The sequence below is a fragment of the Streptomyces sp. NPDC002793 genome (assembly GCF_040295485.1).
Taxonomy (GTDB): domain Bacteria; phylum Actinomycetota; class Actinomycetes; order Streptomycetales; family Streptomycetaceae; genus Streptomyces.
This window is the reverse complement of the sequence record NZ_JBEOVL010000034.1, coordinates 1-57,671: the sequence shown is the minus strand read 5'-3', so window position 1 is coordinate 57,671 and position 57,671 is coordinate 1. Positions and strand designations below refer to the sequence as shown.

50 protein-coding genes and 1 riboswitch (1 of these 51 running past the window's edge) are annotated in these 57,671 nt (G+C 70.9%); of the genes, 33 read left to right on the top strand and 17 right to left on the bottom strand.

All coding sequences use genetic code 11. From position 1 onward, the window contains the following. Positions 1 to 200, bottom strand: the beginning of a protein-coding gene (gene bfr, locus ABT001_RS27280) for a bacterioferritin (protein ID WP_351282595.1). It extends 280 nt beyond the left edge of the window; the window shows 200 of its 480 coding nt (coding positions 1-200); its start codon is at positions 198 to 200; its stop codon lies beyond the left edge, outside the window. A gap of 155 nt (positions 201 to 355) precedes the next feature. On the opposite strand from bfr, the gene ABT001_RS27275 reads away from it, so the two are divergent. Continuing rightward, complete coding sequence (locus tag ABT001_RS27275; protein ID WP_351282593.1) at positions 356 to 988, top strand: sulfite oxidase-like oxidoreductase; 633 nt, start codon at positions 356 to 358, stop codon at positions 986 to 988. 19 nt (positions 989 to 1,007) lie between these two features. On the opposite strand, the gene ABT001_RS27270 is transcribed toward ABT001_RS27275, so the two are convergent. The 5 genes from ABT001_RS27270 to thiO form a co-directional block, all read right to left on the bottom strand. Beyond that, positions 1,008 to 1,865, bottom strand: coding sequence for a deoxyribonuclease IV (locus tag ABT001_RS27270; RefSeq protein ID WP_351282591.1), 858 nt, complete (start codon positions 1,863 to 1,865; stop codon positions 1,008 to 1,010). Between the two features lie 22 nt (positions 1,866 to 1,887). Further along, positions 1,888 to 3,813, bottom strand: coding sequence for a Stk1 family PASTA domain-containing Ser/Thr kinase (gene pknB / locus ABT001_RS27265; protein ID WP_351282588.1), 1,926 nt, complete (start codon positions 3,811 to 3,813; stop codon positions 1,888 to 1,890). Positions 3,814 to 3,939: 126 nt separating this feature from the next. After that, positions 3,940 to 4,734 (bottom strand): thiazole synthase, encoded by a 795-nt coding sequence (locus ABT001_RS27260; RefSeq protein WP_351282586.1) that lies wholly within the window; start codon positions 4,732 to 4,734, stop codon positions 3,940 to 3,942. 1 nt (position 4,735) lies between these two features. Continuing rightward, complete coding sequence (thiS, locus tag ABT001_RS27255; RefSeq protein WP_351282583.1) at positions 4,736 to 4,960, bottom strand: sulfur carrier protein ThiS; 225 nt, start codon at positions 4,958 to 4,960, stop codon at positions 4,736 to 4,738. Beyond that, positions 4,957 to 6,150 carry a glycine oxidase ThiO gene (gene thiO / locus ABT001_RS27250; protein ID WP_351282581.1) on the bottom strand — a complete coding sequence of 398 codons (1,194 nt, stop codon included), beginning with the start codon at positions 6,148 to 6,150 and terminating at the stop codon, positions 4,957 to 4,959. The genes thiS and thiO overlap by 4 nt, the downstream gene beginning before the upstream one ends. Then, positions 6,148 to 6,260, bottom strand: a riboswitch (TPP riboswitch). Its footprint overlaps the gene before it by 3 nt. 51 nt (positions 6,261 to 6,311) lie before the next feature. On the opposite strand from thiO, the gene ABT001_RS27245 reads away from it, so the two are divergent. The 6 genes from ABT001_RS27245 to ABT001_RS27220 all read left to right on the top strand — a co-directional run bounded on the left by ABT001_RS27245 (position 6,312) and on the right by ABT001_RS27220 (position 11,184). Beyond that, the gene (locus ABT001_RS27245; RefSeq protein WP_351282578.1) at positions 6,312 to 6,653 is read left to right on the top strand and encodes an avidin-fold protein; all 342 of its coding nucleotides are present in this window, start codon (positions 6,312 to 6,314) and stop codon (positions 6,651 to 6,653) included. Between the two features lie 32 nt (positions 6,654 to 6,685). After that, positions 6,686 to 7,924, top strand: a complete 1,239-nt coding sequence (locus tag ABT001_RS27240) for an NAD(P)/FAD-dependent oxidoreductase (RefSeq protein WP_351282575.1) — start codon at positions 6,686 to 6,688, stop codon at positions 7,922 to 7,924. Between the two features lie 62 nt (positions 7,925 to 7,986). Then, the gene (locus tag ABT001_RS27235) at positions 7,987 to 8,352 is read left to right on the top strand and encodes an Rv2175c family DNA-binding protein (protein ID WP_103513527.1); all 366 of its coding nucleotides are present in this window, start codon (positions 7,987 to 7,989) and stop codon (positions 8,350 to 8,352) included. A gap of 146 nt (positions 8,353 to 8,498) precedes the next feature. Beyond that, positions 8,499 to 9,149, top strand: coding sequence for a thiamine phosphate synthase (gene thiE / locus ABT001_RS27230; RefSeq protein ID WP_351282573.1), 651 nt, complete (start codon positions 8,499 to 8,501; stop codon positions 9,147 to 9,149). 155 nt (positions 9,150 to 9,304) lie between these two features. Beyond that, the gene (metF, locus tag ABT001_RS27225; protein WP_351282570.1) at positions 9,305 to 10,222 is read left to right on the top strand and encodes a methylenetetrahydrofolate reductase [NAD(P)H]; all 918 of its coding nucleotides are present in this window, start codon (positions 9,305 to 9,307) and stop codon (positions 10,220 to 10,222) included. Positions 10,223 to 10,272: 50 nt separating this feature from the next. Beyond that, positions 10,273 to 11,184 (top strand): hypothetical protein, encoded by a 912-nt coding sequence (locus ABT001_RS27220; protein ID WP_351282568.1) that lies wholly within the window; start codon positions 10,273 to 10,275, stop codon positions 11,182 to 11,184. A gap of 34 nt (positions 11,185 to 11,218) precedes the next feature. Here ABT001_RS27220 and ABT001_RS27215 read toward each other — a convergent pair whose 3' ends face one another. Both ABT001_RS27215 and ABT001_RS27210 read right to left on the bottom strand, forming a co-directional pair. Then, positions 11,219 to 12,715 (bottom strand): phytoene desaturase family protein, encoded by a 1,497-nt coding sequence (locus ABT001_RS27215; protein WP_351282565.1) that lies wholly within the window; start codon positions 12,713 to 12,715, stop codon positions 11,219 to 11,221. Positions 12,716 to 13,095: 380 nt separating this feature from the next. Continuing rightward, positions 13,096 to 13,707, bottom strand: coding sequence for a TetR/AcrR family transcriptional regulator (locus ABT001_RS27210; protein WP_351282562.1), 612 nt, complete (start codon positions 13,705 to 13,707; stop codon positions 13,096 to 13,098). 184 nt (positions 13,708 to 13,891) lie between these two features. On the opposite strand from ABT001_RS27210, the gene ABT001_RS27205 reads away from it, so the two are divergent. The 3 genes from ABT001_RS27205 (at position 13,892) to ABT001_RS27195 (ending at position 15,997) form a co-directional block, all read left to right on the top strand. After that, positions 13,892 to 14,431, top strand: a complete 540-nt coding sequence (locus ABT001_RS27205) for an SAV_6107 family HEPN domain-containing protein (RefSeq protein WP_351282560.1) — start codon at positions 13,892 to 13,894, stop codon at positions 14,429 to 14,431. Between the two features lie 102 nt (positions 14,432 to 14,533). Then, the gene (locus ABT001_RS27200) at positions 14,534 to 15,292 is read left to right on the top strand and encodes a class I SAM-dependent methyltransferase (RefSeq protein WP_351282557.1); all 759 of its coding nucleotides are present in this window, start codon (positions 14,534 to 14,536) and stop codon (positions 15,290 to 15,292) included. 300 nt (positions 15,293 to 15,592) lie between these two features. Further along, positions 15,593 to 15,997 carry an SCO2097 family morphological protein gene (locus ABT001_RS27195; protein WP_351282555.1) on the top strand — a complete coding sequence of 135 codons (405 nt, stop codon included), beginning with the start codon at positions 15,593 to 15,595 and terminating at the stop codon, positions 15,995 to 15,997. A 196-nt stretch (positions 15,998 to 16,193) separates the two neighbouring features. Here ABT001_RS27195 and ABT001_RS27190 read toward each other — a convergent pair whose 3' ends face one another. The 4 genes from ABT001_RS27190 to ABT001_RS27175 all read right to left on the bottom strand — a co-directional run bounded on the left by ABT001_RS27190 (position 16,194) and on the right by ABT001_RS27175 (position 21,869). After that, a complete protein-coding gene (locus ABT001_RS27190) occupies positions 16,194 to 18,656 on the bottom strand; it encodes a transglutaminase TgpA family protein (protein ID WP_351282552.1) in 2,463 nt (820 codons plus the stop codon). After that, positions 18,653 to 20,026: a DUF58 domain-containing protein gene (locus ABT001_RS27185; protein WP_351282550.1), complete on the bottom strand. Its 1,374-nt coding sequence runs from the start codon at positions 20,024 to 20,026 to the stop codon at positions 18,653 to 18,655. The genes ABT001_RS27190 and ABT001_RS27185 overlap by 4 nt, the downstream gene beginning before the upstream one ends. After that, a complete protein-coding gene (locus ABT001_RS27180) occupies positions 20,026 to 21,063 on the bottom strand; it encodes an AAA family ATPase (RefSeq protein WP_351282547.1) in 1,038 nt (345 codons plus the stop codon). The genes ABT001_RS27185 and ABT001_RS27180 overlap by 1 nt, the downstream gene beginning before the upstream one ends. A 242-nt stretch (positions 21,064 to 21,305) precedes the next feature. After that, positions 21,306 to 21,869, bottom strand: coding sequence for a beta-class carbonic anhydrase (locus tag ABT001_RS27175; RefSeq protein ID WP_351282545.1), 564 nt, complete (start codon positions 21,867 to 21,869; stop codon positions 21,306 to 21,308). 408 nt (positions 21,870 to 22,277) lie between these two features. Here ABT001_RS27175 and rsmH point away from each other — a divergent pair, with 408 nt between their 5' ends. From rsmH to ABT001_RS27095, 16 genes are all read left to right on the top strand, one after another. Further along, positions 22,278 to 23,243, top strand: coding sequence for a 16S rRNA (cytosine(1402)-N(4))-methyltransferase RsmH (gene rsmH, locus ABT001_RS27170; RefSeq protein ID WP_351282542.1), 966 nt, complete (start codon positions 22,278 to 22,280; stop codon positions 23,241 to 23,243). 49 nt (positions 23,244 to 23,292) lie between these two features. Continuing rightward, positions 23,293 to 23,820, top strand: a complete 528-nt coding sequence (ftsL, locus tag ABT001_RS27165; protein ID WP_351282540.1) for a cell division protein FtsL — start codon at positions 23,293 to 23,295, stop codon at positions 23,818 to 23,820. Positions 23,821 to 23,824: 4 nt separating this feature from the next. After that, the gene (locus ABT001_RS27160) at positions 23,825 to 25,810 is read left to right on the top strand and encodes a peptidoglycan D,D-transpeptidase FtsI family protein (RefSeq protein ID WP_351282537.1); all 1,986 of its coding nucleotides are present in this window, start codon (positions 23,825 to 23,827) and stop codon (positions 25,808 to 25,810) included. 16 nt (positions 25,811 to 25,826) lie between these two features. Next, positions 25,827 to 27,557 carry a UDP-N-acetylmuramoyl-L-alanyl-D-glutamate--2,6-diaminopimelate ligase gene (locus tag ABT001_RS27155; RefSeq protein WP_502967531.1) on the top strand — a complete coding sequence of 577 codons (1,731 nt, stop codon included), beginning with the start codon at positions 25,827 to 25,829 and terminating at the stop codon, positions 27,555 to 27,557. 4 nt (positions 27,558 to 27,561) lie between these two features. Further along, on the top strand, positions 27,562 to 28,980 hold the full coding sequence (locus ABT001_RS27150) for a UDP-N-acetylmuramoyl-tripeptide--D-alanyl-D-alanine ligase (protein ID WP_351282531.1): 1,419 nt from the start codon (positions 27,562 to 27,564) through the stop codon (positions 28,978 to 28,980). Next, complete coding sequence (gene mraY, locus ABT001_RS27145) at positions 28,977 to 30,047, top strand: phospho-N-acetylmuramoyl-pentapeptide-transferase (protein WP_351282529.1); 1,071 nt, start codon at positions 28,977 to 28,979, stop codon at positions 30,045 to 30,047. Before ABT001_RS27150 ends, mraY begins: the two co-directional genes overlap by 4 nt. Beyond that, positions 30,029 to 31,462: a UDP-N-acetylmuramoyl-L-alanine--D-glutamate ligase gene (murD, locus tag ABT001_RS27140; RefSeq protein WP_351282527.1), complete on the top strand. Its 1,434-nt coding sequence runs from the start codon at positions 30,029 to 30,031 to the stop codon at positions 31,460 to 31,462. Before mraY ends, murD begins: the two co-directional genes overlap by 19 nt. 112 nt (positions 31,463 to 31,574) lie before the next feature. Further along, positions 31,575 to 33,035: a putative lipid II flippase FtsW gene (gene ftsW / locus ABT001_RS27135; protein WP_351282524.1), complete on the top strand. Its 1,461-nt coding sequence runs from the start codon at positions 31,575 to 31,577 to the stop codon at positions 33,033 to 33,035. 6 nt (positions 33,036 to 33,041) lie between these two features. After that, positions 33,042 to 34,136, top strand: coding sequence for an undecaprenyldiphospho-muramoylpentapeptide beta-N-acetylglucosaminyltransferase (gene murG, locus ABT001_RS27130; RefSeq protein ID WP_351282522.1), 1,095 nt, complete (start codon positions 33,042 to 33,044; stop codon positions 34,134 to 34,136). 49 nt (positions 34,137 to 34,185) lie between these two features. After that, a complete protein-coding gene (locus ABT001_RS27125) occupies positions 34,186 to 34,983 on the top strand; it encodes a cell division protein FtsQ/DivIB (protein ID WP_351282520.1) in 798 nt (265 codons plus the stop codon). Between the two features lie 276 nt (positions 34,984 to 35,259). Next, entirely contained in the window at positions 35,260 to 36,474 is a 1,215-nt protein-coding gene (ftsZ, locus tag ABT001_RS27120) for a cell division protein FtsZ (RefSeq protein ID WP_351282517.1), read from the top strand. A 17-nt stretch (positions 36,475 to 36,491) separates the two neighbouring features. Then, entirely contained in the window at positions 36,492 to 37,232 is a 741-nt protein-coding gene (gene pgeF / locus ABT001_RS27115; RefSeq protein WP_351282514.1) for a peptidoglycan editing factor PgeF, read from the top strand. 6 nt (positions 37,233 to 37,238) lie between these two features. After that, the gene (locus ABT001_RS27110; RefSeq protein WP_351282512.1) at positions 37,239 to 37,958 is read left to right on the top strand and encodes a YggS family pyridoxal phosphate-dependent enzyme; all 720 of its coding nucleotides are present in this window, start codon (positions 37,239 to 37,241) and stop codon (positions 37,956 to 37,958) included. 127 nt (positions 37,959 to 38,085) lie between these two features. Continuing rightward, positions 38,086 to 38,697: a cell division protein SepF gene (locus ABT001_RS27105; protein ID WP_250289705.1), complete on the top strand. Its 612-nt coding sequence runs from the start codon at positions 38,086 to 38,088 to the stop codon at positions 38,695 to 38,697. A 68-nt stretch (positions 38,698 to 38,765) separates the two neighbouring features. After that, positions 38,766 to 39,062 (top strand): YggT family protein, encoded by a 297-nt coding sequence (locus ABT001_RS27100; RefSeq protein ID WP_351282509.1) that lies wholly within the window; start codon positions 38,766 to 38,768, stop codon positions 39,060 to 39,062. Positions 39,063 to 39,111: 49 nt separating this feature from the next. Further along, on the top strand, positions 39,112 to 40,281 hold the full coding sequence (locus ABT001_RS27095) for a DivIVA domain-containing protein (RefSeq protein ID WP_351282507.1): 1,170 nt from the start codon (positions 39,112 to 39,114) through the stop codon (positions 40,279 to 40,281). 322 nt (positions 40,282 to 40,603) lie between these two features. On the opposite strand, the gene ileS is transcribed toward ABT001_RS27095, so the two are convergent. Then, on the bottom strand, positions 40,604 to 43,753 hold the full coding sequence (gene ileS / locus ABT001_RS27090; RefSeq protein WP_351282504.1) for an isoleucine--tRNA ligase: 3,150 nt from the start codon (positions 43,751 to 43,753) through the stop codon (positions 40,604 to 40,606). A 562-nt stretch (positions 43,754 to 44,315) separates the two neighbouring features. Here ileS and ABT001_RS27085 point away from each other — a divergent pair. The 5 genes from ABT001_RS27085 to ABT001_RS27065 all read left to right on the top strand — a co-directional run bounded on the left by ABT001_RS27085 (position 44,316) and on the right by ABT001_RS27065 (position 48,987). Then, complete coding sequence (locus ABT001_RS27085; RefSeq protein ID WP_351282501.1) at positions 44,316 to 45,071, top strand: TraR/DksA family transcriptional regulator; 756 nt, start codon at positions 44,316 to 44,318, stop codon at positions 45,069 to 45,071. A gap of 162 nt (positions 45,072 to 45,233) precedes the next feature. Then, positions 45,234 to 45,848 (top strand): signal peptidase II, encoded by a 615-nt coding sequence (gene lspA / locus ABT001_RS27080; protein WP_351282499.1) that lies wholly within the window; start codon positions 45,234 to 45,236, stop codon positions 45,846 to 45,848. Between the two features lie 23 nt (positions 45,849 to 45,871). Next, positions 45,872 to 46,813, top strand: coding sequence for an RluA family pseudouridine synthase (locus ABT001_RS27075; protein ID WP_351282496.1), 942 nt, complete (start codon positions 45,872 to 45,874; stop codon positions 46,811 to 46,813). Beyond that, positions 46,810 to 47,286 (top strand): GNAT family N-acetyltransferase, encoded by a 477-nt coding sequence (locus tag ABT001_RS27070; protein WP_351282493.1) that lies wholly within the window; start codon positions 46,810 to 46,812, stop codon positions 47,284 to 47,286. The genes ABT001_RS27075 and ABT001_RS27070 overlap by 4 nt, the downstream gene beginning before the upstream one ends. A 114-nt stretch (positions 47,287 to 47,400) precedes the next feature. Continuing rightward, positions 47,401 to 48,987: a Na+/H+ antiporter gene (locus ABT001_RS27065; protein ID WP_351282490.1), complete on the top strand. Its 1,587-nt coding sequence runs from the start codon at positions 47,401 to 47,403 to the stop codon at positions 48,985 to 48,987. 24 nt (positions 48,988 to 49,011) lie between these two features. Here ABT001_RS27065 and ABT001_RS27060 read toward each other — a convergent pair whose 3' ends face one another. Next, the gene (locus ABT001_RS27060) at positions 49,012 to 50,154 is read right to left on the bottom strand and encodes a mechanosensitive ion channel family protein (protein ID WP_351282487.1); all 1,143 of its coding nucleotides are present in this window, start codon (positions 50,152 to 50,154) and stop codon (positions 49,012 to 49,014) included. Positions 50,155 to 50,191: 37 nt separating this feature from the next. Here ABT001_RS27060 and ABT001_RS27055 point away from each other — a divergent pair, with 37 nt between their 5' ends. Next, positions 50,192 to 50,770, top strand: a complete 579-nt coding sequence (locus tag ABT001_RS27055; RefSeq protein WP_351282484.1) for a dienelactone hydrolase family protein — start codon at positions 50,192 to 50,194, stop codon at positions 50,768 to 50,770. Positions 50,771 to 50,884: 114 nt separating this feature from the next. Here ABT001_RS27055 and ABT001_RS27050 read toward each other — a convergent pair whose 3' ends face one another. From ABT001_RS27050 to ABT001_RS27040, 3 genes are read right to left on the bottom strand one after another with little or no spacing between them, the layout of a single operon-like run. Then, on the bottom strand, positions 50,885 to 51,700 hold the full coding sequence (locus ABT001_RS27050; protein ID WP_351282481.1) for a thioredoxin domain-containing protein: 816 nt from the start codon (positions 51,698 to 51,700) through the stop codon (positions 50,885 to 50,887). Between the two features lie 49 nt (positions 51,701 to 51,749). After that, positions 51,750 to 52,472 (bottom strand): hypothetical protein, encoded by a 723-nt coding sequence (locus ABT001_RS27045; protein WP_351282478.1) that lies wholly within the window; start codon positions 52,470 to 52,472, stop codon positions 51,750 to 51,752. Positions 52,473 to 52,517: 45 nt separating this feature from the next. Then, entirely contained in the window at positions 52,518 to 53,843 is a 1,326-nt protein-coding gene (locus ABT001_RS27040; protein WP_351282475.1) for a DUF2252 domain-containing protein, read from the bottom strand. 169 nt (positions 53,844 to 54,012) lie between these two features. On the opposite strand from ABT001_RS27040, the gene dnaE reads away from it, so the two are divergent. Then, positions 54,013 to 57,549 carry a DNA polymerase III subunit alpha gene (gene dnaE / locus ABT001_RS27035; protein WP_351282472.1) on the top strand — a complete coding sequence of 1,179 codons (3,537 nt, stop codon included), beginning with the start codon at positions 54,013 to 54,015 and terminating at the stop codon, positions 57,547 to 57,549. Positions 57,550 to 57,671: the final 122 nt, after the last annotated feature.

Sequence of the window (57,671 nt, the reverse complement as noted above, 5' to 3'; positions counted from 1 at the left end):
CCGTCCAGGAACAGGATCCGGTCGGTGAGGATCTCCGCGTGCTTCATCTCGTCGAAGGATTCGGCCCGGGTGTACTTGGCGAGCTTCGTCCAGCCGAAGTTCTCCTGCATCTTCGCGTGCAGGAAGTACTGATTGATGGCAGTCAATTCGGCGGTCAGCTGTTCGTTCAGGAACTCGAGGACCTCGGGGTCGCCCTGCATCGCAGAGGCTCCTTCCAACCGGTGAACTGGGCATGTTTGCGCGCATCCTCGCACCGCACCACGCGGCCGTCCAGTAAGTGCATGCTTAGTATGAGTTGCCCGAATCGGCTCTCCCCTGGTCATGACCACCCCTGCCTGTCTGTCACCATGGAGACATGGGTCAGCCGGAGAGCCGGGAACGCGGCACAGCAGAGCAGTCCGGGCTTCCGCCGGGGCAGCGGCTGCAGCGGGGCTGGCCGGTCACCCATTACGGGCCCGTGCCCAAGTTCAAGCCGGACCGCTGGGAGTTCCGGGTCTTCGGGGCCACCGCCGACGGTGACAAGCACTGCTGGAACCACCAGGAATTCACGGCGCTCCCCTTCTCCTCCGTCGTCGCCGACCTCCACTGCGTGACGAAATTCAGCATGCTCGAAGCCGAGTGGGGCGGAATCCTGGCCCGCGAGATCGTGGAACTGGCACCGCCCGCGCCCCATGTCACCCATGTGATGGTCTGGGCCGAATACGGATTCAGCTCGAATCTCCGGCTCGACGACTTCACGTCGGACCGCACGCTGTTCGCCACCCATAAGGACGGTGAACTGCTCACCGCCGAACACGGATTCCCGCTGCGCCTGGTCGTACCGCACCTGTACGCCTGGAAGGGGCCCAAATGGGTCCGGGGCATCGAATACATGACGGCCGACCGCCGCGGGTTCTGGGAAGAGCGCGGCTACCACAACATCGGCGACCCGTGGAGCGAGCAGCGCTACTCCTACCAGGAGGAGCCCGGGGACGGCCCCGAGCTCTGACGCCCTCCCCGTCCGCGATTCAGCGGATGCCGCGGAGCTCCTTCAGCCGTGCGACGTCCGCCGCGTGGCCGTCCTTGCCGCCGGGCGTCTCGATGATCAGGGGCACACCCTCGGTCGCCGGGTGCGAGAACAGCTCACGAAAGGGCTCGGTGCCGATGTGCCCCGCCCCGATGTTCTCGTGCCGGTCCTTGTGGGCGCCCACCACGTCCTTGGAGTCGTTGGCGTGGACGAGCTTCAGCCGCCCCTCGCCCACGGTGCCCACCAGCAGGTCCAGCGTCTGCCGCATGCCCGCCGGCCCGGTCAGGTCGTGGCCCGCCGCGTAGATGTGGCAGGTGTCCAGGCAGATACCCAGCTTGGGATGGGAGTCCAGGGCCTCGAAGTACGGGCCGAAGTCCCAGGTCCGCGAGCACATCGAGGAGCCCTGGCCGGCGGTCGACTCCAGCAGCAGGAACGGATCGTCGTCATGGGTCAGCTCGTCCAGCAGCGGGAGCATGTGCGTACGCACCTGGGCGAGGGCCTCCGCGCGTGGGCGTCCGCCGGTCGCCGAGCCCGTGTGCACCACCACGCCCAGGGCGCCGATCGCCCGCGCCCGGCGCAACGAGTGGCGCAGTGACACGACCGACCGCTCGACCGTGGCCTCGGTGTGCGAGCCGAAGTTGATCAGGTACGGGGCATGGACGTACGCCGGGACCGACCGGGCCGCGCACTCGGAGCGGAACAGCTCGTCCTGCTCCGGATTTCCGGACGGGGTCGCCCAGCCGCGCGGGTTGGCGACGAAGACCTGCACGGTCTCCGCCGCCAGCTCCCGCGCGTAGCCGAGGCCCACCTTGGCGAGTCCACCGGCCACGGGGACGTGGCCGCCGATCGGGTTGCGCATGTGCTGTCAGTCCTCGGGTTCTCTACAGGGCCTTGGTCCTGATGGTGATCGTGGAGCCTTCGGCGGCCTTCTCGCCGCCCTCGACGGACTGGCTCCCGACCGTGTCGCTGAAGGACAGGAACGGCCGGTCGACCTTGACCTCGAACCCCGCGTCCTCCAGTGCGCTCCGGGCCGCGCCGACGTCCTTCCCCGTGACGTCGGGGACCGGGAGCATGCGCGGGCCCTTGGAGACCGTGAGCTCCACGGTGTCGCCCTCCGCCGCCTCCGCACCGCTTCCCGGCGTCTGCCGGGCGATCTCGCTCTGGGCCTCGGGGGCGTTGACCCGCTCGGGCAGCACCTTCGCCTTCAGCCCGGCCGCGTCCAGCTCGGCCGTGGCCTCCTCGACACCGAGGCCCGTGACGTCGGGCACGTCGACCGGGCTGCCCTTGCTGACGACCAGGGCGACCGCGGAATCGGGGCGCCGCTCGGTGCCCATGGCCGGATCCGTGCGGATCACCTCGCCCCGGGGGATGTCCTCGCTGAACTCCCGGGTCACCATCCCGGGCGCGAGCCCCGTCTCCTTCAGCTCGCGCCGGGCGTCCCCGAGGGAGAGGCCCTCCACATCGGGGACCTTCACGATCTCCGGGCCGCGCGAGATCACCAGCTTCACCGCGTCGTTGCCCCGGATCCGCTCGCCCGAGCCCGGGTCGCTGCTGATCACCGTGCCACGCTTCACCGTGTCGCTGTAGGCGCGCTCGACGCCCTTCAGGTCGAGCCCCTCGTCCGCCAGCCGCTTCTCGGCAGCGCTCTGGGTCTGTCCCAGGAGGGAGGGGACGTGGGTGAACTGACCCGAGTTGATGTACCAGACGCCGGTTCCGATCCCCAGTACCAGCAGGACGGCGACGAGCACGGCGAGCATCCCGCGCCGGCTGCCGCGTACGGCCAGGAGGCCACGCAGCCCGCCTCCGGGCTCCCCGGGCAGCGACGGGGGCATCTCCAGCCGAGTGGTGTGATGGGCGGTGCCCTGGCCGGCGGGAATCACCCGGGGGATCACGCTCGTACGGTCCTCGGCGGCGTCGTGCGTCTCCGCGAGGGCCTGCGGAGGCATCGCGTCCAGCTGCTCCTCGGTGAGAGCGGCCCGTATCTCCCGGGACATGGCGAGCAGGGCCACCGCGTCGGGCGGACGCACGTCGGGATCGCGGGCCGTCGAGGCGGCCACCAGCTCGTCCAGCCCGGTGGCCAGACCGGGGACGGCGCCGGACGGCGCCGGGACGTCCTCGCTCAGGTGCTGGTAGATGACCTGGGCGGCGGTGTCCCCGGCGTGGGGCTTGCCTCCGGTCAGCATCTCGTAGAGCACGACACCACAGGCGTACACGTCGGACCGGGTGTCGGCCGTGCCCTGCTCGATCTGCTCGGGGGCGAGGTACGAGACCGTGCCCAGGAGGGAGCCGGTGGTGTCCGTGGCGGTTCCCACGGCGCGTACGAGACCGAAGTCGGCGACCTTCACCCTGCCGTCGTCCCCTATCAGGACGTTCTCCGGCTTCATGTCACGGTGTACGAAGCCCGCGCGGTGCGCGGCACCGAGGGCGGCCAGGACCGGCTCCAGGATGTCCAGCGCGGCCCGGGGCTGCAACGCCCCGCGCTCGCGCAGGACATCGCGCAGGGTGCACCCCGCGACGTACTCCATCGCGAGGTAGACGTACGCGCCCTGGGCGCCCTGGTCGAAGACGCCCACCACGTTGGGGTGGGCGAGCCGGGCGACGGACTTGGCCTCGCGGATGAAGCGCTCGACGAAGGCGGCGTCCGCCGCCAGCGCCGGGTGCATCACCTTGAGCGCGAGCACCCGGTCGAGCCGGGTGTCCATGGCCCGGTAGACCGTGGCCATACCGCCGACGGCGATGCGCGCATCGATGCGATAGCGGCCGTCGAGCAGCTGCCCGACAAGAGGGTCCTGGAGGGTCGTGTCCACGGAGCGAGTCTACGAGCTGCCACGGACACGACGGTGGGGCCGAGGGGCCCAGGGGGCGGTTCCGGTGCCGAGCCGTGACAGGGACACGCACGTGCTGTGACCAGGAGGCCGCCGCCCGCCCCGATCTCAGAAGGCCGGACGCTCCGGATCCAGCACCGCGCGGCCCTCCGCGGGCGAGGACGCCTCGGCGAAATGGCGGCGCGGGATGCGTCCCGCCCGGTACGCCAGCCGTCCACCGTCCACCGCGTGGCGCATCGCCGCCGCCATCAGCTCCGGCTCCTGGGCCCGGGTCACCGCCGAGGCGAGCATCACAGCGGAACAGCCCAGCTCCATCGCCTGTGCCGCGTCCGACGCGGTCCCGGCGCCGGCGTCGAGGATCACCGGAACCCCCGCCTGCTCGACGATCAGCTGGAAGTTGTGGGGGTTGCGGATACCGAGCCCGGAGCCGATGGGGGAGCCCAGCGGCATGATCGCCGCACATCCCACGTCCTGGAGCTTGCGGGCCAGAACGGGGTCGTCATTGGTGTACGGCAGGACCGTGAAGCCGTCGTCGACCAGGATCTCGGCGGCGTCCAGCAGCTCGATCGGGTCGGGCAACAGGGTCCGCTCGTCGGCCACGACCTCCAGCTTGATCCAGTCGGTGCCCAGCGCCTCCCTGGCCAGCCGGGCGGTCAGCACGGCCTCGCCCGCGGTGAAGCAGCCCGCGGTGTTCGGCAGTACCTGGATCGAGAGGCGCTCCAGGACGGAGAGCACCGAACCCTGGACGGTCGGGTCGAGCCGGCGCATCGCCACGGTGGTCAGCTCGGTGCCCGAGGCGATCAGGGAGCGCTCCAGCACGTCGAGGCTGGGCGCCCCGCCCGTTCCCATGATCAGCCGCGACGAGAACGTCGTGGGGCCGAGAGCGAAGAGGTCGTCGGACATGTCAGCCTCCCTGGACGGCGGTGAGGATCTCGACCCGGTCGCCCTCGGCGAGCGCGGTGGCGGACCACCGGCCGCGCGGGACGACGGCCTCGTTGACCGCGGCGGCGACCCCGGAGCGGGCCGAGGTCAAGGCCGCGACCAGGACGTCCAGCGCCGTTCCGGCGGGCACGTCGCGGTGCTCCCCGTTGACGGACACGGAGAGGGAGGCGGGCACGGGCTCTGTCATACGGACTGCTCCTGGGGCGCCGGGGCGGGGGAGTGGGCTTCGCCGGACGGACCGAAGCGGTCCGGCGTGAAGGGGCGGGCCACCTCCGGCAGTTCGCCGGTGGTCAGCACCTGGGCCATCGCGTCGCCGGTGACGGGAGTCAGCAGCACCCCGTTGCGGTGGTGCCCGGTCGCGAGATGCAGGCCGGGCAGCGCGGTGGGGCCCAGCAACGGCGCGTTGTCCGGCGTGGTGGGCCGCAGACCGGCCCGGGTCTCGGCGAGCGGGAGCTCGGTGATTCCGGGCATCAGCTCATGGGCGTCGCGCAGCAGTTCGTACACGCCGCCCGCGGTGACCGTGGTGTCCCAGCCCATCTCCTCGGTGGTCGCGCCGACCACCAGCTCACCGTCGGCACGCGGGACCAGATAGACGTGGCTGCCGCGGACGACCGCCCGCACCGTCCTGCTGAGGAAGGGGGCGTACGCGGGCGGCACGGTCAGCCGCAGCACCTGCCCCTTGACCGGCCGGACCGGGGGTACGACGGCGGCGGGCAGCCCTTCCAGACGGCCGCTGAGGCTGCCCCCGGCGAGGACCACCTGGCCGGCCGCGAGCTCCGTACCGTCCGCGAGGACGGCCCCCGTCGCACGGCCGGCCGTGACGGAGAGCCGCTTCACCCAGGTGCGGCGGAAGACGACACCCGCCCGTTCGCACGCGGTGACCAGCGCCGAGGCCAGCCGCCGGGGATCCACCTGATGGTCGCCGTCGACCCGCAGCCCACCGCGTACGCCCGGCGCGAGCATCGGCTCCAGACGCCTGCACTCCCGCCCGCTGAGCCACTCGGACTCCAGCCCCGACCGCAGCTGCAGGGCGTGCAGCTCCCGCAGATGCGCCCGGTCGTCGGAGTCCAGCGCGACGGACAGGGTGCCGCAGGCACGGAAACCGGTCCCCTGCCCACTGGCATCCTCCAACTCGGCCACGAACGCCGGATAGCGCGCGGCGGAGGCCACGTTGAGGCCGAGCAGCAGCTGCTCGCCGTAGTGCAGTTCGGTGACGGCGGCGAGCATTCCGGCCGCGACCCGGGCGGCGCCCCCGCCCGGCCCGGGGTCGGCCAGCGTGGTGCGCAGGCCGTGCTGGGCGGACCGCCAGGCGGTCACCAGGCCGATGATGCCGCCCCCGACGACCAGGACGTCGGAACTGTTCGCGGAGATGCGCATGGGTGTCCAGCCCCTCCCTTCGCCGGCATGACCCGGAGCAGGTTCGTACGGTCGGAGGCCGGCCAGCCTCCCTCTCAGCCCGGTACGTCCGGACTCCCGCGAGTGTCTTACGGTGGCCAGCCTAGACCCCGCCGCCCGCAGCCAGTAAGGGAGCCGTACCCGTGGCCCGTTCACTCGACGGACTCGTCCTCTCGCCCGTCGCCGACCAGGCACCCGGCCAGGTCGGCACCCGGACCCGCTTCACGTACCACGAGCAGGAGGGCCGGATCTGGGCCGAGTACACGGGCGGTGACGTCGTCCGCGGCCACCTCGTCGGCACACGGAGCGGCGACACCCTGGACTTCCGGTACGTCCAGCTGAAGCAGGACGGGACGACCTCCTCCGGGCACTGCGTCTCGGCCGTCACGGATCTACCCGACGGCCGGGTCCGGCTGGACGAGCGGTGGCAGTGGGAGTCCCAGGAAGGCAGCGGGACGAGTGTGGTCGAGGAACTCGTGAGCTGACGTCGCGTCGGGACAGCCCTTAGGGTGTACGGGTGAGCGAGCAGACAGCGGACCCGGCGGTGGGACAGCAGTCGCACGGCGTCGTGATCGTGGGCGCCGGGACGGCCGGTGTACAGACGGCCGTGGCCCTGCGCCGACGGGGCTTCACGGGCCCGGTCACGCTGATCGGCGCCGAACCGCACCAGCCGTACGACAGGCCTCCGCTGTCCAAGGCGGTTCTGCTCGGCAAGGCCGAGGACTCCGCCTTCGACATCGACTTCGAGGCTCTGGACATCACCCTGCGCCTGGGCCTTCACGTGACCGGGCTGCGCGCCGAGGAGCACGAGCTGGACACCGCGGAGGGGGCCGTCGCCTACGACGCGCTGGTCCTCGCCACCGGCGCCGAACCCATCGGGCTGCCCGGTTCCGAGGGCGTGCCCGGCGTCCACCTGCTGCGCACCCTCGACGACGCCGCACGGCTGCGGCCCGTCCTGGAGCGGCAGCACGACGTGGTCGTCGTCGGAGCGGGCTGGATCGGCGCCGAGTTCGCCACCGCGGCCCGTGCGGCCGGCTGCGCGGTCACCGTCGTCGAGGCCGCGGACCGCCCCCTCGCGGGCATCCTGCCCGCCGAGGTCGCCGCTCCGATGGCCCGCTGGTACGCCGAGAGCGGAGCCGAGCTGCTCACCGGCGCCCGGGTCGCACGCGTCGAACAGGGCGCCGTCCACCTGACCGACGACCGGGTGATACCGGCCGGAGCGGTGGTCGTGGGCATCGGCGCCCGGCCCGCCACCGCGTGGCTCGCGGGCTCGGGCATCGAGCTCGGCCCGGACGGCTCGATCACCGCGGACAACTCCCTGCGCACCTCGCTGCCCGATGTCCACGCGGTGGGCGACTGCGCCTCCTTCCCGTCCGCCCGCTACGGGGAACGGCTGCTGGTCCACCACTGGGACAACGCCTTCCAAGGGCCCTGGACGGTCGCCGCGGCCCTCGCGGAGGGTGCGGTGGACACGTACGACCCGGTGCCCTACTTCTGGTCCGAGCAGTTCGGCCGCTTCGTGCAGTACGCCGGCCGTCACGCCGACGCCGACACACTGCTGTGGCGGGGCGACCCCGCGGAGCCGTCCTGGGCGGTCTGCTGGCTGCGGGAGGGGGTGCTGGTCGCCGTCCTGGCCGTCGGCAGGGCGCGTGACCTGGCACAGGGGCGCAAGCTCCTCGAAGCCGGGGCACGGATCGATCCGGTACGCGCCGCGGACTCCTCCGTACCGCTGAAATCGACGGTGCTCCAGGGGTAGTGACGGCCGCGTACGGTCGGCCCGGGTACCGACTGTCGGTCCGGGATGGCACGCTTGTCCCTGTGACCGAGATTGACGCAAAGATCGATGCTCTCGTCCCCGCCTGGCTCCACCTTCCCGACATCGCGGAAATGCTCGATGTCGAGGTGACGCGCGTACGGCAGCTGGTCAAGGAAGGCCAGCTGATCGCCGTACGACGTGGTGAGAACCGGGCGCTCCAGGTGCCTGCCGCCTTCATCGACGGCGACAAGGTGGTCAAGGGGCTCGCAGGGACCCTGACGCTCCTGAGGGACGACGGCTACAACGACGAAGAGATGCTGGACTGGCTCTTCACTCCCGACCCGACCCTGCCCGGTACCCCCGCGCAGGCCCTGAGCGAGAATCGCGGTACGGAGGTGAAGCGCCGGGCCCAGGCGCTCGCCGTCTGACGGACGACCGTGAGCGGGGTGCGGGCCGTGGCACACGCGGCCCGCACCCCGCCGCTATCGGGCGTCCCGGCACGGCGATCCATCGACGTGAGGGCGATTCTTCGCCCCATCAGTGATCCATCCACACACCGACGGGGGAAATAGTCATGTCCACGCCTCGCTCCCAGCTCTCCGGCGCCCGGCTCTACCTGTGCACGGACGCCCGCAAGCGTCAGGGTGACCTCCCCGAGTTCCTCGACGCGGTGCTGGCCGGCGGCGTGGACATCATCCAGTTGCGGGACAAGGGCATGGAGGCGGCCGAGGAACTCGACCACCTCGCGGTGTTCGCCGACGCCTGCGAGCGCCACGGCGCGCTCCTCGCGGTGAACGACCGGGCGGACGTCGCCCATGCCATCGGTTCCGACGTGCTGCACCTCGGGCAGGGCGATCTGCCGGTGCCCGCCGCGCGCGCCGTCATCGGCGGCGACGTCGTGATCGGCCGTTCCACCCACGCCGAGGCCGAGGTCGACGCGGCCGTCGCCGAGACGGGCGTCGACTACTTCTGTACCGGGCCCTGCTGGCCCACGCCGACCAAGCCCGGCAGGCACGCCCCGGGCCTCGGCCTCGTGCGTTACGCCGCCTCGCTCGGCACGACGCGCCCGTGGTTCGCCATCGGGGGGATCGACGAGGGGAATCTGGACGAGGTGCTGGACGCCGGCGCCCGGCGGGTCGTCGTCGTGCGGGCGATCACCGAGGCGACGGATCCGGCGGAGGCGGCCGCGTCGCTCGCACGACGCATCCGGGCACGCACCGCCTGAACGCGGCGCCCCCGCACTCCGCGGCAGCCGCCGGCCGGAGCGTTGCCCTGAGCGGCAACCGAAGGGCTGTCCGAAGGATGGACAAAGCCCACCTCATTCCGGTCAATTAACCCCCTCTGGTTGGGGGACCGCCGAGCCCTGGTTAACCTCCCAGTATGGCCCTTGGCACACCTTCCACCAGGACAGATCACGCGCGCACCGTGGGTGAGATGCTCGCGACCGGTGAGACGTCGTTCTCGTTCGAGTTCTGGGCGCCCAAGACCGAGAAGGGCGAGCGCAATCTCTGGAACGCCCTGCGCCGGATCGAGGCGGTGGCACCGAGCTTCGTCTCCGTGACGTACGGAGCCGGTGGTTCGACCCGCGCCGGGACGGTCCGGGCGACCCAGCAGATCGCGGCGGACTCCACGCTCACCCCGGTCGCGCACCTCACCGCGGTCGACCACTCCGTCGCCGAACTCCGCAACATGGTCGGGCAGTACGCCGACGCCGGCATCCGCAACATCCTGGCGGTGCGGGGAGACCCGCCCGGTGACCCGATGGGCGAGTGGGTCGAGCACCCGCAGGGCGTGCGGTACGCGGCCGATCTGGTCCGGCTGATCAAGGAGGCCGGTGATTTCTGCGTCGGCGTCGCTGCATTTCCCGAAATGCATCCGCGGTCCGCCGACTGGGACTCCGACATCCGACATTTCGTGGACAAGTGCCGCGCGGGTGCCGACTATGCGATCACCCAGATGTTCTTCGATCCGGAAAGCTATCTGCAGATGCGTGACCGTGTGGTCGCTGCGGGTTGCGAAACCCCGGTCATTCCCGAGGTGATGCCGCTCACCAGCGTCAAACAGCTGGAAAGATTCGCGCAGCTCAGCAACGCGTCCCTGCCTTCCGGCCTGAAAGAACGCATCCTCGCCGCCAAGGACGACCCGGCCGCTGTACGCTCCATTGGCATCGAGTTCGCCACGGAGTTCTGCGCGAAACTGCTTGCCGAGGGTGTCCCGGGGCTGCACTTCATCACGCTCAACAACTCGACGGCGACACTCGAGATCTACGAGAATCTCGGACTGCACAAGCAGTCGTGACCGGCCGTACCCGCCACCATCCGGGGCGGTGGCCGTAGGAGGGGGCGGGCGTGGGCTGGACGGTCCTCTACATCGCATTCGGCATGGTGGCGTTGTGGCTGCTGGGCGAGGTGCTCCTGCAGTACAAGGCGCGCCTGCGCTGGCGGTTGCTCGCGTTCGCGGGCTTCCTCGGTGTGGTCCTCGGCGTCCTGATCCCCTCCGTGGCGGTGATCGTCGTCGGGGCGATCGCCTTCGCGACGGGCCAGACGTATGTGACGCTCTCCTTCAGGCGGGGCTTCTCGACGGGCTGGGCCATAGGCGGCAGCCCCGGTGCGAGCCGCCGTCGCCGCGGGACCGGCGCGTCGAAGCCCACGCTCGAGGTCTCGGGCCTGGAGTACGGGGAAGCCGTCCCGCAGGGAACTCCCCCGCAGCCGGAGGCCGCCCCCTCGGTCTACGCGCCTGAGCCGCTGCCGGACGAGACCGGGCAGTACGGCATCTACACCGACCCCGCCCCGGCCGGCCGCGACCGGCAGGACCAGCACGGTGAGCAGCAGCAGTACGCCGCCTACGACCCGTACTCCGGCTACGGCCAGCAGCCGGCCCAGGACGCCTACGGCTACGGCGGCCAGGGGGCGGCCTACCCGGAGCAGGGCACCTACGCCGGCCAGTACGGACAGGGCACCGACCAGGCGGGCTATGCGGCGTACTCCGATCCCTACATCGGCACGGACACCGGCCCGGGCACCGGGCAGTACGCCACGCACGACGGCTACGGCAACGGCCACGACCCCTCCTACGGCACCGGGCAGCAGCCCGTCGACCCGTACACCGGGCAGTACATGGACACCCCGCCCGGTGGGGTGTGGGTCCCGCAGCAGCGTGAGAGCGAGCAGCACCCCCCGCTGCCGCCGGAAGCACCGGTCCAGCCCGCCCCGTACGGCAACGGATACGACACCGGCCAGAACGAGCAGTACCGCTACTGACCTGCCGGCGGGCGGCCGACGCGCCTTCCACGGCTCACTGCGAGCCGCGGAAGCCGTCCCCCTCCACGACGAGTCCGGCGACCAGGGCGCCCGACATCCCCGCGTGGGCCGTCCCGCCGCCGGGGTGCGCCCAGCCGCCCGCCAGATACAGGCCCGGCAGCGGGGTGCGGTTACCGGAGCGCAGATACGAGCCCCCGGCCCCGGCCAGTGCCGGAGCCGGCACGGAACCACCCTCGGCGCCCGTGTCGGCGGCGGTCTCGGCGGGCGTACGGACTTCGGCGTGCAGGATCCGTTCGCGGAGGCCGGGAACCGCCTCGGCGGCCCGGTCGATCACCGCGTCGGCGAACCGCTCGCGCAGCGCCGCGTCCGTCCAGTCGACCTGGCCGTGCGGGGCGACCGTCACCGTCAGGGTCACCGCTTCGTGCTCCGCGTCGGGTCGGGTGGCCGGGTCGTCAGGGCGCAGCACCGTCACCGTCGGCCGCTCCGCGGTACGGCCGCCGAACACCGCCGCCTGCTCCGCGGCGGGGTCCTCGGTGTGCACCACCGTCCGGTGCACGGCGCCGGCCTCCCGGGCGCCGCGCAGGGACAGCAGAGCGAGGAAGCGGCCCGGCACCGGAGCTCCGTCCGCCCCGGCGGACCGCTCCTCACCGACCGGCAGGAGCCCGGGTGACGGCTGAGCGCCGAGGACCACATGATCGGCTTCCACGCTCTCGCCGTCCGCCAGTTCGATCCCCGAGGCCCGCCCTTCCTTCTCGGACACCCGGACGGCCTCGGCGCCGAAGACGAACTCCACCCCGCGGGCCAGACAACGCTCGTACACCGCGTCGGCCAGCGCGCGCATGCCCCCGGCGACGTACCAGCTGCCGAAGGTCTCCTCCATGTACGGCAGGAGGGCGGCGGCGGCCGGGGCGTGGCGGGGGTCGAGCCCGTACGACAGGGCGTACCCGTCGAGCAGGGCCGCCAGGCGGGGGTCGCCCAGCTCCCAGGCGCCCACCTCCGCCACCGTCCCCGCCTGCCGGGCGGCCCGCAGCAGCCTCCGGCGGCGCACCGCCGGATAGGGATCGCGGCCCAGCACCTGCCGGTCCTCCGGCAGCGGTTCCTCCAGCAGCGGCCTCCGCGACCGGTTCCAGGCGACCCCGGCCCGGTCCAGGAAGTGTCCCCACCGGGCCCCCGCCCCCTCGCCGAGCGCCCGGTCCAGCGCGCCGACCACCCCGGCCCGCGAGGCGTTGGGCAGCGACACCGCGGTGCCGTCGGCGAAGAGGTGGCGGCTTGCCGGGTCGACCTGGGTGAGCGTGACGCACTGCTCCAGGCTCTGCTTGCCCGTCTTCACGAACAGGTCGCGGTAGACCGCGGGCAGATGCAGCAGACCCGGGCCGGTGTCGAAGACGAAGCCGTCACGGGCATACCGGCCGAGCGAGCCGCCGTGGGTCCCCGACCGCTCGTACACCGTCACCCGGTGGCCTGCCCCGGAGAGCCGGGCGGCCGCCGCCATCGCGCCGGTCCCGGCGCCGATCACCGCAATTCGTGCCATGTCAGAGACCTTAAGGGGTGGTACCGACACGTCATCCGGGAGGCGGCTGCAGGCCCGTCCCCCGGCCGACCGGGCCTGGAACGCAGCCCTGAGTATCTCTACCTAGTGGGTGAGTTGAGTAGGGAAGCGGATGGGCGCCCACCCGCGCAGACGGAAGAGTGGAGACCACGGAAAGGGCGCGGCGCCCGGACCGCCGGCACGGGGCGGCGGAACGGCGCGGCACCCCGGACGGAACGGGGGCGCACGACGCGGAGCTCCGCGACCACGGGGGACACGGGGTCACGGGGGAGGGCTCCGCGGCGGTACGCGCCGGGCCGGTGGAATTCGGGGGGATCGAATTCCACCGGCCCGGCGTTCTCCGCGCGGGTCCGGAAGGGCTCTCAGCGCCCGCTGACCCGGCCGTGCAGCAGCAGGGACAGGGCGGAGTGCACGTCGTCGATCGTTCGTCCGGGCTGGAACGCCTGCCAGTCGAGAGCCGCGACCAGGACCATCCCGAACAGTGCGGCGGCCGTCAGCTGGATGTCGATCTCCTCGCTGAGCTCACCGCCCGCGACGCCCTCCCTGAGCACCTCCTCGACGACCGCGACGGCCTCCTGCCGCAGGACCAGGAGGGTTGACTGCCAGGCGCGGTTGGTGCGCCAGACTTCGGCGACGTACAGCTGGGTGAAGGCCGGGTAGCGGTCGATGAAGACCAGACCGGCCCTGATCATCGCGTCCAGCGCCTCCACCCGGGTGCCGCCACGCGCCTCCGTCGACCCGGCGGCGGACCGCAGTGCTTGCGTGAGCAGTCCGACGCCGTGCCGGAGCAGCTCCTCGAACAGCTCGGTCTTGCTCTTGAAGTTGTAGTACACCGTGCCCTTGGCGACCCCGGCGCGCTCGGCTATCTCGTCCACGGTCGTCGCGGAGAACCCCTTCTCCGCGATGAGGGTCACCGCCGCCTCGTAGAGCTTCTGCCGGGTGGCCCGGCGGCGCGTGGTGCTACTGCTGTCCATACCGGCGATTCTCACAGGTCCGGGCGTGCCCATGGGCTGAGCGGAAGGACCACGGAGACCGTACGGAACGGGCGCTTGAGGCGAAGTGCCTGGTCAGAGAAGTGGGCTGCGGGATTGTCAGTGGGGGCCGTCACGATGGACACATACGGCCACGGAGCCGTCACACGACGACAGGAGGCTCGTCATGGCCAGCTCGTCCGCAGCCGCCGCCCCGCGGCGCCGCGCAGGCAGCCCTGCCCCCTCATCGACCGGTCCGGCAACCGACGTCCACCCCGTTCCGCGTCGCTCCACGGCACCGCCCGCCGCTCTCGATCTGCTCGCCCAGGCCCATGCCGGCCTGGACGAGGCCGCCGTACTCGACGTGCCCAACGAGCGGTACGCCACCGCACACCTCGCCGCGCTGCGCACCGCGGCCGCCGTGCTCGCCGCTCGCGGGCGGCCCGAGACCAGCAGGCGCCGCAGGGAGCGGATCCGCAGCGCCTGGGAGGTCCTTCCGGACATCGCGCCGGAACTCACCGAATGGAGCGCCCTCTTCGCCTCCGGGGCCCCGCGCAGGGCCCGGGCGGAGGCGGGCATACCCGGCGCGGCGACCAGCCGCGACGCCGACGATCTGCTGCGTGACGTGGCCATGTTCCTGCGCCTGGTGGAGCGGATGCTGCTTCTCCAGCCCGTCCTTCCGCGGCCCCGGAAGGACGGCCCCAGGTGGCGGCCCGACGCGGAGTGACCGCGAGGGCGGTGCGAGGCAATAGGGTGGAGAGCACCCGTACCACCTGCACCGTTCACGCTCCGCCGTCCGTGGCGGCACCGTGCCGAGGAGTCAACTGCCGTGTCGGACCAGCTGCGCCCCCGCGCCTCCCTCCGTACCGCCGTGGTCTGGGAGGTCCTCAAGGACGCTCTCGAGCGCCGCGTCAAGGCGACCGGCAGGGAAGCCCTGGACGTGCTGGACACCGGCGGCGGCACGGGCAACTTCGCCGTTCCCGTCGCCCGGCTCGGCCACCGGGTCACCGTCGTCGATCCCAGCCCGAACGCCCTGTTCGCGTTGGAGCGCCGCGCAGAGGAGGCCGGTGTCGCCGACCGGGTCCGTGGCGTCCAGGGCGACATCCTCGGCCTGTTCGAGGTGGTGGACCGAGCCGGCTACGACGCGGTCCTGTGCCACGGAGTCCTGGAGTACGTGGACGACCCCGCCGAAGGCGTACGGAACGCGGTCGACGCGCTCCGCCCGTCCGGAGCGCTCAGCCTGCTCGGCGCCGGTCTCGGCGGGGCCGTCCTGGCCAGGGCGCTCGCCGGGCACTTCGCCGAGGCCCGGCAGGGTCTGACGGACCCCGCCGGGCGGTGGGGCGACGGCGATCCGGTGCCCCGCAGGTTCACCGCCGACCAGCTGACCGGACTGGTCGACGCCGCGGGCGTCGAGGTCGGCGCGGTCCACGGGGTACGCGTCTTCGCGGACCTCGTGCCGGGCGTTCTCGTGGACACCGAACCGGGTGCGATGGAGGAGCTCCTCAGGCTCGAGGCGGCCGTCGCGGAACTGCCGGCCTTCCACTCGGTGGCGACCCAGCTGCACGTTCTGGGAGAGAAGCGCGCCTGAGCGGGCGGTGACACCGGCGGAGTACGGGCGGGAAAGTGACGGCAGCACGGCTGATCAGCAACGCAGCTGCAGACGGAGTACTGCCTGGAACACCCGATCGCGCCGCGAGCCCCGTATGATCGGGTGACACCATCCGGCATGACGGATCGGAGGTCGGGGAATCTACGCCTCAGCAGCCGAGCCGAAATAGCGGTCCGGACTGGCTATGGCTAGAGGGCGGGTTTCACGGGGGCGAATCCCTGCCTATCCTGGAAGGGCCGCATACCGGTCGCCCCCGCGGCCGACGACGAGGAGGACTCCGTGCCGCTCTCGGAGCACGAGCAGCGAATGCTCGAGCAGATGGAGCGAGCGCTGTACGCCGAAGATCCCAAGTTCGCTACAGCGCTTGAGGGAAGCGGGCTGCGCAGGTACACCCGGCGACGGGTCTACCAGGCGGTGGCCGGTTTTCTGGTGGGTATCGTGCTCCTCATGGCCGGAATGGTCTTCCAGCAGACCTGGGTCAGCGTGGCGGGATTCCTCGTCATGCTGGGCTGTGCCGTGCTGGCGGTCACCGGATGGCGCAAAGCGCCGAAGCCCGGTGAGCAGCAGCCGGCGGGGAGCGCGAGCGGGGGCGAAGGCGAAGGCCGACACCCCAGGCAGCGCCGGTCGATGATGAACCGGATCGAACAGCGGTGGCAGCGCCGCCGCGACGACCAGGGTCAGTGAGCTTTCCCCTTCCCTGCCGCCGGTGGGCAGCATCGGCCACCGGCCCCGGACGCGGACCGCACACACCTGAAACATGACGCTGTACCTCATACGTGAGGGGCGGTCGCTTCGCAGCGACCGCCCCTCACGCGTTTCCCGCACCGGCCTCGGCGACCGGCTCAGCCCGGGGCCCACCGGTCGCCGGCCCCGGGCGGGGTCAGCCCTGCTGCCGTGACGGGCGCCGCAGCCGTGCCGCCCAGCGGCCACGTCCCATACGGTCCGACCAGCGGCGGCCGAACTCCGCCCGGCGTTCCGAGACCGCCCAGATCACCCGGACGGCGGAACGAGGCGCGAACGTGGCCCGTAGCCTGCCCCAGCGTCCGGCCGACGCCCACAGGGCCGCCCGGACGTCCCGCACATCGTCGGCAGACACGGAGACCGTGCCCGGCGCGGGTGCGTACAGCACCTGCTCCACCACACCCGCCACGCGGTGGACCGCGGCGGCCGCCGGTGCGTCGAGACCACCCAGCCGGACGACACGTGCCGCCGCCTTCCGAGGGGTCTGCGACTCGTCCGGGAGGATGCCGTGATCCCAGGCCGTGTCGGTGATCTCCTGCCACGCGGCCAGGTCCTCGGCCGCCGTGCCGGCGGGGGCACGGCTGACCGAGGAGCCGAGCCGCAGGTCACCGGTGGGCGCGCGCCCGCCCGGGGAACCGAGCCGCCGGCCACGGGTCCGCCTCCGCCAGAGCATCGGAACCAACGGGAGCGTGAGGACCACCAGGGAGCCGACCACCCACAGCGTCACCGTGCCGGCGGGTGTCCCCGGATCGGCGGAATCCATCGCACCGGGGACCGGGGACGCGCCGCACTCGCCCTGGCGGCGCATCTGGGCGGGGCAGGACTCGGAGGCGGAGGGGGCGGCCGTGGGCGCCGCGGAGGCACCTTCCGTCGGCAGCGCGGGATCACTCGCATCCGGGGAGGGAGCGTCCGGCAGGGTGTACGCCGGGGTGCTGCCCCGGGAGGGCGTCGGTTCGAAGCGGGTCCAGCCCACGCCCTCGAAGTACAGCTCGGGCCAGGCGTGCGCGTCCCGCAGACCGACCGAGACCGAACCGTCCGCCTGGGCGGTGCCGGGCATGAAGCCCACCGCGACCCGTGCCGGAATGCCCAGGGTCCTGGCCATCGCCGCCATCGTGAAGGAGAAGTGGACGCAGAAGCCTTCCTTGTCCTTCAGGAACCGCTCGATCGCGGCCGTGCCGCTACCCGAGGTCACCGTCGTGTCGTACCGGAACCCGCCCTCGAAGGCGAACCATTCCTGCAGCTTCACAGCCCGCTCGTAGTCGCCGGCGGAGCCCGCGGTCACCCGCTCGGCGGTCTCCTCGACCACATCGGGGAGGGACGAGGGGACCCGCGTGTACTCACGGGCCAGGTCCGCACGGGGCGGCGCGGCGGCGGCGAGCTGTGCGCCCGTCGGTTCCACCACCAGACTGCTGACCTCGTACCGGACGCCGCGTGTGGTCTGGCCGCCGTCGCCGACGAGGGTGCGCCCCTCCGGCTCGTACCGCCAGCGGCCCTGGACGTCCACCTCGCTCGCCGGGTAGGGGAGCGGCAGATAGCTCTGCCGGTAGGTGGGTGAGGCCGTGATGTCCGTCCGGATATCGGTGACGGCGACGTCCGCTCCCAGCCCCGCCGGCTGCGGCAGTCTGTCCGGGACGTCCCTCAGCCGACGGGTCGACGGACGCCATTCGGCGCCGTCGAACCGGTCCAGGGCAAGGATGCGCAGATAGAAGTCCCGGGGGCTCGGCGAGTCGGTGCGGTACGACATCACCTGCCGGTCCTCCGGCTGATTGAGATTGTTCTGCAGCGAGACCAGCGGGTTCACCGCGGAGATCGTGCCCCCGCCGCTCCCCTTGCCCGCCCCACCGCCGGCCTCACCCAGCAGCCCGCCGTCCAGCGCGGGCAGCGCCGCGGGCACGACCAGGGCGACGCCCAGCGCCACCGCTCCGATGCGCCGCCCCGTACGCACCGGAGCCCGGGCCGACCCGGACCCGCCCGCGCCGGCCGCAAGGCCGCCCGGCGTACGGGACACACCTCCGAAGACCCGTCCCCACGCCGAGAGCCGGTCCCGGCCCTCGGCCAGCAGGAGAAGCAGATAGCCGCAGGCGGCGAGCAGGAACCAGAGCCGGCCCGCACCGCCGTCGGATAGCCCGGCCGCTACCGAGTAGAGCGCGAGCAGCGGAAGACCGGCCGGTGCGGCGGCGCGGCAGGTCACCGCCAGGACGTCCACGGCGAGCCCGATCACCAGCACTCCGCCGATCAGCATCAACCGGATGCCGTCCGTCGCGGGTGCGGGAGTGGCATACCTGCTGACGTCGTCGGCGCCCATGGTCAGCAGCTCGGCGAGTCGCCGGCCCGCCTGCGGGCCGGGCAGCACGCCGAACAGGGCGTGTTCCCTGGCGAACGCCACGGTCAGCGTCAACAGGGTGACGAACACCTGGAGGGAGACCGTGAGGATCCGTGCCAGGTGCAGTCGGCGGGCGAGCACGCCCACACCGCACTGCACGGCCAGCAGGAACGCGGCCTGCAGGACCCAGGCCGACGTCCCGACCAGGGGCAGCAGGGAGCCCGCCGCCAGCATCGTGGCCGCGAAGGCGCTCAGCGCCAGCCGGGTACGCCCGCTCATGACCATCCCCCGGAGTGCCCCGTCGTCGTCCCGGCGGCGGGGGACTGCGCGTCGGAGTCCCCCTGGCCCGCCTGCCGCCACAGCCGGGAGAGCTCGGCCCCGGGTGACACCGCCATCGCCGTCCATCCCGCCTCGCGCAGCAGCCGCAGGCGGTCGGAGACCGGCGTGGGAGACGCTGTCTCCCCGCCGCGCGTCCAGTCCTCGCCGTCGAGCACGAACGCGACGGCACCGCGGCCGCGCTGCCGCATCCTGGCCGCCACTGCCGCCTGCTCCTCGTCGAGGTCGCCGAAGAACGCCACCAGCAGCCCCTCGTCGCTCCCACGCAGCACGTCGTACGCGCGGGAGAGACCGCCACCGTCGGAATGGTCGACGACCGAGAGGGTGTCCATCATCAACCCCGCCGAGTCCGCGGACTCCTGGGTCGAGCCGGCGAATCCGTCGGCGTTCCCGTCCGGCACGGCGCTCCCCTCGTCCGTGAGCAGCCGCACCGAGAAGCCGCGCTCCAGCATGTGCGTCAAAGCTGACGCCGCGGCGGACACGGCCCATTCGAAGGCCGATCCCGGGCCGGCCCCCCGGTAGGCGATCCGCCGGGTGTCCAGCAGCACCGTGCACCTGGCCCGCTGCGGCTGTTCCTCCCGCCGCACCATCAGCTCGCCGTAGCGCGCGGTGGAGCGCCAGTGCACCCGGCGCAGATCGTCACCGTGGCGGTAGCCGCGCGGGATGATGTCGTCCTCGCCGGCCAGTGCCGACGAGCGCTGTCTGCCGTCGCCGTACCCGGAAGCCTCTCCCGCGGACCCCAGTACCGGGAGCCGTTCGGTGCGGGGGATGACGACGAGGGTGTCGTAGGCGCCGAAGGAGCGCGTCAGCTCGCACATCCCGAACGGATCGCTCAGCCGCAGCTGCAGCGGCCCCAACGGGTAGCGCCCGCGCAGGTCGGAACGGACCCGGTAGGAGACCTCCCGTACGCCGCCCGGCTCCACCCTGTCCAGCACGAACCGGGGCCGGGGGCCGAGGACGTACGGGACGCGGTCCTGCAGCATGAGCAGGCCCGTGGGCAGCCGGGACTCGTTGTCCAGGCGGAGGTGGACCCGTGCCTCCGAGCCCGTCGGAACCCTGGACGGCGACAGCCGCCGGCTGCCGGCCACCCGGTAACGGGTGCGGTGGAGGGCGGTGACGCAGACCAGGGGCAGAACCGCCAGCAACAGGCCCACCCGGAGCAGGTCGTCCTGACCGAGCACGTAGGCGCAGACCGCCGCCGCCACACCGGCGGCCAGGAAGGACCGGCCCCGCGTCGTCAGCCCGCTCAGCGCCGCGCGCAGGCCGCCCCTGGCATCGCTGTCGGCCACAGGACCGGGTGGTCCGGCCGGCATCACAGCCGCCGTGCGCCGGGCTGCCGGCCGTACACCGGACCGCCGGGCAGGGGCTGCGCGGCGGCCACGCCACCCGACGTCGGCACCGGCGTGCGCTGCAGGATGTCCAGCACGACCTGTTCGGCCGTACGGCGGTTGAGCTGCGCCTGCGCCGTCGGGAGGAGCCGGTGGGCGAGCACCGGGACCGCGAGGGCCTGGACGTCGTCCGGCAGGGCGTAGTCCCGCCCGGCCAGCGCGGCCGACGCCTTGGCGGCGCGCAGCAGGTGCAGGGTCGCGCGCGGTGAGGCCCCGAGTCTGAGATCCGGGTGCTGACGGGTTGCGCCCACCAGCTCCACGGCGTACCGCCGGACGGATTCGGCCACGTGGACCGTGCGCACCGCGTCGATCAGCTTCACGATGTCGTGGGCGTGGGCCACCGGCTGCAGATCGTCCAGGGGTGAGGCCCCGCCGTGCACGTCGAGCATCTGGAGCTCGGCCTCGGGGCTCGGGTAGCCGATGGACACCCGGGCCATGAAGCGGTCGCGCTGCGCCTCGGGGAGGGGATAGGTGCCCTCCATCTCCACCGGGTTCTGGGTGGCCACGACCATGAACGGGTCGGGCAGCTCGTAGGTGTGGCCGTCGATCGTGACCTGGCGTTCCTCCATCGACTCCAGCAGCGCCGACTGGGTCTTGGGCGAGGCGCGGTTGATCTCGTCGCCGATCACGATCTGGGCGAAGATCGCGCCCGGTTTGAACTCGAACTCCCGGCGCTGCTGATCGAAGATCGAGACCCCGGTGATGTCCGAGGGCAGCAGATCCGGTGTGAACTGGATGCGCCGCACCGAACAGTCGATGGACCGCGCCAGCGCCTTCGCCAGCATCGTCTTGCCGACCCCGGGCACATCCTCGATCAGGAGGTGTCCCTCGGCGAGCAGCACGGTCAGCGAAAGCCGTACGACCTCGGGCTTGCCCTCGATCACACCCTCGACCGACCTGCGCACCCGCTCCGCTGTGGTGGTCAGATCTGTGAGGCTCGTTCGATCGTCATAGGTCGTCACCCGGCCCTCCTCGGCCCCTTGTGCACGGGCCGACGCACAAAGCTGCCCGGCCCGCCCCGAAATACGGACACTCTCCGGAGGACCCGGAGAGATGTCACACCCGCATTCTTGTTGCCGTTACCGCTTCGTGTCACTCGCCTGTGGATAAGTGGGTGCGATATGCCGGATGTGGTCCGTATGTCGAGCTCGCAGGGGGCGCCAGGAATACGGCGCTCCGGGGGCGGCGCTTCGGGAGGGCTGCTTCAGGGGGTGGGCAGGATCTCGCGCAGCTTGCCCGTCGTCACGTCGAAGACGAAGCCGCGGATGTCGTCCGTGTGCAGGAGGAACGGCGAGGTGCGCACGCGCTGCATGGACTGCCGTACGTCCTGGTCGGCGTCCGAGTACGCCTCGACCGCCCAGACGGGGCGCTGTCCGACCTCGAGTTCCAGTTCCTGCCGGAAGCCCTCGGTGAGCGACTCCAGGCCGCAGTTCGTGTGGTGGATCAGTATGACGCTGCGGGTGCCGAGCGCCCGCTGGCTGATGGTCAGTGACCGGATGACGTCGTCGGTGACCACGCCGCCCGCGTTCCGGATGGTGTGGCAGTCGCCGAGCTCCAGGCCGAGCGCGTCGTGGAGGTCGAGGCGGGCGTCCATGCAGGCCACCACGGCGACGTGCAGCACGGGCCGCGCGTCCATGCCCGGGTCGCTGAACGCCTCCGCGTAACGCGCGTTCAGCTCGACCAGGCGGTCGGTGACGGTCCCTCCGGAACGGGCCGCGGGGGAGTCGGGGGAATCGGTCTCGGCGGAAGGCTGCGCAGAAGTCGACATGGCTACGACGTTAGCGTTTGTGGCCGCTCCCGGCGTGCGGTGGAAGGGGACAAAGAACATCTACGTCCCTTGTTGTGAGGTAACCCACAAACCTCACGCCCTGGCGCCCGACCGGGTGAGGTCGCCGCGCCGTCGCGGCCGTGCGACGCGCTGTGCGGTTCGTTGATCGGGAATGGATCGAATGGCAGGGTGGACTAAAGTGACGCGAAGTTACCGACACGCCTGCACATTCTGCATATTTGTATATGTTTCGAGTTCCCCGTGATGTGCGGCGTACATGCGGCCCGGCCCTCTCCCGCTCGTCGGTCGGACGACGCCCCTTCCCCGGCGCCGGCCGGCCTCCCCTTCCGGGCGGGCGGGGACCAGACCGTATGTGCGGCCACACGGGACATAGCCTGAGAGGGCACTTTGAGCCAGACCCGACACGTCCCGGTGATGCTCCAGCGATGCCTGGACCTGTTGGCCCCGGCTCTGGAGGCCACCGGACCACAGCCACCGGTCGTCGTCGACTGCACCCTCGGGCTCGGTGGACACAGCGAAGCCCTGCTCGCGGCCTTCCCGGACGCCCGGCTGGTCGCCCTGGACCGGGACAAGGAGGCGCTGCGGCTCTCCGGCGAGCGCCTCGCCCCGTACGGCGACCGCGCCACCCTCGTGCACGCCGTCTACGACGAACTGCCCGAGGTCCTCGAACGGCTGGGGATCCCCAAGGTCCAGGGCGTGCTGTTCGACCTGGGTGTCTCCTCCATGCAACTGGACGAGGCCGACCGGGGCTTCGCATACGCCCAGGACGCGCCGCTCGACATGCGCATGGACCAGACGACCGGCATCGGCGCGGCCGAGGTGCTCAACACCTACCCGCCGGGCGAACTCGTACGGATCCTGCGCGCGTACGGCGAGGAGAAGCAGGCCAAGCGCATCGTCTCGGCCGTCGTACGTGAACGCGCGAAGGAGCCGTTCACCAACAGCGCCCGTCTCGTCGAGCTGATCCGCGACTCCCTGCCGCAGGCCGCCAAGCGCACCGGCGGGAACCCGGCCAAGCGCACCTTCCAGGCCCTGCGCATCGAGGTCAACGGTGAACTCACCGTCCTGGAGCGGGCCGTACCCGCAGCGGTGCGGAGCCTCGCCGTCGGTGGCCGGATCGCCGTCCTCTCCTATCACTCGCTCGAGGACCGCCTGGTCAAGCAGGTCTTCGCGGCAGGCGCGGCCAACACGGCGCCACCCGGTCTGCCTGTCGTACCCGAGCGCTACCAGCCCCGGCTGAAGCTGCTGACCCGCGGCGCCGAACTGCCCACCGAGGAGGAGGTCGCCGAGAACCGGCGCGCCGCTCCCGCGAGGCTGCGCGGCGCCCAGCGGATCCGCGAGGAGGAACGATGAGCGCCTCCCGCCGGACCGTCCGGACGCACAGCGGGACGGTGGCACCGCGGTGACCGGAACGGCCGAGCAGGCGAAGGGGCGGGTCGGCCGGCTCGCCCGGCTGATGCCGTCGAGCCCGACCACCGCAGCCCGCACCCCCTTCGTCCTGCTGGTCGTGCTGCTGCTCGCGGGTGGCCTGATCTCGCTCCTGCTGCTGAACTCGGCACTCAACGAAGGATCGTTCAGGCTCAGCAAGCTGGAGCGGGAGACCACCGAGCTCACCGACGAACAGCAGGCCCTCCAGCGGGACGTCGACAGCTACTCCGAACCCGACGCCCTGGAGCGCCGGGCCCGCGAGCTCGGCATGGTGCCGGGAGGCAGCCCCGCCTTCCTGGACCCGGACGGCACGGTGCGCGGGGTTCCCCAGCGGGCGACCGCGCAGCCCTCCCCGGCCGAGGCCCCCGAACCAGAGGCGAGCGCCGCCGGGCCGGCGGGCCCGTCCGACTCCGCGACTCCGTCCCCCTCCGTCTCCCTCGCGACGCCGGGCCCGGCCACACCGCTTCCGACCACACAGCCCCCGACGAGCTCCGGCAGGTGACGCAGTGCCGTCCAAGGAACCGCCGCGCCGCCGTGTACCCGGCCCCGCGCGCTCCCGTAACGCGGGCGGATCAGGGCGCCCCAGGCCCGCCGCCCGGCCTGAGGGCCGGCGTCCCCGGCGCCCGGCGGCCAAGAAGCGGCGCGGCGGCTCCCCGCAGTCCATCCGCCTGGGCAGTCCCCGTCCCCGGCTGAGGCTGATCAGCCTCTGTCTGACCCTCGTCATGCTGGCGTTCGTCGTCCGGCTCCTCCAGGTCCAGGCCGTCGACGCCGACACGTACGCCGCCAAGGCGGAGGCGAACCGCTACCTGGAGTACACGATCGCCGCCGAACGCGGTGAGATCACCGACCGCGGCGGCATCGCCCTGGCCACCAGCGTCGACGCGCACGACATCACGGCCGACCCGAAACTGTTCACGCCGAAGGAGAGCAAGGCCCCGGACGCCCCGCAGCAGGCGGCGGCCCTGCTGGCCCCGATCCTCGGCAAGGACGAGGCGGAGCTGGCGAAGAAGCTCGCCGCCAAGACCCGCTACGAGGTGCTGGCACGGCGGCAGACCCCGCAGGTCTGGAAGCAGATCAAGGACCTCAAATCGGTCTTCGCGGAGAAGGCCGCCGAGGACATGGCGAAGGGCGGCCCCGGAGCCAACGTGCTGGCCGGTGTCCTCCAGGAGTCGACCACCAGGCGCGTCTATCCCAACGGGGACCTCGCCGCCGGGATACTGGGGTTCGTCAACGCCGAGGGCAAGGGGGGCGGTGGCCTGGAATCACAGCTGAACAAGCAGCTCCAGGGCGAGGACGGCAAGATCCGTTACGCCCAGGCGGGCGGCCGTCCCGTACCGACCGCCGGATCCACTGAGGTCCCGGCCGTCGCCGGTACCGACGTCGAGCTGACGATCGACCGGGACATCCAGTGGGCGGCGCAGCGCGCCATCGCCGACCAGGTCGAGAAGTCGAAGGCCGACCGCGGCTACGTGGTCGTCCAGAACACGAGGACCGGCGAGGTGCTGGCCATGGCCAACGCCCCCGGCTACGACCCGAACGACCTCGCGCGGAGCAACTCGGCCGCCCTCGGCAACGCGGCCCTCCAGGACGTGTACGAACCCGGCTCCACCAGCAAGGTCATGTCCATGGCCGCGGTGCTGGAGGAGGGAGTGGCCACGCCCGGCACGCACGTCACCGTCCCCAACCGGCTGCACCGGGGCGACCGTCTCTTCAGGGACGACATCGACCACCCCACCTGGTACCTCACGCTCAACGGCGTACTCGCCAAATCGAGCAACATCGGCACCATCCTGGCCACCGGCCAGCTCGGGAAGACCCAGGCCGAAGCCAACAAGGTCCTGTACTCCTACCTGCGTAAATTCGGCATCGGCACCACCACCGGGCTCGGTTACCCGGGCGAGTCGCCCGGGATCATCGCCAAGCCCCAGGACTGGTCGACCTCGCAGCAGTACACGATCCCGTTCGGCCAGGGACTCTCGCTCAACGCCATGCAGGCCGCGTCGGTCTACCAGACCATCGCCAACGGCGGGGTCCGGATCGAGCCGACCCTGGTCCGCGGCACCAAGGACGCGGACGGCACCTACACGGCGTCCGAGGCACCCGAGCGCACCCGGGTGGTCAGCGAGAAGACCGCCAGGACCCTGGCGAAGATGCTGGAGTCCGTGGTGGACGACGAGGAGGGCACCGGGACCAAGGCCCACATCCCGGGCTACCGGGTCGCCGGCAAGACCGGCACGGCCAACCGCGTCGATCCGGTACGCGGCGTCTACAAGGGCTACACCGCGTCCTTCGCGGGCTTCGCACCCGCCGACGACCCGCAGATCACCGTCTACTGCGCCATCCAGAACCCCACCGAGGGCAGCTACTTCGGCGGACAGATCTGCGGCCCGATCTACAAGAAGGTCATGGAGTTCGCGCTGAAGACCCTCCAGACGCCTCCGTCCGGCAGCGATCCCGCCAGGCTGCCCGTGTCCTTCAAGCCCGGCGAGTAACTCGGGAGATCCCTCAGTGACGACCATCACGCCTGATCCCGGGAACCGGAACGAGAAGTACCGCGACCCCGGCCCCTCACTTCGCGAGAGGCCCGGTCCGCCCGGTACGCTCACCGCCGTGCCCCACGCTGATCAGTTCCAAACCACTCAGAAGGACGCGCCTGTGAACTACCCGGGAGCGCCCCGACCGGAGCGGCTCAGGCCGACCTCCCTCGGAGAGCTGGCAGCCCGGCTCGGTGCCGGACCGCAGGATGCCGGTGAGGTCACCGGCATCACCCACGACTCCCGGGCCGTGCGCCCCGGGGACGTGTACGCGGCCCTGCCCGGTGCCCGCTTCCACGGCGCCGACTTCTCCGCCCAGGCCGCGGGCCTCGGAGCGGCCGCGATCCTCACCGACCCGGCGGGTGCCGAGCGTGCCGCCGCCACCGGCCTCCCGGTCCTCGTCACCGAGGACCCACGTGGCCGGATGGGCGACCTCGCGGCCGAGATCTACGGACGGCCCGGCGTCGGGCTCCTCCAGATCGGCATCACCGGAACGTCCGGCAAGACCACCACGGCTTACCTCGTCGAGGGGGGGCTGCGCGGTGCGGGGCGCAGCACCGGACTGATCGGCACCGTCGAGATGCGGATCGGCGACGAGCGCATCAAATCGGAGCGCACCACCCCCGAAGCCACCGATCTCCAGGCCCTGTTCGCCGTCATGCGCGAACGCGGTGTCGAGGCGGTCGCCATGGAGGTCTCCAGCCACGCGCTGGTGCTCGGCCGGGTCGACGGCTGCGTCTTCGACGTCGCCGTGTTCAACAACCTCAGCCCGGAACACATGGAGTTCCACTCCGGGATGGAGGACTACTTCCAGGCCAAGGCGCAGCTGTTCACCCCGCAGCGGAGCAGGATCGGTGTCGTCAACTTCGACGACGAGTACGGCCGCAGGCTGGTGACGGAGGCTTCCGTTCCGGTCGTGACGTTCTCCGCGGAGGGGCACCCGGACGCCGACTGGCGGGCCGAGGACGTCCGGGTCGGCCCCCAGGACAGCAGCTTCACCGCCACCGGCCCCAAGGGCGAGCGCATCACCGCCAGGGCGCCGCTGCCCGGCCCGTTCAACGTCGCCAACACCCTCGCCGCGATCGTCACCCTGGCCGTCGCGGGCGTCGACCCGCAGACCGCCGCCGACGGCATCGCCGTGGTCCCGGGTGTTCCCGGCCGGCTGGAACGCGTCGACGCCGGACAGCCCTACCTCGCGGTCGTCGACTACGCGCACAAGACCGACGCCGTCGAGTCCGTCCTGCGTTCGCTGCAGAAGGTCACCGAGGGCCGGGTGCACATGGTGCTCGGCTGCGGCGGGGACCGCGACACGACGAAGCGGGGCCCGATGGGCGCCGCCGCGGCACGGCTCGCCGACACCGCCGTGCTGACGTCCGACAACCCCCGCTCCGAGGACCCCCTCGCGATCCTCGCCGCGATGCTCTCCGGTGCGGCCGAGGTGCCCGTCCACGAGCGCGGAGACGTCCTCGTCGACGCCGACCGTGCCGCGGCCATCGCCGCCGCCGTCGCCCGGGCCGAGCCCGGCGACACCGTGCTGGTGGCCGGAAAGGGACATGAGCAGGGCCAGGACATCCACGGAGTGGTACGGCCCTTCGACGACCGGAAGGTCCTGCGCGAGGCCATCGAGCGCTCCCTGGGACGCACGGGCGCCGCGCACGCCCCCGTGGACCGCGTACACACCCATGAGAACAACAGTCAGGGATGACCAAGTGATCGCCCTTTCCCTCGCCGAGATCGCCGGAATCGTCGGCGGGCAGCCGCACGACATGCCGGACCCGTCCGTCGTCGTCACCGGCCCCGTCGTCAAGGACTCCCGGGACGTGTGCCAGGGCTCCCTGTTCGCCGCGTTCGTCGGCGACCGGGTCGACGGCCACGACTACGCACAGCGTGCCGTGGAGGCGGGTGCGGTGGCCGTACTCGCCGCCCGCCCCGTAGGTGTGCCGGCGATCGTCGTCGACGACGTCGTGGGCGCGCTCGGGGCCCTCGCCCGCGCCGTCGTCGAACGCCTCGGCACCACCGTCGTCGCGCTGACCGGTTCGGCTGGCAAGACGTCCACGAAGGACCTGATCGCCCAGCTCCTGGAGCGCAAGGCGCCCACGGTCTGGACACCCGGCTCCCTCAACAACGAGATCGGCCTGCCGCTCACCGCGCTGCGCGCCACGGCGGAAACCCGCCATCTGGTGCTGGAGATGGGCGCGCGGGGCATCGGCCACATCCACTACCTCGCCGACCTGACGCCGCCACGGATCGGCCTGGTCCTCAACGTGGGCAGCGCCCACATCGGGGAGTTCGGCAGCCGCGAGGCGATCGCCCAGGCCAAGGGCGAGCTCGTCGAGGTCCTCCCGGAGGACGGCGTAGCGGTCCTCAACGCCGACGACCCGCTCGTGCGGGCGATGGCGTCCCGCACAAAAGCCCGGGTACTCCTCTTCGGAGAGGCCCCGGATGCGGACGTACGGGGAGAGAACGTGCGGCTCACGGCCGACGGCCGCCCCGCTTTCGCGCTCCACACACCCACCGGGTGCAGCGACGTGACCTTGCGCCTGTACGGTGAGCACCACGTGTCGAACGCGCTCGCCGCGGCCGCCGTCGCCCATGAGTTGGGCATGTCCGTCACCGAGATCGCCGAGGCGCTCTCCGGGGCGGGCACCCTCTCCCGCTGGCGCATGGAGGTCACCGAGCGTCCGGACGGTGTGACGGTCGTCAATGACGCCTACAACGCGAACCCCGAATCCATGAAGGCCGCACTCCGTGCGCTGGCCGCCATGGGCAAGGCCCGACGGGCAGACGGGGGACGCACGTGGGCGGTGCTCGGTCAGATGGCCGAGCTCGGTGACGCGTCGCTCGCCGAGCACGACGCCGTCGGACGGCTCGCCGTCCGACTCAACGTCAGCAAGCTCGTCGCTGTCGGAGGAAGAGAAGCCTCCTGGCTGCAACTGGGCGCATATAACGAGGGTTCGTGGGGTGAGGAGTCGGTGCACGTGTCCGACGCACAGGCGGCCGTCGACCTGTTGCGCAGTGAACTGCGCCCGGGAGACGTCGTGCTGGTGAAGGCGTCCCGGTCGGTCGGCCTGGAGAGGGTCGCCCTGGCACTGCTGGAGACGACCGAGGGCGAGGTCGCCGTCCGATGAGGCAGATCCTCTTCGCAGGGGCCATAGGGCTCTTCCTGACTCTGGTCGGCACTCCGCTGCTGATCAAACTTCTGGCCCGCAAGGGCTACGGGCAGTTCATCCGGGACGACGGTCCGCGTACCCACGGGAGCAAGAAGGGCACCCCCACCATGGGTGGGATCGCCTTCATCCTGGCGACGGTCATCGCGTACGTCCTGGCCAAGGTGATCACCGGCGAGCCGATGCGCTTCTCGGGCGTCCTCGTCCTGTTCCTCATGGCCGGGATGGGCCTCGTCGGCTTCCTCGACGACTACATCAAGATCGTGAAGCAGCGTTCGCTGGGTCTGCGTGCCAAGGCCAAGATGGCCGGACAGCTGATCGTCGGCATCGCCTTCGCGGTGCTCTCGCTCCAGTTCGCGGACGCCCGCGGCAACACCCCGGCCTCCACCAGGCTGTCGTTCGTCGAGGACTTCGGCTGGTCGATCGGCCCGGTGCTGTTCTGCGTCTGGGCGCTGTTCATGATCCTCGCCATGTCCAACGGCGTGAACCTGACGGACGGTCTGGACGGCCTGGCCACCGGCGCGTCGGTGATGGTCTTCGGTGCGTACACCTTCATCGGGCTGTGGCAGTTCCAGGAGTCCTGCGCCAACGCGATCACCCTCACCAACCCACAGGCGTGCTTCGAGGTACGCGACCCACTCGACCTCGCGGTCGTCGCCTCGGCGCTGATGGGCTCCTGCTTCGGCTTCCTGTGGTGGAACACCTCGCCCGCGAAGATCTTCATGGGTGACACCGGTTCCCTCGCCCTCGGCGGCGCTCTCGCGGGTCTGGCCATCTGCTCCCGCACGGAGTTCCTGATGGCGATCCTCGGCGGTCTCTTCGTGATGATCACCATGTCCGTGGTCATCCAGGTCGGTTCCTTCAAGATGACCGGCAAGCGGGTCTTCCGGATGGCACCGCTCCAGCACCACTTCGAACTCAAGGGGTGGTCCGAAGTCCTTGTCGTGGTCCGCTTCTGGATCATCCAGGGCATGTGCGTGATCGTCGGACTCGGCCTCTTCTACGCGGGATGGGCAGCCAAGAAGTGAGCAACGTGGACTGGCGGGGCAAGCACGTCACGGTCGCCGGGCTCGGGGTGAGCGGAATCCCCGCCGCCCGCGCCCTGCACGAGCGGGGGGCCCTCGTCACCGTCGTCAACGACGGCGACGACGAGCGCTCCCGCGCCCAGGCCGCCGAACTGGAGGCGCTCGGTGTCACCGTGCGCCTCGGCGACGGCGCGACCCTGCCCGAGTCCACGGAGCTGATCGTCACGGCCCCCGGCTGGAAGCCGGACAAGCCCCTCTTCCTCGCGGCCGCCGAGGCGGACGTCCCCGTCTGGGGCGACGTCGAACTCGCCTGGCGGCTGCGGGGCCCCGACGCCGCACCCTGGCTCGCGGTCACCGGCACCAACGGCAAGACCACGACCGTGCGGATGCTCGCCTCGATCCTCGAAGCGGCCGGCCTGCGCACGGCCGCCGTGGGCAACATCGGGGTGTCCCTGCTGGACGCGGTGCTCGGCGACGAGACGTACGACGTACTCGCGGTCGAGCTCTCCAGCTATCAGCTGCACTGGGCGCCCTCGCTGCGCGCCCACTCCGCGGCCGTGCTCAACCTGGCCCCGGACCACCTCGACTGGCACGGCTCCATGGCCGGTTACGCCGCCGACAAGGGCCGTGTCTACGAGGGCAACAGCGTCGCCTGCGTCTACAACGCCCAGGACCCGGCGACGGAGGACCTCGTGCGCGAGGCCGACGTCGAGGAGGGCTGCCGGGCCATCGGCTTCACCCTCGGTACGCCGGGCCCCTCGCAGCTCGGCGTGGTCGACGGCATCCTCGTCGACCGGGCCTTCGTCGCCAACCGCCAGAAGCAGGCGCAGGAGCTCGCCGAGGTCGGCGACATCAATCCGCCGGCCCCCCACAACATCGCCAACGCCCTCGCCGCGGCGGCGCTGGCCCGCGCCTTCGGCGTACAGCCCGCGGCCGTACGGGACGGGCTCCGGGCCTTCCGCCCCGACGCCCACCGCATCGAACACGTGGCCGATGTCGACGGTGTCACGTACATCGACGACTCCAAGGCCACCAACACCCACGCGGCCGAGGCCTCCCTCGCCGCCTACGAACCGATCGTCTGGATCGCCGGCGGACTCGCCAAGGGCGCCACCTTCGACGAGTTGGTCGGCGGCGCCGCGAAGCGTCTGAGGGGCGTGGTCCTGATGGGCGCCGACCGGGCGCTGATCCGCGAAGCCCTGGCGCGACACGCCCCCGAGGTACCGGTGGTCGACCTCGACCGGACCGACACTGGGGCGATGTCCGCGGCGGTCCGCGAAGCGGCACGGCTGGCCGGGCCGGGCGACACCGTCCTGCTCGCACCGGCCTGCGCCTCGATGGACATGTTCGTCAACTACAACAAGCGGGGCGAGGCGTTCGCCGACGCGGTCCGCCGACTCGCCGACGAGAGCGCCTGACGGGCGCGGTCTCCGCGTCGTACTGTCCCGGAGGACCGGAGGACCGGAGCACCCTGGGCCATGGGCCCGGACCCGGGGGCCCCGGGCACGAGCAGTGGAGGGGACAGCGACAATGCCGGCCGACGAGAGCGCCGCCGTGCGCGGAACCGCCCGTTCACGGGCGACAGCCGCTGTCCGCCGGGCGCTCACCCCGCCCCTGCACGCCGGTCCGCTGCCCGCCGGACCGGGGCCCCACGCGCGGCTCGCCCTGCGGAGCCGGCCCGCCACCGGCCCCCGGCGGCCCCCCGCACCGCGTGGCGGGGCCCGCTCGTCGGGGACACCTCCCCGGCCGCGTCGGGGCGGCGGGGTGCGACGGACGTACGAGCGGGCGCGACGGGCCTGGGACCGCCCGCTGACCGCCTACTACCTCATCCTCGGCGCGGGTCTGCTGATCACCGTGCTCGGGCTCGTCATGGTCTACTCCGCCTCGATGATCAAGGCGCTGGAACTGGCACGGCCCAGCACCTACTTCTTCCGTAAGCAGTTCCTCGCCGCCGTGATCGGGGCCGGGCTGATGCTGCTGGCCTCCAGGATGCCCGTCAAACTCCACCGGGCGCTGGCCTACCCGCTGCTCGCGGGAACGGTTTTCCTGATGATCCTGGTCCAGGTGCCGGGGATAGGGATGTCGGTCAACGGCAACCAGAACTGGATCTACCTCGGCGGTCCCTTCCAGTTGCAGCCCAGTGAGTTCGGCAAGCTCGCACTCGTCCTCTGGGGGGCGGACCTGCTCGCCCGCAAACAGGACAAGCGGCTGCTCGCCCAGTGGAAGCACATGCTCGTCCCGCTCGTGCCGGTCGCCTTCATGCTGCTCGGGCTGATCATGCTCGGCGGCGACATGGGCACTGCGATCATTCTCACCGCGATCCTCTTCGGCCTGCTCTGGCTGGCCGGTGCCCCGACGAGGCTGTTCGCCGGGGTGCTCGCCGTCGCCGGTCTCATCGGATTCCTCCTCATCAAGACCAGCCCCAACCGGATGTCCCGGCTCGGCTGCATCGGCGCTTCCGAGCCCGGGCCCGGCGACTCCTGCTGGCAGGCCGTGCACGGAATCTACGCGCTGGCGTCCGGCGGATGGTTCGGTTCCGGACTCGGCGCGAGTGTGGAAAAATGGGGTCAACTTCCGGAACCCCACACGGACTTCATCTTCGCCATCACGGGGGAGGAACTGGGGCTGGCGGGGACGCTGTCGGTGCTGGCCCTCTTCGCGGCTCTAGGCTATGCGGGTATCCGCGTGGCCGGACGCACGGAGGACCCCTTCGTGAGGTACGCAGCGGGAGGTGTGACCACCTGGATCACGGCGCAGGCCGTGATCAACATCGGTGCGGTGCTCGGCCTGTTGCCGATCGCCGGTGTCCCGCTTCCGCTGTTCTCCTACGGGGGCTCGGCCCTGCTGCCGACCATGTTCGCTGTCGGGCTCATGATCGCCTTCGCGCGAGAGGACCCTGCGGCGAGAGCGGCCCTGGCCATGCGGAGGCCCGGGGTCAGATGGAAGACGATGAGACGGCGCGTCAAGAAGCGTCCGTCCGGAGAGCGGTGAATTTCGGTGCATGTCGTACTCGCCGGCGGGGGGACCGCCGGGCACATCGAGCCCGCGCTTGCCCTCGCAGACGCCCTGCGGAGGCAGGACCCGGCCGTGGGCATCACTGCCCTCGGCACGGAGCGCGGACTGGAGACCAGGCTCGTACCCGAGCGGGGGTACGAGCTGGCACTGATCCCCGCCGTACCGCTGCCGCGCAAGCCCACACCCGAGCTGATCACCGTCCCGGGGCGGTTGCGCGGCACCATCAAGGCCGCCGAGCAGATCCTGGAGCGCACCAAGGCCGACTGCGTGGTCGGCTTCGGCGGCTACGTGGCCCTGCCGGGCTACCTGGCGGCCAAACGCGCCGGGGTCCCGATCGTCGTCCATGAGGCCAACGCGAGGCCGGGCCTGGCCAACAAGATCGGTTCGCGGTACGCCCACGGGGTCGCCGTCTCCACCCCGGACAGCAAGCTGCGGGGGGCCCGTTACATCGGCATCCCGCTGCGCCGCACCATCGCCACCCTCGACCGGGCGCGTGTCCGCCCGGAGGCGCGTGCCGCCTTCGGCCTCGACCCCAACCTGCCGACGCTGCTCGTCTCCGGCGGCTCGCAGGGCGCCCGCCACCTCAACGAGGTGGTCACGCGGATCGCGCCGCTGCTCCAGCGGTCCGGGATCCAGATCCTGCACGTGGTCGGCCCGAAGAACGAATTGCCGCGTATCGACAACATGCCCGGGATGCCGCCCTACATCCCGGTACCGTACGTGGACCGGATGGACCTCGCGTACGCCGCGGCCGACATGATGCTCTGCCGCGCGGGCGCGATGACCGTCGCCGAACTGACCGCCGTCGGGCTCCCCGCCGCCTACGTCCCGTTGCCGATCGGCAACGGCGAACAGCGGCTCAACGCCCAGCCGGTGGTCAACGCCGGCGGCGGCCTGCTGGTGGACGACGCGGCGCTCACCCCGGAATGGGTGCAGGGCAACGTCCTGCCGGTGCTCTCGGACCCGCACCGGCTGTACGAGATGTCCCGAGCCGCCGCGGAGTTCGGGCGACGGGACGCCGACGACCTGCTCGTCGGCATGGTGTACGAGGCGATTGCCTCACGCCGCCAGGCGTGAGGCGGGGCGGACCCGGGGCGTGTGTCCCGGGTCCGGCGAAGGAGCGAGCGTGGCCGGACCGACGACCGCCCAGCGCGGTGAGGCCGAGCGGGCCGACACCCCGGCCCGCCCCCCGCACATCGGCCCCGAGGGGCGACGACGGCTGACCGGACGCACACGGCTGATCCTGGCCGCCGTCGGCCTGGTCCTGGCTGCCTCGGCGGCCGCCTGGGTGCTCTACGGCTCGTCCTGGCTGAGGCTGGAGCGGGTGACGGTCGCCGGCACCGACGTCCTGACCCGGAGCGAGGTGGAGGCCGCGGCGGCCGCCCCGATCGGCTCCCCGCTGATTTCCGTCGACACGGGCGAGATCGCGGACCGCCTGCGCCGCGCGATGCCGCGCATCGACTCCGTGGATGTCGTACGGTCATGGCCGCACGGTGTCAGCCTGGATGTGACCGAACGAAAGCCGGTCCTGTTGGTGGAAAAGGGCGGAAAATTCATCGAAGTGGACGCAAAGGGAGTCCGCTTCGCGACGGTGGACAAAGCGCCCCCGCATGTTCCGCTCCTGGAATTGGCGCCCGATCGGTCGGCGAGCCTGCGCCGCTTCGGCGCCGACCGTCTGCTGCGGGAAGCGGTGCGCGTCGCGGGAGACCTCCCGGCGGACATCGCCGCGGAGGCCGAGACCGTGCGGGTCACCTCGTACGACTCCGCCGTCCTCGAACTGACCCGTGGACGAACCGTGATGTGGGGAAGCAGTGAGGAAGGGCCCGTCAAGGCGCGGGTGCTCACCGCTCTCATGAAAGCCTCCCCCAAAGCGGGGCACTTCGACGTGAGTGCTCCCACCGCCCCTGCCGCATCGAAGAGTTGACGCACGTTTGACCTGGCCAGCCCCCTGGTTGGTCAGCGCTACGGGTGATCACATAGGGTGAAAAGAAAAACGGGAGGTTCGGCGTGTTCGTTGAACGTGCGCCACTTGTCGACTTAGTGTCCTGTTCGGAAGAGTCCAAGAAGCAGACACACTGGTAACCCTAAACTTCAACGTTAGGGTTTGGGTCGGCGTCCGGACCGACCCAATCGGCATCCGTCGTCGCGGCGGGACTACCGCGAAGCGACGACACGTAACTCGAGGCGAGAGGCCTTCGACGTGGCAGCACCGCAGAACTACCTCGCAGTCATCAAGGTCATCGGTGTCGGCGGCGGTGGTGTCAATGCCATCAACCGAATGATCGAGGTCGGCCTCAAGGGCGTCGAGTTCATCGCGATCAACACCGATGCGCAGGCACTGTTGATGAGCGACGCCGACGTCAAGCTCGACGTCGGCCGTGAACTCACCCGTGGCCTCGGCGCCGGGGCGAACCCGGCCGTCGGTCGTAAGGCGGCAGAGGACCACCGTGAGGAGATCGAGGAGGTCCTCAAGGGGGCCGACATGGTCTTCGTCACCGCAGGAGAAGGCGGTGGCACCGGCACAGGCGGCGCACCCGTCGTCGCCAACATCGCACGCTCGCTGGGCGCCCTGACGATCGGTGTGGTCACCCGCCCGTTCACCTTCGAGGGCCGGCGACGCGCCAACCAGGCGGAGGACGGCATCGCCGAGCTCCGCGAAGAGGTCGACACCCTCATCGTCATCCCCAACGACCGACTGCTGTCCATCTCGGACCGCCAGGTGAGCGTGCTCGACGCGTTCAAGTCGGCCGACCAGGTGCTGCTCTCGGGTGTCCAGGGCATCACCGACCTCATCACGACCCCGGGGCTGATCAACCTCGACTTCGCCGACGTCAAGTCGGTCATGTCCGAGGCCGGATCGGCACTCATGGGCATCGGCTCCGCCCGCGGCGACGACCGCGCGGTGGCCGCCGCGGAGATGGCGATCTCCTCGCCGCTCCTGGAGGCGTCCATCGACGGCGCCCGTGGTGTCCTGCTCTCCATCTCCGGCGGCAGCGATCTCGGTCTCTTCGAGATCAACGAGGCCGCCCAGCTGGTGAGTGAGGCGGCCCACCCGGAGGCGAACATCATCTTCGGCGCGGTCATCGACGACGCGCTGGGCGACGAGGTGCGGGTCACCGTCATCGCCGCGGGCTTCGACGGCGGTCAGCCGCCGGCCCGCAGGGAGAACGTCCTCGGGTCGAGCGCCGGTAAGCGCGAGGAGTCGGCCCCGCCGGCCCGTGCCGCCGAGCCGACGCGTCAGAGCGGCGGACTGGGCTCCGTGCCCCCGCGCGAGGAGCCCCAGAAGCCGGCCGAGTCGGCGCCGGTGGCGAACGAGAGCTCGCTGCCGCCGGTTTCCCCGCCGCACGTCCCGACGGCCCGGCCCTACCAGGACAGCCAGGCCGAAGAGCTGGATGTACCGGACTTCTTGAAGTGATAGGTCCGCAGCACGCGGTGAAAGCCGCGGAGTCCTCGGCGGGCGGCGCCCATTTCGCCTTCACCGACAGGTGGGGCGGAGTGAGCGCCGTTCCGTACGAGGAGCTCAACCTCGGCGGTGCGGTCGGTGACGACCCCGCCGCCGTTCGCACGAACCGTGCGCGCGCCGCCCGTGCTCTCGGTCTCGACCCGGCCCTCGTGGTCTGGATGAACCAGGTGCACGGGCGTGACGTGGCCGTCGTCGACGGCCCCTGGAGCGACACCGTCGACGCCGCGGGCGTTCCCGCGGTGGACGCGGTGGTGACGGTGCGGCGCGGACTGCCGCTCGCGGTGCTCACCGCCGACTGCACGCCCGTACTGCTCGCCGATCCGGTGGCCGGTGTCGTCGCGGCAGCCCACGCGGGACGGCCCGGCCTGGTCGCGGGAGTCGTCCCGGCCGCGGTCGAGGCCATGACCGCACTCGGCGCCGAACCGTCCCGGATCGTCGCCCGCACCGGACCGGCCGTCTGCGGACGGTGCTACGAGGTCCCGGAGCGGATGCGCGCGGAGGTCGCGGAGGCCGTCCCGGCGTCCTGGTCGGAGACCAGCTGGGGAACGCCGGCGGTGGACGTCACGGCCGGAGTCCACGCCCAGCTCGACGAGCTCGGTGTGGTCGACCGGCACCGCTCGCCGTTCTGCACCCTGGAATCCGGCGACCACTTCTCGTACCGCCGCGACCGCACCACAGGACGGCTCGCCGGATATGTCTGGTTGGACTGATAGGACATGACGGATCGCAGGACGCAACTCGCGGCAAACCTGGCACAGGTGGAGGAACGTATTGCTTCCGCCTGCGCCGCGGCCGGCCGCAAGCGGGAAGAAGTGACCCTGATCGTGGTCACCAAGACGTACCCCGCGAGCGATGTGCGCATTCTGCACGGACTCGGTGTGCGTCAGGTCGCGGAGAACCGTGACCAGGACGCGGCGCCAAAAGCCGAGGATTGTGCGGATCTGCCGCTCACATGGCACTTCGTCGGACAGTTGCAGACCAATAAGGCCCGCTCCGTGGCCGGTTATGCCGATGTGGTGCAGTCGGTGGACCGGGTGAAGCTGGTCACGGCGCTCTCGGCGGCCGCGGTCAGGGGTGAGCGTGAACTCGGCTGTCTCGTCCAGGTCGCCCTCGACGCGGAGAGCGGTGAACGCGGGGCCCGGGGCGGCGTATCACCGGATGCCGTCGAGGAGTTGGCCGCGTCGGTCGAGGCGGCGGACGGGCTCAGGCTCGACGGCCTGATGACCGTCGCCCCGCTCTCAGGTCCCTACGCCGGCCGGCAACGGGCCGCGTTCGACCGCCTGATGGAAATCTCATCCCGCCTGCGCGGGAACCATCCGGCTGCGAACATGGTCTCTGCTGGGATGAGCGCGGATCTCGAGGACGCGGTGGCGGCCGGGGCGACACATGTACGCGTCGGTACGGCGGTGCTCGGAGTCCGACCCCGGCTCGGGTAACGTCGCGAAGCAAGTCGGACCACAGCAGAAAATATGGTCATACCCGCTCGTCGCGGGCAGGCCGGAGTGGATCTCGGGCACTTGGTGACACGAATGCCGATCCACCACAGAGCGGAGGACTCGGAGCATGGCCGGCGCGATGCGCAAGATGGCGGTCTACCTCGGCCTCGTGGAGGACGATGGGTACGACGGTCCGGGGTTCGACCCCGACGACGAATTCGAACCCGAGCCGGAGCCCGAGCGGGACCGGCGTCGGCATCAGCCGGCGCATCCGGTGGAGCGGGAACGGGACGAACCGGTGCGAGCGGTGCAGCCGCCCGCACCCCGGGAACCGGTTCAGCTCCCGGCGGAAAGCGGACGACCCGCCCGAATCGCCCCCGTGGCATCCATCACACCTGACCGCCCGAACCTGGAGAAGAACGCACCGGTGATCATGCCCAAGGTCGTGTCCGAGCGTGAGCCCTACAGGATCACCACGCTGCACCCCAGGACCTATAACGAGGCCCGTACCATCGGGGAACACTTCCGTGAGGGCACCCCGGTGATCATGAACCTCACGGAGATGGATGACACCGATGCGAAGCGACTTGTCGACTTTGCCGCGGGACTCGTCTTCGGTCTTCATGGCAGCATTGAGCGTGTGACGCAGAAGGTGTTCCTGTTGTCGCCTGCTAACGTCGATGTCACGGCGGAGGACAAGGCCCGCATCGCAGAGGGCGGGTTCTTCAACCAGAGCTGAGAACACCGGGAACGATCCCGGCCGGGAGGCCGGGCAAGTGAGAGCCAGGGGAGAGGGAACCGCGGGACATGGGCGTCGCACTGGATGTGGTCTATATCGCGCTGATGTGTTTCCTCATCGTGCTGATCTTCCGGCTGGTCATGGACTATGTCTTCCAGTTCGCACGTTCATGGCAGCCAGGCAAGGCGATGGTGATCGTTCTGGAGGGCACTTACACTGTCACGGACCCACCGCTGAAGCTTCTGCGGCGGTTCATACCGCCGTTGCGTCTCGGGGGCGTGGCACTTGACCTGTCCTTCTTCGTTCTGATGATCATCGTCTACCTTCTGCTCAGCCTCGTGGGCATGTTTGCGAGCAGAGTGTGAGCGATACGGTCTTGCCGACTGCCGACGACTACGTAGAGGTGAAGAAGAGATGCCGCTGACCCCCGAGGACGTGCGGAACAAGCAGTTCACGACGGTCCGCCTCCGAGAAGGCTATGACGAGGACGAGGTCGATGCCTTCCTCGACGAGGTCGAATCGGAACTGACGCGCCTGCTCCGTGAGAACGAGGACCTGCGCGCCAAGCTGGCCGCCGCCACGCGTGCGGCCGCGCAGAACCAGCAGCAGCAGCAACAGCAGCAGCAGGGAATGCGTAAACCACCGGAGCAGCAGGACCGGCCGGGGGCTCCCGTGCCGGCCGCCATATCTGGTCCGCCGGTACAGCAGCAGCAGCCCCCGCAGATGGGTCCCCCCCAGCTGCCCGGTGGAGCTCCGCAGCTGCCTGCCGGTCCCAGCGGCCATGGCCCCCAGGGCGGCCACGGCCCCGGTCCGCAGGGCCCGCACGGCCCCGGCCCGATGCAGGGCGGTCCCATGGGTGGCCCGATGGGCGGCCCCATGGGCGGTCACGCCCCGCAGCAGCAGATGCAGCAGCAGCAAATGCAGCAGCAGCAGATGCAGCAGCCCGGTCAGGGCCCCGGTGGCGACAGCGCCGCCCGTGTCCTCTCCCTCGCCCAGCAGACCGCCGACCAGGCGATCGCGGAGGCCCGTTCCGAGGCCAACAAGATCGTCGGCGAGGCGCGCAGCCGTGCCGAGGGCCTCGAGCGTGACGCCCGCGCCAAGGCGGACGCCCTGGAGCGGGACGCGCAGGAGAAGCACCGCGTGGCGATGGGCTCGCTGGAGTCGGCCCGCGCGACGCTGGAGCGCAAGGTCGAGGACCTGCGCGGCTTCGAGCGCGAGTACCGGACCCGTCTGAAGTCCTACCTGGAGAGCCAGCTGCGTCAGCTGGAGACCCAGGCCGACGACTCGCTGGCTCCGCCGCGGACCCCCGCCGCTGCCTCGCTGCCGCCGTCGCCTTCGCTGGCTCCGGCCGGTGCGGGTGCGATGGGGCACACCATGGGCGCCAGCCACGGTGGTCACGGCGGCCAGCAAATGGGCAGCGGAAACCAGTCGATGGGCGGTGGCCCGTCGTACGGTGGCGGCCAGCAGCAGATGTCGCCCGCGATGACGCAGCCGATGGCACCGGTGAGGCCGCAGGCGCCGCAGCCGATGCAGCAGGCGCCGTCGCCGATGCGCGGGTTCCTCATCGACGAGGACGACAACTGAGCGGGTCGCGCTCGCTGAGCGCGTAGCCGTCGGCAGGCTGAGGGCCGGGCCCCGGGGATTTCCCCGGGGCCCGGCCCTTTGGCGTGTGCGTTGCCGGTGCGGGGTGCGGGGGTGCCTGCGGCGGGCTGTGCCTCTTCCCGAAACCGGGGCTCCGCCCCGGACCCCGCTCCTCGAACGCCGGAGGGGCTGGGAGGCGGGCCTGAGGAGCAGCTGGAGCAGGCCCGAGAGGCTGGGGCGGCGGCGCGTGGTGAGGGCCGGTGACGCGGATGCCGAAGGACCCGGTCGGAAGCTTCCGACCGGGTCCTTCGGGGTGTGATCCGGGTTACCGCTCCGTCTTGCGGAGGCGGAACGTCAGGGCCAGGCCCTCGTCCTCGAACGGGGCGCCGTACGTGTCGTCCGCCTCACCCTGGGCGTAGTCCAGGGCCAGGACCTCGTCCGCGATCAGCGTCGCGTGACCGGTCAGGGCCTCGGCGGTCGCGGGCGACGCCGACGTCCAGCGGACGGCGATCCGGTCCGCCACGTCCAGGCCGCTGTTCTTGCGCGCCTCCTGGATCAGCCGGATCGCGTCGCGGGCCAGTCCGGCGGCCCGCAGCTCCGGGGTGATCTCCAGGTCCAGGGCGACCGTCGCGCCCGAGTCGGACGCCACCGACCAGCCCTCACGCGGGGTCTCCGTGATGATGACCTCGTCAGGGGCGAGGGTGACCTGCTCGCCGTCCACCTCGACCGACGCGGTGCCCTCGCGCAGGGCCAGACTCAGCGCTGCGGCGTCGGCGTTCGCGACGGCCTTGGCCACCGCCTGGACACCCTTGCCGAACCGCTTGCCCAGTGCACGGAAGTTCGCCTTCGCCGTGGTGTCGACCAGCGATCCGCCGACCTCGGAGAGCGAGGCGAGGGAGGAGACGTTCAGCTCCTCCGTGATCTGGGCGCGCAGCTCGGGCGTCAGCGCCTCGAAGCCCGATGCCGCGACCAGCGCCCTCGACAGCGGCTGCCGGGTCTTCACCCCCGACTCGGCACGCGTGGCGCGGCCGAGCTCCACCAGGCGGCGTACGAGCGCCATTTGGGAGGACAGCGTCGGGTCGATCGACGCCGGGTCCGTCTTCGGCCAGGTGGAGAGGTGTACCGACTCCGGGGCATCCGGGGTGACGGGGACGATCAGGTCCTGCCAGACCCGTTCCGTGATGAACGGGGTCAGCGGGGCCATCAGCCGGGTGACGGTCTCCACGACCTCGTGCAGCGTGCGCAGAGCCCCCTTGTCGCCCTGCCAGAAGCGGCGGCGGGAGCGGCGTACGTACCAGTTGGACAGGTCGTCGACGAAGGCCGAGAGCAGCTTGCCGGCGCGCTGGGTGTCGTATCCCTCCAGGGCCTTGGTGACCTCGTCCACCAGGGTGCCGAGCTCGCTCAGCAGCCACCGGTCCAGGACCGTGCGGTCGGCGGGGGCCGGGTCGGCCGCGGACGGCGCCCAGTTCGACGTACGGGCGTACAGGGCCTGGAAGGCCACGGTGTTCCAGTACGTCAGGAGCGTCTTGCGGACGACCTCCTGGATCGTGCCGTGGCCCACCCGGCGTGCCGCCCACGGGGAGCCGCCCGCCGCCATGAACCAGCGGACCGCGTCGGCGCCGTGCTGGTCCATGAGTGGGATGGGCTGGAGGATGTTGCCCAGGTGCTTGGACATCTTCCGGCCGTCCTCGGCGAGGATGTGGCCGAGGCACACCACGTTCTCGTACGACGACTTGTCGAAGACGAGCGTGCCGATCGCCATCAGCGTGTAGAACCAGCCGCGGGTCTGGTCGATGGCCTCCGAGATGAACTGCGCCGGGTAGCGGCTCTCGAAGATCTCCTTGTTCTTGTACGGGTAGCCCCACTGCGCGAACGGCATGGAACCCGAGTCGTACCAGGCGTCGATGACCTCCGGGACGCGGTACGCCTCCAGCTGGCAGTTCGCGTGCGAGCAGGTGAAGGTGATCTCGTCGATGAACGGGCGGTGCGGGTCCAGGTCCGACTGGTCGGTGCCCGTCAGCTCGGTCAGTTCCGCGCGCGAGCCCACGCAGGTGAGGTGGTTGTCCTCGCAGCGCCAGATGGGCAGCGGGGTGCCCCAGTAGCGGTTGCGGGAGAGCGCCCAGTCGACGTTGTTGTTCAGCCAGTCGCCGAAGCGGCCGTTCTTGACGGAGTCCGGGAACCAGTTGGTCTTCTCGTTCTCCTGGAGCAGCCGGTCCTTGACCGCGGTCGTGCGGATGTACCAGGACGGCTGCGCGTAGTACAGCAGGGCCGTGTGGCAGCGCCAGCAGTGCGGGTAGCTGTGCTCGTAGGGGACGTGGCGGAAGAGCTTGCCGCGTGCGGCCAGGTCCTCGGTGAGCGCTTCGTCGGCCTTCTTGAAGAAGACGCCTCCGACCAGCGGGAGGTCCTCCTCGAAGGTGCCGTCGGGGCGGACCGGGTTGACGACCGGCAGGCCGTAGGAGCGGCAGACGAGGAGGTCCTCGGCACCGAACGCGGGGGACTGGTGGACCAGACCCGTGCCGTCCTCGGTCGTGACGTACTCGGCGTTGACGACGTAGTGCGCCTCGCTCGGGAACTCGACCAACTGGAAGGGACGTTCGTACGTCCAGCGTTCCATCTCACGGCCGGTGAAGGTCCGGCCGGTGAGCTCCCAGCCCTCGCCGAGTGCCTTCTCGACCAGCGGCTGGGCGACGACCAGCTTCTCGTCGCCGTTCGTCGCGACGACGTAGGTGACGTCGGGGTGCGCGGCGACGGCGGTGTTGGAGACCAGGGTCCAGGGGGTCGTCGTCCAGACGAGCAGCGCGGCCTCGCCCGCCAGCGGTCCGCTCGTCAGCGGGAAGCGCACGAAGACCGAGGGGTCGACGACCGTCTCGTATCCCTGGGCGAGCTCGTGGTCCGAGAGACCCGTGCCGCAGCGCGGGCACCAGGGGGCCACGCGGTGGTCCTGGACCAGCAGGTCCTTGTCGAAGATCTCCTTCAGGGACCACCACACGGAGTCGACGTACTCCGGGTCCATGGTGCGGTAGGCGTCGTCCAGGTCGACCCAGTAGCCCATGCGGGTCGTGAGCTCGGTGAACGCGTCGGTGTGACGGGTGACGGACTCACGGCACTTCGCGTTGAACTCGGCGATGCCGTAGGCCTCGATGTCCTTCTTGCCGTTGAAGCCCAGCTCCTTCTCCACCGCGAGCTCCACCGGCAGTCCGTGACAGTCCCAGCCGGCCTTGCGGCCGACGTGGTAGCCCTGCATGGTGCGGAAGCGGGGGAAGACGTCCTTGAAGACGCGGGCCTCGATGTGGTGGGCCCCGGGCATGCCGTTGGCGGTCGGCGGGCCCTCGTAGAAGACCCACTCGGGGCGGCCCTCGGACTGTTCGAGGCTCTTGGTGAAGACCTTGCCGTCGCGCCAGAAGTCGAGCACGGCGTGCTCGAGGGCGGGCAGGTCTACCTGGGCGGGTACCTGGCGGTACTGCGGCGATGTCATGTGCGGGCTTCCTCCGGCGGACGTCTTCCACTTCCGTCGGAGGGACGAGAACCGGATCGGCTCCCGCGGTACCACCCTCCTTGGCCCGGGCATGCGCCCGTGGCCCCCTCATTGGGGTCGCGAAGCCGGGTCTAGTCGCCTTGCCCGGCGGGCGGAGCCCACGGTCCAAAGCTTTCTTCCGGCGGCTCCGGGGTGATCTTCACGGCGCGCTCGCCCCCGGGCTCCCACCGTCCCCGGGTCGCTCCTGGCTGCGTACGACGCTACTCGTCCCGTCCATGCCTCTCGCTGCGGCCAGTGTACGGGCCGCCGAGGGCGACGGCCGACCGGTTTACCCGCGGCACGGGCTTGACCCGAATGGCCAGTCGGCCCGGACGGAGTTCCGGAGGCCACGCGGCGGCGGATTACCGGGCGGGGAGCTGGGCACAACGGTTGCAGGCGCGCCACCGCCCGGCCACGGACAGGGGCGAACCGGCGGCGTGCCCCGTTGCCGCGGAGCTGGGGTCGACTTATCGTCCCAGCACGATTCGCGTGCAAGATCACAATATGTGAAGGGGCCGCGGCCATGGTGGCGAAGAAGACCGCCGCATCGAGAACGGCGTCCGCGGGATCCACTGCCGCGGCTGCCGAGGAGGAGACCGGGAGCACGGGGGAGGAGCCCCGCCCGGCAGCGGAGCAGGAGCCGCCGGCCGAGCGGACGGCCGCCGCGAGGAAGAGCGCAGCAGGGAAGAGCACGGCGAAGAAGAGCGCAGCCAGGAAGGCGTCGAAGAAGACGCCGAAGAAGGCCACGGGGGCGGCCCAGGCCGCCGAGCAGACAGGAGCCCACACGGTGGTAGCCAAGAAGAGCGCGGCCCGGACCACGGCTGTAGGAGAGGGCGCCGCGACAGCGGTCCCCCCGGCCAGGGCCGGCGCCGCGACGGCACCCGGCGACCTGGCGGTCAGGCCCGGGGAGGACCCCTGGACCCCGGAGGAGGTCGACGCGGCCCGGACCGAGCTGACGGGTGAGGTCACGCGGCTGCGCACCGAGCTGGAGGCGTCGGGCGCGGCGCTGGCCGGTCTGATGCGTGACTCCGGGGACGGGGCGGGCAACGACGACGCGGACACCGGCACGAAGAACATCACCAGGGAGCACGAGCTGTCCCTGGCGGCGCACGCCCAGGAGACCCTGGACCAGACCGAGCGCGCCCTCGCCAGGCTCGACGCGGGGACCTACGGGCTCTGCGAGATCTGCGGCAAACCCATCGGCAAGGCGCGGATGCAGGCCTTCCCCCGGGCCACGCTCTGCGTGGAGGACAAACAGAAGCAGGAGCGGCGGGGCTGAGGGGCCCCTCGCCGGATCGGGCCGGGCGGACCGGCCAGGCCTGATCCGGCTCGATCCGGACGAAAGGCCCGGAAGCCGGGGCGGTGCCGGGTCCGAGGCCCCCGATCACCCGGGTGTGTCGTACCCTCGTCCTCAGTCAGGCACCTAGGTTGAGGGACTCACGTGACAGAGGCGGAGCGCATCATCGGTACGCCGGACATCCCTGAAGCCGAGGGGGCCGACGGGGCCGAGCCCCAGCAGGCCTCCGAGGGCTCGACCCCGGCAGGGGCCGAGGAGCCGGGCAGCGGCCGGGGCAGGAAGCGGATCATGGTCCTCCTCGGTGTGGCCGTGCTGGCCTACCTGCTGGACCTGGTCAGCAAGATGATCGTGGTCGCGAAGCTGGAGCACGAGGAGCCGATCGAGATCTTCGGCGAGTGGCTGAAGTTCGACGCGATCCGTAACGCGGGCGCCGCCTTCGGTATCGGCGAGGCCTTCACCGTGATCTTCACGGCCATCGCTGCGGTCGTGATCATCGTGATCATCCGGCTCGCCCGCAAGCTCTACAGCCTGCCCTGGGCCATCGCCCTGGGTCTGCTGCTCGGCGGAGCGCTCGGCAACCTCACCGACCGCATCTTCCGCGCGCCCGGGGTGTTCGAGGGCGCGGTGGTCGACTTCATCGCCCCCGCGCACTTCGCCGTCTTCAACCTCGCCGACTCCGCGATCGTCTGCGGCGGCATCCTGATCGTGATCCTCTCCTTCAAGGGCCTGGACCCCGACGGCACCGTGCACAAGGATTAGCGGGCGCAAGGCATACTCGACTGGTGAGTACGTATCCCGAGGTCCGCACCCTGCCCGTACCCGACGGCCTGGAAGGCGAGCGTGTAGACGCCGCCATCTCCCGGATGTTCGGGTTCTCCCGCACCAAGGCCGCCGAGCTGGCCGCTGCCGGGAAGGTCCAGGTGGACGGTTCGGTGGCCGGGAAGTCCGAGCGGGTGCACGGTGGCGCCTGGCTGGAAGTGGAGATGCCCCAGGCGCCCGCTCCCGTCCAGATCGTCGCCGAGCCCGTCGACGGCATGGAGATCGTCCACGACGACGACGACATCGTCGTCATCATGAAGCCGGTCGGCGTCGCCGCCCACCCCAGCCCCGGCTGGACCGGCACCACCGTCATCGGCGGCCTCGCCGCGGCCGGTTACCGCATCTCCACGTCGGGCGCCGCCGAGCGCCAGGGCATCGTGCACCGGCTGGACGTCGGCACCTCCGGCCTGATGGTCGTGGCCAAGTCCGAGCGGGCCTACACGCTGCTCAAGGCGCAGTTCCGCGACCGGGTCGTCGAGAAGAAGTACCACGCGCTGGTGCAGGGCCACCCGGACCCGATGAGCGGCACCATCGACGCCCCCATCGGCCGTCACCCGCAGCACGACTACAAGTGGGCCGTCACCGCCGAGGGCAAGCCCTCCGTGACGCACTACGACCTCATCGAGGCCTACCGCGCGGCCAGCCTCCTCGACATCAAGCTGGAGACAGGCCGCACGCACCAGATCCGCGTGCACATGTCCGCCCACCGGCACCCCTGCGTCGGTGACCTGACCTACGGCGCGGACCCCACGATGGCCAAGCGCCTCGGCCTGACCCGGCAGTGGCTGCACGCGGTCCGGCTCGGTTTCGAGCACCCGTCCGACGGCGGCTGGGTCGAATTCGAGAGCGGCTACCCGGACGACCTGCGCCACGCCCTCGACACGATCGCCGCGGAGAGCGAATGACCACCGCGCCCACCCCGTACAGCACCCGCAGGGCGCTCGACGAGAGCGATCTCGCGGCGTGCTTCCAGGTCCGCAAGGACGTCTTCGTCGGTGAGCAGCGGGTGCCCGAGGATCTCGAGTACGACGCCCACGACGCCACGGCGGTGCACGTCCTCGCCGTCGCGGGGGACGGCTCCGCGCTCGGCACGGGACGGCTGCTGCACGGGGAGGCCGCGGCGGGCAGGACCGGCGGGGACCGCACCGTCGGATCGCTCGGCCGCCTCGCGGTGACCCGGGAGGCCCGCGGACTGGGCGTGGGAGCCGCGTTGGTCCGCGCCATAGAGGCGGAGGCCCGGACGCTGGGCCTGTCCGCCGTGGACCTGCACGCCCAGACGCACGCGCTCGGCTTCTACGAGCGGCTCGGCTACACCGCGTACGGTCCCGAGTTCCCGGACGCCGGGATGCCGCACCGGGCCATGCGCCGCGCGCTCTGACCGGGCGGACCGCACGGGGGGTGCCGCCGGTCCGCCGGTCCCGCGTGGCACGCTGGGAGCCCTGACCGGCTGATCAACGGGCTCCGGAGCCCGGCGCGCTGCGGAAGGCACGACGTGGACCAGATGGCACTCCTGCTCCTGCTGCTGCTCGGAGCGGTGGTCACGGTCCCGCTCGGAGAGCGTCTGGGGCTTCCCGCACCGATCCTGATGACCCTCGCCGGGATCGTCATGGCCTTCGCCGGCTTCGTCCCCGACGTGGACATCCCACCGGAGTTCATCCTCCCCGTCGTGCTGCCGCCGCTGCTCTACGCCTCCGTGCAGCGCACCTCCTGGCGGCAGTTCGCGGCCAACCGGAGGCCGATCTTCCTGTTGGCCGTCGCCCTCGTCTTCGTCACGACGGCCGCCGTGGCCACGGTCGCCCACGCGATAGTGCCCGGCCTGCCCATCGCCGCGGCCCTGGCCCTCGGCGCGCTCGTAGCCCCGCCCGACCCGGTGGCCGCGACCGCCGTGGCGGGCTCGGTCGGGCTGCCGCGGCGGCTCGTGTCGATCCTGGAGGGCGAGGGGCTGTTCAACGACGTCACGGCCATCGTCCTCTACCACGTGGCGATCGCCGCCGCAGTCAGCGGCACCTTCTCCGTGTCCGCCGCGTTCGGGCTGCTCGTCCTCTCCGCCGTGGTCGCCGTGGTGGTCGGCCTGGTGCTCGGCTGGCTGACCATCAAACTGATGGGGTACCTGGGCGACACCACCCTCCAGGTCGGCCTGACCCTGCTCGTGCCGTTCATCGCCTACGTGCTCTCCGAGGAGCTGATGGGTTCCGGCGTGCTGGCCGTCCTCACCACGGCGCTCTTCCTCGCCGAGCACACCGCGGACGCCGACGACGTCCTGGGGCGGCTCACCGGCCGCTCCTTCTGGGACATCGTCGACACCCTCGTGACCGGCGTCGCCTTCGGGCTGATCGGCCTCGAACTCCACAACGTCTTCGGCACCGCCGACGGACGCGAACTCGAGCTGCTGGGCTGGGGACTCGCGGTCGTCGCGGTCGTCGTCGGCGTACGGCTGCTGTGGCTGCTGCCCGCCGCCTGGCTCGCGAAGCGGCTGCACACACGCCGTGACTACAGCGAGGAGATCCCCACCAGCCGGCGCGAGACCGTGATCATGTGGTGGGCCGGGATGCGCGGAGTGGCCTCCGTCGCGCTGGCCCTCGCGATCCCTCTGGAGACGGACGACGGCACGCCGTTCCCCGGCCGGGACGAGATCGTCTTCATCGCCTTCGCCGTCATCATGGCCACCCTGGTCCTCCAGGGACTGACCCTGCCGTGGCTGGTGCGCAAGCTCGGTGTGCGGGCGGACACCGACGCCGAACAGGCCCTGGAGCGCGACCTCGCGATCCGTGCCGCCACGGCGGCCAGGATCCGGCTCAAGGAGGTCCAGAACACCGAGGAGCTCCCGGAGGAGGTCCTGGAGCGGCTGCAGCGGGCGGCGTACGACATCGGGGCGCGGATCAGCCCCGACATGGTCGACGAGGAGCGGCGTGAGGCGTACGCGCGGCGCGCCGAGCGGTTCAAGGAGATCGGCCGTATCCAGCGCGAGATGATGTCGGCCGCCCGCCACGCCGTGCTCGACGCCCGCAGTGAGCCGGGCGCGGACCCCGAGGTGGTGGACCGGGTGCTGCGCTACCTGGACGTGCGCAGCCTCCACTGACGCGCGCCCCCGCCCGCGGCTGGGTCAGCCGCGCCCGAGGCGGGGGGCCTTGCCCGACGTCGAGCCCTCGACGTCGGACGGGCCCCGGACGGTGTCCGCGCCCGTCAGCTCCCGCCAGTGGTCGCCCGGCGGCAGCGCCGCGGGCGATGTCACGACGCGGGGCAACGCGTACGGGTGATGGTCGCGGAGCCAGCCGATCATCTGCTCCCGCACGGCGCAGCGCACGGTCCAGATGTCGTCCGCGTCCTTCGCGGTGACCACCGCGCGCACCTCGATCGTCGTCGGGGTGGTGTCCGTGACGGCCAGGGACCAGTCCCGGCCGTCCCAGGCCGCGCACTCGCCGAGGATGTCGCGCAGCCGGTCACGCATCGCCGTGACCGGGGCGGAGTGGTCGAGCTGGAAGAAGACGGTGCCGGTCATCTGGACCCCGCCGCGTGACCAGTTCTCGAACGGCTTGCTCGTGAAGTAGGACACAGGCATCGTGATCCGCCTCTCGTCCCAGGTCCGTACCGCGAGGAAGGTGAGGGTGATCTCCTCCACGGTGCCCCACTCGCCGTCCACCACCACGGTGTCGCCGATCCGGACCATGTCGCCGAAGGCGATCTGGAAGCCGGCGAAGAGATTCCCGAGCGTCGACTGGGCCGCGACACCGGCGACGATGCCGAGCACACCGGCCGAGGCCAGCATCGAGGTGCCGACGGTGCGCATCGCCGGGAACGTCAGCAGCATCGCCGCCACGGCGACCGTCGCCACCACGGCGGTGACCACCCGCTGGATCAGCGTGACCTGGGTCCGGACCCGGCGGACCCGGGCGGGATCGCGGGTGGAGGTCGCGTAACGGGCGTACGAGGACTGCACGACGGTGGCGGCGACCCGGATCACCAGCCACGCCGACGCACCGATCAGCACGAGGGTCAGGACCTGGCCGATCGCGTCCCGGTGGTCCCGCACCGCGTCGAGCCGGAGCTGGTCGAAGCTGGCCCTCAGCAGCGCCGTGCAGAGCACCACCTGCAGGGGCGGGCGGCACCGCCGGAGCAGGCCCCAGACAGGGGTCTCGTGGTGCCGGCTGTCGGCACGCCGCAGCAGCAGGTCGACCAGCCAGCCCACGGCCAGCGTGATCACCAGCGATCCGCCCACGACCAGCAGCGGTCGAAGTATGTTCTCCATTCCCTCGTCCTCCAAGCGTCGGGGCACAACTGGCACCATGGGCCTCATGAACATCATGCTTTTCCACTCGACCTTTGGTCTGCGGCCCGCTGTGCACGCGGCTGCCGACCGGCTGCGTGCGGCCGGGCACGAGGTGCGCGTGCCCGATCTCTTCGAGGGGCACACCTTCGACACCGTCGAGGACGGAATGGCCTTCAAGGAGGAGGTGGGCAAGGACGAGCTGCTCAAGCGCGCCGTCCTGGCCGCCGCGCCCTACTCCGACCAGGGCCTCGTCTACGCGGGCTTCTCCTTCGGGGCGTCGGTCGCGCAGACCCTGGCGCTCGGCGACGCCAAGGCCCGCGGGCTGCTGCTGCTCCACGGCACCTCGGACATCGCCGAGAGCGCCACGGTGGACGAGCTGCCCGTGCAGCTGCACGTGGCCGACCCTGACCCGTTCGAGTCGCACGACTGGCTGAACAGCTGGTACCTGCAGATGCAGCGGACCGGCGCGGACGTCGAGGTCTACCGCTATCCCGGTGCCGGTCATCTCTTCACCGACCCCGAGCTGCCCGACTTCGACCAGGACGCGGCCGAACTCACCTGGAAGGTCTCGCTCGGCTTCCTCGCCACGCTGTAGCCGGGGAAGCGGCCGTACCCCTGCCGACGGGGTGAAGCGAAAGGCGGGCGAACGAGGGACGTTCGCCCGCCTTTCGGCCGGATGGCGCCCGGAGTCGCGCCGCCGGGTCTCCGGTCAGCCCTTCAGCGCCTTGGTGATCGCCTTGTCGAAGTCGGCCGCCGTCATGGGCGCGTTCTCGCTGCCCTCGGCGGTGAGCGTCTTGCCGTCCATCTTGAGGGTCGGCGTGCCCTGGACCCCGCTCTTGTCGAACGCCTTGGACATCTTGATCGCCCAGGCGTCGTACGTGCCGTCCTCGACGTTCTTCCGGAACGCCTCGTTGCCCTTCAGCGCGTCCACCGAGTCCGCCACCTCGATCAGGTAGCTGTCCTTGGCGAACTTGTCGTTCGTCTCCTCGGGGTGGTACTTCGCGGAGTACAGCGCGGCCTTGTACTCCATGAAGGCGTCGGGGCTCACGTCCAGCGCCGCGCCCAGCGCGCTCAGGGCGTTCTTCGAGCCCTCGCCGCTGTCCGCGTTGTCGATGAAGGTCGCGCCGACGTACTTGACCTTGTACTTGCCGGCCTCCACGTCCTTGGACACGGTCTCGCCGACGGCCTGCTCGAAGGTGGCGCAGATCGGGCAGCGCGAGTCCTCGTACAGCTCCAGGGTCTTCTTCGCGCTCGACTCGCCGATCACGACGGTCGTGCCGTCGTCGCCCGAGGTGTTCTTCGGGGCGGTGACGTTCTTCGCGTCCGCCGCGGCCTCCCAGGCGGACGGCTTGTTCAGCTGCATCACGCCGTAGCTGACACCGCCGGCGATCGCGAGTACCGCGACGACCGAGACGCCGACGACGATCTGCTTGCGGGCCTTGTCCTTCTTGGCCTGGCGCTCGCGCTCCTCGCGCAGCCGCTCGCGGGCGGCGGACTTGTTGGCCTGGCTGTTTCGCTTGCTCATGAGGATGCTCCGTAGGTGGGGGTGGCTCGAAAAGGGGCTTACCGCGTACTCAGGCAGGGGTGAAGGCCGAGCGGGGCGGGCCCCTCCGTCCCACGGAGTGCACCAGGAAGCGGGCCGGGGCGAGCGGGTGCGGGCGCCCGGTGCGCCGGGTACCGGACTGCGCGTGGTGCCCCGCCGTACCCACCACGGCGACCGCGGTGAGCAGCGGACGGAAGGCGACGGCGGCCGCCGCGCGCAACAGGCCCGCGAGCGCCGACTCGCCGCGCCTCAGCCAGGCGGCGGCCAGCAGGCCGACCGTCACATGGGCGGCCAGCAGCAGCCACGGGACCGCGGGGCCCGGCGAGGCCAGCAGGGCGGCGGCGTGGTCACCCTCGGCGACCCCGGCCAGCGGTGTGCCGACCGAGGCCACACCGGCGAGCCCGTCCGCGCCGTGCCCGGTCTCACCGCCGCAGAGCACATCGACGCCCACGGAGCGCAACGGGCCCGCGATCGGGCCGCCCGCGGCCCCGTAACAGAGGTGCTGGCCGGTGGTGAAAACCGTGTCGGCGGCCAGCTCCAGCGGCACCAGAAGCCCGGCGATCGCGCCGAAACCGCGCTCCCGGCCCGCCAGCGCGAACGCCACGGCGAAGACGGCAGCAGCCAGCAGCGCGACCGCGGTGACGGGCAGCGGGACCCGGGAGAGCAGCACGTGGGACGCGGACGAGAGCGTGACGACGAGCGCGGTGAACAGCGCCGCGCGTACCGCTCTCATCGGTGTCCCTGATACGTCCATCGACGCCGAGTGTGCCATGCGTTCCCGTAAGCGGTCCCTAAAGCCCTACAGGCCGGGGATGCGGCCGTTGCGGAAGAGGTCGACGAAGATCTGGTGGTCGGCGCGGGCCCGCGCGCCGTAACTGTGCGCGAAGTCCACCAGCAGCCCGGCGAAGCCCTCCTCGTCGGCGGCGATGGCCGCGTCGATCGCGCGCTCGGTGGAGAACGGGACCAGCGAGTGCCCGCTCTCGTCGTCCGCGGCCGAGTGCATCGTCGCCGTGGCCCGGCCGAGGTCGGCGACCACCGCGGCGATCTCCTCCGGCTCGTCGATGTCGGACCAGTCCAGATCGACCGCGTACGGAGAGACCTCGGCGACCAGCTGACCGGAGCCGTCCAGCTCGGTCCAGCCCAGCCACGGGTCGGCGTGCGCCTGGAGCGCGCGCTGCGAGATCACCGTGCGGTGCCCCTCGTGCTGGAAGTAGTCCCGCACGGCCGCGTCGGTGATGTGCCGGGAGACCGCCGGGGTCTGTGCCTGCTTGAGGTAGATCACCACGTCGTTCTCGAGGGCGTCGCTGTTGCCCTCGAGGAGGATGTTGTACGAGGGCAGGCCGGCCGACCCGATGCCGATGCCCCGGCGGCCGACGACGTCCTTCACCCGGTACGAGTCGGGCCGTGCGAGGCTCGACTCCGGCAGCGTCTCCAGATAGCCGTCGAACGCCGCGAGCACCTTGTAGCGCGTCGCCGCGTCCAGGTCGATGGCGCCGCCGTCGGCGGTGAACCGGCGCTCGAAGTCACGGATCTCCGTCATCGAGTCCAGCAGGCCGAACCGGGTCAGCGCACGGGCGTCGCGCAGCGCGCCGAGCAGCGGGCCCTCGGCGGTGTCCAGGGTGAAGGGCGGTACCTCGTCGTTCTTGGCGCCCGTCGCCAGGGCGTGGATCCGCTCCCGGTACGCCTCGGCGTAGACCCGGACGAGCTCGGTGATCTGGTCGTCGCCCAGCGCCTTGGCGTATCCGATCAGGGCGACCGAGGCGGCGAAGCGCTTGAGGTCCCAGGTGAAGGGGCCCACATAGGCCTCGTCGAAGTCGTTCACGTTGAACACGAGACGGCCGTTGGCGTCCATGTAGGTGCCGAAGTTCTCGGCGTGCAGATCGCCGTGGATCCACACCCGGCTCGTACGCTCGTCCAGATAGGCGCCGCTGTGCTGCTCGCGGTCCAGATCGGCGTAGAACAGGCCGGCGGAGCCCCGGTAGAAGGCGAAGGCCGAGCCCGCCATCTTGCGGAACTTGACCCGGAAGGCTGCGGGGTCGGCGGCCAGGAGCTGCCCGAACGCGGTGTCGAATACGGCGAGGATCTGCTCTCCGCGCCGCTCTGCGCCGGTCTGCGTGTCCGACATCGCTGGGTGCCTCCTGGTACATGGCGTTCATGACAAAAGGGACGGGCGTCCCGGGTCTTCCAACGCGCGACCGTACCCCGGAGTGCCCGTCGTCCGTCACTTCGGAGACGTAGACTTCCACGCTGTCCCCCTCAGCCGTCATCCTCAGTTTCCCCGGAGGCACAGCGCCGTGAGCAAGCCGCCATTCACGCACCTGCACGTCCACACCCAGTACTCGCTGCTGGACGGTGCCGCGCGGCTCAAGGACATGTTCGAGGCGGCGAACACGATGGGCATGTCGCACATCGCGATGACCGACCACGGCAACCTCCACGGCGCCTACGACTTCTTCCACTCTGCCCGGAAGGCGGACGTGACCCCGATCATCGGGATCGAGGCGTACGTCGCCCCCGAGTCGCGCAAGCACAAGCGCAAGATCCAGTGGGGCCAGCCGCACCAGAAGCGGGACGACGTCTCGGGTTCCGGCGGTTACACGCACAAGACCATCTGGGCGGCCAACAGCACCGGACTGCACAACCTCTTCAAGCTCTCCTCCGACGCGTACGCCGAGGGCTGGCTGCAGAAGTGGCCCCGGATGGACAAGGAGACCATCTCGCAGTGGTCCGAGGGCCTCATCGCCTCCACCGGGTGCCCCTCCGGCGAGGTGCAGACCAGGCTGCGGCTCGGACAGTTCGACGAGGCGGTCCAGGCGGCCTCCGACTACAAGGACATCTTCGGCGAGGGCAAGTACTTCCTGGAGCTGATGGACCACGGCATCGAGATCGAGCGCCGGGTCCGTGACGGGCTCCTGGAGATCGGCCGGAAGCTGAACATCCCGCCCCTCGTGACGAACGACTCGCACTACACGTACGCCAACGAGGCGACCGCGCACGACGCCCTGCTCTGCATCCAGACCGGCAAGAACCTCTCCGACCCCGACCGCTTCCGCTTCGACGGCACGGGCTACTACCTCAAGACGACGGACGAGATGTACGCCATCGACTCCTCCGACGCCTGGCAGGAGGGCTGCGCCAACACACTCCTGGTCGCACAGCAGATCGACACCACCGGCATGTTCGAGAAGCGCGACCTGATGCCGAAGTTCGACATCCCGGAGGGCTTCACCGAGGTCACCTGGTTCCAGGAGGAGGTCCGGGTCGGCATGAACCGCCGCTATCCCGGAGGCGTCCCCGAGGACCGGCAGAAGCAGGCCGAGTACGAGATGGACATCATCATCCAGATGGGGTTCCCGGGGTACTTCCTCGTCGTCGCCGACTTCATCATGTGGGCCAAGAACAACGGCATCGCGGTCGGCCCCGGCCGTGGCTCCGCCGCCGGCTCGATCGTCGCGTACGCCATGGGCATCACCGACCTCGACCCGATCACCCACGGGCTGATCTTCGAGCGCTTCCTCAACCCCGAGCGCGTCTCCATGCCCGATGTCGACATCGACTTCGACGAGCGCCGGCGCGTCGAGGTGATCCGGTACGTCACCGAGAAGTACGGCGCCGACAAGGTCGCCATGATCGGCACCTACGGCAAGATCAAGGCCAAGAACGCGATCAAGGACTCCGCGCGCGTCCTGGGCTACCCGTACGCCATGGGCGACCGCCTGACCAAGGCCATGCCCGCCGACGTCCTCGGCAAGGGCATCGACCTCAACGGCATCACCGACCCGAAGCACCCCCGCTACAGCGAGGCGGGCGAGATCCGGGGGATGTACGAGAACGAGCCGGACGTCCAGAAGGTCATCGACACCGCGAAGGGCGTGGAGGGCCTGGTCCGGCAGATGGGTGTGCACGCGGCCGGCGTGATCATGTCCAGCGAGCCGATCGTCGACCACGCCCCGATCTGGGTGCGGCACACCGACGGCGTCACCATCACGCAGTGGGACTACCCCCAGTGCGAGTCGCTCGGTCTGCTCAAGATGGACTTCCTGGGCCTGCGCAACCTGACGATCATGGACGACGCCATCAAGATGGTGAAGGCCAACAAGGGCATCGACCTGGAGATGCTCTCCCTGCCGCTGGACGACCCCAAGACGTACGAGCTGCTCTGCCGCGGTGACACGCTCGGGGTCTTCCAGTTCGACGGCGGCCCCATGCGCTCGCTGCTGCGCCAGATGCAGCCCGACAACTTCGAGGACATCTCCGCCGTCTCGGCCCTCTACCGGCCCGGCCCGATGGGCATGAACTCGCACACGAACTACGCCGAGCGCAAGAACGCCCGGCAGGAGATCACCCCGATCCACCCGGAGCTGGAGGAGCCCCTCAAGGAGGTCCTCGGGCTCACCTACGGCCTGATCGTGTACCAGGAGCAGGTGCAGAAGGCCGCCCAGATCGTCGCCGGCTACTCGCTCGGCGAGGCCGACATCCTGCGCCGCGTGATGGGCAAGAAGAAGGCCGACGAGCTGGCGAAGAACTTCGTCCTCTTCGAGGCCGGCGCCAAGAAGAACGGCTTCTCCGACGCGGCGATCAAGGCCCTGTGGGACGTCCTGGTGCCCTTCGCCGGATACGCCTTCAACAAGGCGCACTCCTCGGCGTACGGACTGGTCACCTACTGGACCGCCTACCTCAAGGCGAACTACCCCGCCGAGTACATGGCGGCCCTGCTGACCTCCGTCAAGGACGACAAGGACAAGTCCGCGGTCTATCTCAACGAGTGCCGCCGCATGGGCATCAAGGTGCTCCCGCCGAACGTCAACGAGTCCGAGTCGAACTTCGCCGCCCAGGGTGACGACGTGATCCTCTTCGGGCTGACCGCCATCCGCAACGTCGGTCAGAACGTCGTCGACTCGATCATCAGGTGCCGCAAGGCGAAGGGGAAGTACTCCACGTTCCCCGACTTCCTGGACAAGGTCGAAGCGGTCGTCTGCAACAAGCGCACCGTCGAGTCGCTCATCAAGGCCGGGGCCTTCGACGAGATGGGGCACACCCGCAAGGGACTCGTCGCCCACCACGAGCCGATGATCGACAACGTGGTGCAGGTCAAGCGCAAGGAGGCCGAGGGGCAGTTCGACCTCTTCGGCGGCGGCGAGGAGGACAGCGGCGAACCGGGCTTCGGGCTGGACGTGGAGTTCTCCGACATCGAGTGGGAGAAGTCCTATCTGCTCGCGCAGGAGCGCGAGATGCTCGGGCTGTACGTCTCCGACCACCCGCTCTTCGGCCTGGAGCACGTCCTGTCCGACAAGTCGGACGCGGCGATCTCACAGCTCACCGGCGGTGAGCACTCCGACGGAGCGATCGTCACCGTGGGCGGCATCATCTCCGGCCTCCAGCGCAAGATGACCAAGCAGGGCAACGCCTGGGCCATCGCGACCGTGGAGGACCTCGCGGGCTCCATCGAGTGCATGTTCTTCCCCGCGACCTATCAGCTGGTCTCCACCCAGCTCGTCGAGGACACCGTCGTCTTCGTCAAGGGGCGCCTCGACAAGCGGGAGGACGTGCCGCGTCTGGTCGCCATGGAGATGCAGGTCCCCGACATCTCCAACGCCGGGTCCAACGCGCCGGTCGTCCTGACGATCCCCACGGTGAGGGTCACCCCGCCCATGGTCAGCCGGCTCGGCGAGGTCCTCAGCAACCACCGGGGCGACACCGAGGTCCGCATCAGGCTCCAGGGCCCCCGCAAGACCACCGTGCTCCGGCTCGACCGGCACCGCGTCAAGCCGGACCCCGCGCTCTTCGGTGACCTGAAGGTGCTGCTCGGCCCGTCCTGCCTGGCCGGCTGACGACCGCCACCGCACCCGCGAGAGGGGCGCCCCGCCGGTCGGCGGGGCGCCCCGCGCGGCCGGCGGCCCCCGGGGGAAGGGTGGGGCGGCGGGTGTGGCCGAAGCGCGGAGGGTGCTTTGGG

Coding starts and splice junctions, on each gene's coding strand:
- ABT001_RS27275 (WP_351282593.1), top strand. CDS start 356: ATGGGTCAGCCGGAGAGCCGGGAACGCGGCACAGCAGAGCAGTCCGGG.
- ABT001_RS27270 (WP_351282591.1), bottom strand. CDS start 1,865: ATGCGCAACCCGATCGGCGGCCACGTCCCCGTGGCCGGTGGACTCGCC.
- ABT001_RS27260 (WP_351282586.1), bottom strand. CDS start 4,734: ATGTCCGACGACCTCTTCGCTCTCGGCCCCACGACGTTCTCGTCGCGG.
- thiS (WP_351282583.1), bottom strand. CDS start 4,960: ATGACAGAGCCCGTGCCCGCCTCCCTCTCCGTGTCCGTCAACGGGGAG.
- thiO (WP_351282581.1), bottom strand. CDS start 6,150: ATGCGCATCTCCGCGAACAGTTCCGACGTCCTGGTCGTCGGGGGCGGC.
- thiE (WP_351282573.1), top strand. CDS start 8,499: ATGTCCACGCCTCGCTCCCAGCTCTCCGGCGCCCGGCTCTACCTGTGC.
- metF (WP_351282570.1), top strand. CDS start 9,305: ATGGCCCTTGGCACACCTTCCACCAGGACAGATCACGCGCGCACCGTG.
- ABT001_RS27215 (WP_351282565.1), bottom strand. CDS start 12,715: ATGGCACGAATTGCGGTGATCGGCGCCGGGACCGGCGCGATGGCGGCG.
- ABT001_RS27210 (WP_351282562.1), bottom strand. CDS start 13,707: ATGGACAGCAGTAGCACCACGCGCCGCCGGGCCACCCGGCAGAAGCTC.
- ABT001_RS27205 (WP_351282560.1), top strand. CDS start 13,892: ATGGCCAGCTCGTCCGCAGCCGCCGCCCCGCGGCGCCGCGCAGGCAGC.
- ABT001_RS27190 (WP_351282552.1), bottom strand. CDS start 18,656: ATGAGCGGGCGTACCCGGCTGGCGCTGAGCGCCTTCGCGGCCACGATG.
- ABT001_RS27185 (WP_351282550.1), bottom strand. CDS start 20,026: ATGCCGGCCGGACCACCCGGTCCTGTGGCCGACAGCGATGCCAGGGGC.
- ABT001_RS27175 (WP_351282545.1), bottom strand. CDS start 21,869: ATGTCGACTTCTGCGCAGCCTTCCGCCGAGACCGATTCCCCCGACTCC.
- mraY (WP_351282529.1), top strand. CDS start 28,977: ATGAGGCAGATCCTCTTCGCAGGGGCCATAGGGCTCTTCCTGACTCTG.
- murD (WP_351282527.1), top strand. CDS start 30,029: ATGGGCAGCCAAGAAGTGAGCAACGTGGACTGGCGGGGCAAGCACGTC.
- ftsW (WP_351282524.1), top strand. CDS start 31,575: ATGCCGGCCGACGAGAGCGCCGCCGTGCGCGGAACCGCCCGTTCACGG.
- ABT001_RS27110 (WP_351282512.1), top strand. CDS start 37,239: ATGACGGATCGCAGGACGCAACTCGCGGCAAACCTGGCACAGGTGGAG.
- ABT001_RS27105 (WP_250289705.1), top strand. CDS start 38,086: ATGGCCGGCGCGATGCGCAAGATGGCGGTCTACCTCGGCCTCGTGGAG.
- ABT001_RS27100 (WP_351282509.1), top strand. CDS start 38,766: ATGGGCGTCGCACTGGATGTGGTCTATATCGCGCTGATGTGTTTCCTC.
- ABT001_RS27095 (WP_351282507.1), top strand. CDS start 39,112: ATGCCGCTGACCCCCGAGGACGTGCGGAACAAGCAGTTCACGACGGTC.
- ileS (WP_351282504.1), bottom strand. CDS start 43,753: ATGACATCGCCGCAGTACCGCCAGGTACCCGCCCAGGTAGACCTGCCC.
- ABT001_RS27085 (WP_351282501.1), top strand. CDS start 44,316: ATGGTGGCGAAGAAGACCGCCGCATCGAGAACGGCGTCCGCGGGATCC.
- ABT001_RS27070 (WP_351282493.1), top strand. CDS start 46,810: ATGACCACCGCGCCCACCCCGTACAGCACCCGCAGGGCGCTCGACGAG.
- ABT001_RS27060 (WP_351282487.1), bottom strand. CDS start 50,154: ATGGAGAACATACTTCGACCGCTGCTGGTCGTGGGCGGATCGCTGGTG.
- ABT001_RS27055 (WP_351282484.1), top strand. CDS start 50,192: ATGGGCCTCATGAACATCATGCTTTTCCACTCGACCTTTGGTCTGCGG.
- ABT001_RS27050 (WP_351282481.1), bottom strand. CDS start 51,700: ATGAGCAAGCGAAACAGCCAGGCCAACAAGTCCGCCGCCCGCGAGCGG.
- ABT001_RS27045 (WP_351282478.1), bottom strand. CDS start 52,472: ATGGACGTATCAGGGACACCGATGAGAGCGGTACGCGCGGCGCTGTTC.
- ABT001_RS27040 (WP_351282475.1), bottom strand. CDS start 53,843: ATGTCGGACACGCAGACCGGCGCAGAGCGGCGCGGAGAGCAGATCCTC.